Consider the following 57,671-nt stretch of genomic DNA (forward strand, 5'->3'; position numbering starts at 1 on the left):
GGAGCAGGGGCGGTCGAATGGGTGGGACATGGAATCCTCGGTCTGGAACACAGTCCCGTCAGCCCGATTCTCATCACCGTGCTGCTCGGCCTGCTGATGCGCAATATCATCGGGCTGCCGAAGACGTTTGAGAGCGGGCTCACATTCTGCGTGAAGCGGTTGTTGCGAATCGGAGTGGCGCTGCTCGGCTTGCGGCTCAGCCTGGGGATGGCGGGAGAGATAGGGGTTCACGCATTGCCCATTGTCGCCTGCACCATCGTGGTCGCCTTCCTGCTGGTGTCGTGGCTGGGGCGCTGGCTCGGGGTGTCGCCCAGGCTGACTCATTTGATCGGAGTGGGCACCGCCATCTGCGGAGTCTCGGCCATCGTTGCCACGGCGCCGTCCATCGATGCAAAAAAGGACGAGATCGGCTATGCCGTGGGTGTGATCACGCTGTTTGGGCTCGTGGCATTGCTGGCCTATCCTTCGATGGCTCACGGCATCTTTGCCGGAGACGCGAGATTGGCCGGCTATTTTCTCGGCACGTCGATACATGACACTTCCCAAGTGGCGGGGGCCGGGCTCCTGTATCAGACCCGATATGATTCCCATGAGACCCTCGCGGTGGCGACAACCGTCAAGCTTGTCCGCAATCTGATGATGGGCCTGTTGATTCCAATTGTCGCCTGGCTCCACCATCGGCGTTCGACGTCCGGAAGAGGCGCGGTTCGCAGACCCCTCTCGCAGTGGATCCCGCTTTTCATCGTGGGTTTTGTCTGCATGGCGCTGGTGAGGAGCGTGGGGGATATGGGCAATCGTCCGTTTGGACTCTTGGAACCCGATACGTGGAAGATGGTCCTGACTCAGACCGGAACGCTCTCCACGGCGTGTCTGACCCTTGCGATGGCGGCGGTCGGATTGGGGACTGATTTCAGGGAGTTTCGCCGCCTTGGCTGGCGTCCCCTGTTTGTTGGAATGTGCGCAGCCCTGTCGGTGGGCGTGACGAGTTATTTCCTGATCCAGTACTTCATTGCCGCGCCTTGACCCTGCCGGAGCACGCACATTCCTTTCACAGCAACCTTTCACGGACACCATGGGTTCAAGTTCCCTCTTCACCAAACGGCTCATGGCCGGCGTGCTGTTCGTCCTTGCGTTTTCGTCGGTGCTGCCCGCCGCGAGTTCCACTCCCAACATCGTCTACATCATTTCCGACGTCCAAGCCTGGACTGACTATGGTTTCATGGGTCATCCGCAGATCGAGACGCCGAACCTCGACAGGCTTGCTGTCCGACCTCCTCGCCGATCCGCACGAGAATCGCAACCTGGCCAGGGACAATCCTGAACTCGTGGCGAAACTCGCCGCACGGCTCGATCAATGGTGGCTGCCTTCGGAGCGCAAGATGCTCAGGCGCTGGACAGACTGAACCGCGCATGCTCATTGGAGCGTGTGAGCCGCCAAACCAATCTCCCATCCATCATGAAGACCTCCCTTCGTTTCGCCATTATTGCCGCGATCGGGATTCTTGGAGGTGCGCTTCGAGGGGCGCAGCCGGAACGACCGCCCAATATCGTGCTCATTCTGGCTGATGACCTCGGCTGGGCGGACCTCGGCTGTTACGGAAATACGTTCAACGAAAGCCCTCGCATCGACCGGCTCGCCCGCGAAGGCCTGCGTTTCACGCAGTTCTACGCGGGCCCGGTGTGCTCGCCCACGCGGGCCAATCTTCAGAGCGGGCGCGATCAGGCGCGCTACGGCATTACTCAGCACATTCCCGGGCATCGCCGCCCATTCGCAAAGCTGACTGATCCGGTCGTCCCACGGCAGCTTCCGCTCGAAGTGGTGACGTTTGCGGAGCGGCTGCGCGACGGGGGCTATGCGACCGGATACTTCGGAAAGTGGCACCTCGGCGGCGAAGAGTTTGGACCGGAAAAGCAGGGCTGGCAGGTTGTGACGGAGTTCACCGGCAATCTCACACCGTCCCACCTCCCCGAGGCCGTGTCGACGCCGCGCGCCGCGGCTTTCCTCGCAAGCCGCGCCGTGGCGTTCATTCGCGAACACCGGGAACATCCGTTCCTCCTGCAAGTGTCGTCAAGTGCGGTGCATATCCCGCTCACGACAACCCCGGAGCTTCTTGCCAAATACCGGTCGAAGACTCCGATGCCGGGTTATCCCAGTTTGCCGGAATACGCCGGCTTGATCGAGGAGCTCGATGCATGCGTCGGTCGCATTGTCGATGAAATTGATGCCGCCGGGCTGGCGGAAAACACGCTTGTGCTGTTCGTCTCCGACAACGGAGGACTGGTGCATCAGCAGGACGGAAATATCGTCACGTCAAATGGGACGCTTCGCGGCGAAAAGGGAACCTTGTACGAGGGCGGGATCCGCGTGCCAGCCGTCGCGCGCTGGAAGGGTCGGATTCCCGCGCAGCGGATCTGCGGCATACCCGCCCTCACGCAGGATTTGTATCCAACATTCCTCGCACTGGGCGGTTTGAAGATGCCGCCACCCGCAGAACTTGATGGTGTGAGCATCGCGTCATTGTTGTTTGATCCATCAGCCAGGCTGGCGCCGAGAGCATTGTACTGGCATCTGCCACATTATCATCATGGCACGCCGGCAAGCGCGATCCGCGATGGTGACTGGAAGTTGATTCAGCTGTTCGAAACCGATTCGGTGGAGCTCTACAATCTCGCAAGTGATCCCGGTGAAACGACCAATCTTGCTGATCGCGAACCGCAGCGTTCCGCCACAATGCTCGCGAAGCTCGCGGCGTGGCGCACGTCGGTGAATGCACAGATGCCTGTGCCAAATCCCAACTACGATCCGGCCCGTGCCAGCCAGATCGGCAGTGGCAAATCCGGGAAGAGCGGATCGAGAAAGGGTGGAAAATAGTGAGGACGGGCCGGTTGGAGCTGACTCCGGCCGGCTGGGGCGTGGCGCACTATTTTCCGCGCGCAAGGCGGAAGCTCTCCGCGTGGAAGCGCAGGGTCGCGGTCTTCAGCTGCGCGTAGTACTCCCTGTTGGAGTGGCTGACGCCATCGAGGATGATCTTTTCGAAGGGCAGCTTCAGTTCACCGAGGAACTTCATGTAGTCCAGGTTGGGCAGGTAGTTGAAATCCTTCGTGCCGATGACCAGCAGGAGGCGCACGGGTGGAACGGGCTGCGCCGCGTATTTCTTCGCGAGGAAGAAGACGTTGTTGTGGAGGTGCTGTCCGGCATCGACAGCCTTCTGCTCGTTGCCGTATCCGGCGCCGATCGGAGCGGCGGAGCAGAAAAGTTCCGGATACTTGAAGACATCGCGGGTGGTGCCGCGCCCGCCCATGGACATTCCCTCGATGGCGCGATGATTGCGGTCGGCGATCGTGCGGTAGGTCCGGTCTATGAGGGGGATCAGCTCGGCGATGAACGCGGTTTCGCCCAACTGCCCCGTCTTCGGGTCGTCGTAGTGCCAGAGTGGGCCGCCATTGACGAACACGATGATCATCGGAGGCAACTCGCGGGCACGGATGGCCCGGTCCGCGATGGGTGCGACGGCGGGAACACCGGTCAGCTCATTGCCATTGCCGCCGTGCAGCCAGTAGACGACGGGAAAGCGAGCCTGGGAATCCATCGCGTAGTCAGGCGGCAGGTAGATGCAGTAGCCCACATCGATATTCATCGAAGGCGAATGGAAGCGGTGATGCTCGACACCGCTTGGAAGCGGCCCCGCCGGTTCCTTCCACCACGAGTGTTGCCGAGCGGGCTGCCCCTGCATTGACATCAGCCCGGCAAGAACGAATGAAGCGATTAGTACAGCGATGCGGGGAAATCGATTGGAGTGCGGTGACATGTTCGGGCGAGAGGGGAGGCTTTCAATCAACCGATTTCAGCAGTTACACGCAACACTCTGCTGGCCGCGGGTCGAAGGCGATTGATGGCGCAGGGCTGCCTGCCAGCATTCCGAAAGTGTCCATTCAACCTCGTGCAATCGGATCGGGGTCCGCTGCTTTCAGCGTCCCGCCATCCGGGGATTGCAAACCTCAGGGAGACTGCGGCGTTGGGAGGTGATTGACGATGCTGGCATGGGTTCTGAGCAGCTCCTGCTCCAGCAGATTTCTCAAGCGGTTGACGGTGGCGGCGTGGCGTTTGTCGCCCGCGAGGTTCACGAGCTCGTCGGGGTCGTTCTTCAAATCATAGAGCTCTTCATTCACTCCGGAAGTCAGTGTCCGGATATACTTGAAATCATCCCTGACGACGAAAAACCACCAGGGAACTGTGATGTGACTGCGCAGGGGCTCCTTGCTCTGTCGGAATTCGCTGGCATCGGAGCCAAAGAATTCGGCCGTGTAAGCGAGGAGCGCCGGATGTTCCCATGTGGCTTTTGGATTCCGCAGAAGCGGCCCCAGATCATGGCCGTGCATCGCCCAGGGCAAATCAATCCCCGCGAACTTGAAGAAGGTTGGGACAAGATCCGCGCCACCCACGGGAACCGTTGACACGGCGCTCTTCGGCAGACGATCCGGCAGGCTGACTATCAGCGGGGTGCGAATATTGGCGTCATAGGGCGCCACCTTCGTATCGAAGCCATGCTGTCCCCAGGCGTACCCTTGGTCGCCGGTGAAAACCACCAGCGTATTCTGAAGCTGGTTTGTCTCCTCGAGAGACTTCATCAAGCGACCAACAGCCTCATCCAGCGACTGGACCGTCTGCGCCACCTGGCGCGACCAGGAACTCAGCGTGTCATCGTGCAGCAAGGGGAGCGCGGCGGCCAATGGCCGGACTCTATGCGGGATCGGCTGACCTTTTGGCCCCTTGATCCATTGCTCCCGGATACGAGCGTAGTCGGGCTTTCCGGGTCGGGGAGGATAGATGTCCGGCGGATTGGGTACGGTTGCGCCCGGATAGAGATCACGATGGCGTTCCGCGGGAGTGTATGGCGCGTGTGGTGCCGTGTAGCAGAGCCAGAGGAACCAAGGTTTCGATGCATCCCGATTGGCTCCGCGGATGTATTCCTCCGCCCAGTTCGTGTAATTGTCGGTGGCGTAACCTGGCACAACCCGCGGTGGAGCCCCGTTGATTTGGAGCGTTTGATTGAGGTAGTACTCGCTGGCGACCTCGCGCTGCGGCCTTCCCGATGAATAGTTCCAGACGATCTGATAGTCCCAATCCCGCCCGTACCCCGTGTCCCTGCCGGTATGCCATTTGCCAATATGTGCGGTCTGGTAGGCGTTCTTCCGAAAAACGGACGGCCAGAACGGACGCTGGGAGGGATCGTACGTTGCGCTGGGGTAGGGCTCGGTGGACCGCATGGATTCGATCGCGTAGGGCAGCAGGCCGGTGAGCTGCGTTGCCCGCGACGGCATGCACCAGGTTCCCACATAGGCATGCGTGAACCGCACCCCGCGTCCGGCCAGTCGGTCGATGTTCGGCGTGGAAATCCAGGGGTAGGCCCCCTTGTAGCAACTGATGTTGCGGTACGACAGGTCGTCGGCAAAAATGTAGAGGATGTTTGGGCGGCGCGGGGCGCTGGTCTCGGCAAGTGTGCGGCAGGCGAGCACCGGGGTGAGGCAGATTACCAACAGCTTGATCACGCTCTTCATGTTCGAAGCAGATGATGATTGTGTCGCGAAGGTTCGGCAGAAACGACGTCCAACGCGAAGTGACGCGCTGCAGCCATGCGCGGACCCGCGGCCTTGGTCGGCAATTTGGGCGTGATGCGGAGGGTGAGCACCCGTGGCATACGTTGACGTGTTCAAATAGGGCTGCGCCGCTTGTCAAGCCGCGCCAGACCATCGGTTCACTCTTGAGACCATTGAGTCCGGCCGGCAGGTGGCGCATCTCGTTTCCATCCTTTCGGGGCAACCGCCCCGCCCGCATTCGCTGCCCCCCTCTGGGCCACGCTTTGTGAAACGCACGGGAGTCTGAGGTGCGCTCGATGCAATAATTCAAAGACTTCGCGCTGCCGGGATTGTATCATAGTGCCAAAGTTTGGGTCTTTAGGCGTAGCGGGGCGGGTGGCGGTATCGGTACTCTGGGCGGCAATCAAGGATGCGTGCCCCATCGACGAATGTCATGCAGTTGAGTTCCTCCATCGGATGAGCGCTTGTGCTTCATTTTCTCCGTCCCGCTGGGATTGATTTCGCCCGATGCCATGAACGGCTTTCTTCGCAGAGTCCTTCAACCCAGTGTCAATGGTCGGCCGGCCAGTGCCAATGCGTTGGTCGGGTTCATGTGGGGTGCTTATTTCCTCAACTACTGCGATCGTCAGGCAGTCTTCGCGATGTTTCCGGTCCTCCGCGCGGACCTCAGCATGTCCGACGTGGAACTGGGGCTCACGGGATCCGTGTTTCTCTGGGTGTACGGCTGCTGCTGTCCCATCGCGGGACAACTCGCGGATCGGATGTCAAAGCGTCTGCTGGTCGTCGGCAGTCTTGCGATTTGGAGTCTGGTCACCGTGGGCACGGGGCTTGCCGGGAGCGCAATCACGCTGCTCGCCCTTCGGGCGGCGATGGGGGTGTCCGAGTCGATGTACATGCCGGCGGCAATTTCCCTGACGGCGAACGCGCATCCTCCGGAAAAGCGTTCGCGCGCCATTTCGATTCTGACCACGGCTCAGATACTGGGAACAGTTGGCGGTTCATGGTTCGGCGGATGGATGGCGCAGCTGGGCCGCTGGCGGGAGGCCTTTTTCGCACTGGGCTTGGTCGGGCTTGTGTATGCGGTGCCATATGTCCTGCACCTGCGCCGGGTCAACGAATCGGTGGCGGTTGAGACACGGGCTTCCGGCGGGCGGCTGGCCGTGCTGCCGCTGGCCCGCGTACCCACGTTTCTGATGCTTTGCGTGGTGTTCCCGATCTTTGTCTTCGGCCTGTGGCTCATCTACAGCTGGCTGCCGAATTTTCTGCACGAAAAGTTCGATCTCGATCTCGCGCGGGCGGCCTTCACTGCGACGGTGTATCTCCAGTCCGGCACCCTGGCCGGCATGCTGGGCGGGGGGCTGCTCGCGGACTTCCTTTATCGGTACACGCGGAGCTCCCGATTCTGGCTGCTGACAGCGACGCTCCTGCTTTGCGCCCCCTGTCTTCATTTCATGGGGAATGCCTCGACGCTGGCGGCCACCTGCACCGCCGCCGCGGGATTCGGGGTCTTCAGCGGCTTTCTCATGGGCAACATTTTTCCCGCCGCCTTTGAGGTCGTGCCGGCCGATACGCGGGCCTCAGCGGTCGGCATTCTCAATTTCTGCGGCAGCCTTCTCTCAGGGCTCGCTCCCCTGCTGGGAGGCATGTGGAAGCGGACGATCGGCATCGAGCGGATGTTCAGCGGGACGGCCATCGCCTATCTTGCGGCTGCCGTGATTCTGATTGCGGGCATCCGCCTGCTATTTCCGCGCGACTACGCCCGCGTCCATTGAAACCGAAGAATCATGAAACGCATACTCATCGCCGAATGCAAACAGGAGGTCTCGACCTTCAATCCTGACCCGAGCGACTACAATGACTTCATCATCCGGCGGGGTGAGGAAATCCTGCGCTACCACCGGGACATTGGCTATGAGGTGGGTGGTGCACTCGGCGTGTTCGACGCGGAACCGGACATCGAGGTCGTTCCGACCTACAGCGCGCTGTCGATCACATCCTGCGGCTCCCTCACCGCGTCATCCTGGAAACGGCTCGCTGGTGAACTTCTGGAATCCCTGCGTTCGGCTCCCAAAGCCGATGGCGTCTATTTCTGCCTGCATGGCGCGATGTGTGCTGAAACGGAGTCGGATCCCGAGGGGTATCTGCTCCAGGAAGCGCGCCGGATTCTCGGCGAGGACATTCCGATCGTCGCATCACTTGATCTCCACGGCATCCTGACGAATCGCATGCTCGAACTTTGCGACGCGGTCGTTCCCTATCACACCTATCCGCACGTCGATTTCCGGCAGACAGGAGAACGGGCTGCCCGGTTGTTGCTGCGAATACTGCGCGGTGAGGCGCGGCCGGTGACCGCAAAGGTTGACATTCCCGCTCTGGTCCGGGGCGACGAGCTTATCACGGAGACGGGGCTGTTTGGCCGGAACATTCGCGCGGCCGAGGCGTTTGAGCAATCGCCCGCCGGGTTGGCTGCGGGAATGTTCATTGGCAATCCGTTCACAGACGTGCCCGAACTTCGCACCTACAGCGTGGCGACGGCAAATGCCGATGCACCGGCGGCTGAACGAGCCGCGATGTCCATGGCCAGGGAATTTTGGGAGAACCATGAACGCATGCAGGTGCCCTTGGTCAGCCTTGATGAAATGGTCGGGATCGCGAAGGAGCCGCGAAGCGGCACGCTCGGGCTCGTCGATGCGGCTGATGCGACGAGTTCCGGCGCCTCGGGAGATGGCAATATAATTATCCGGCGGCTGCGTGACGCGGGGTACACCGGCCGGGTTCTGGCTCCGCTGGTCGATGCGCCCGCGGTCGAGCGCGCAGTTGCGGCCGGAGTTGGCGCCACCCTCACAACCGCCGTGGGCGGGACGCTCGATACCGGGCGGTTTCAACCCTGGGAAATCACGGCAAAGGTCCGGCTGCTTTCGGACGGCAGGATCCGCAGCGAGTCATTTGGCGGCCACTGGTACTCCGGTCCCACGGCGGTGCTTGAGTCGGACGGACTGACCCTGGTCGTCACCTCGCGCGCCGTGCACCTGTACGATCGATCGCTCTTTTTCGCCCATGGCCAGGATCCGCGACATTTCGATGCGGTCGTCATCAAGTCCCCGCATTGCCAGCATCACATGTATGCGGCGTGGTGTGCCCGAATGGTGAATGTTGACGCGCCGGGTTCGACCAGCGCCAATCTCCGCAGCCTGGGTCACACTCGCTGCCCGCGCCCCATTTTCCCGCTGGACGCCCATGTGCCTTTCTCTCCTGTGGCGCGGATCTTCCAGCGCCCGCGTTATCGCTCCTGACAACTCTCTTGCATGAAAATCCGTGAAATTCGCTGCGCAGGACTGCGCGGCGCGACCCCTGAAGGAGGCTGGAGCAATGAGCTGAGGCCTGAGGACTGTGTGCACACGCTTGTCGCCGTGCACACCGATGAAGGAGCCGTCGGGCTTGGCAGCGTCTTCACGAACGACGCGCTGGTCCGCTCAGCCCTCGCGGTGCTGCAGCCGCTCTACCATGGGGAGAACGCGCTCGAGCCGGAGCGCGTCAGCGAGAAGCTGCACCAGCACATGTTCTGGCTTGGGCGCGGTGGTTCGATCACCCACGCCATAAGCGGGATCGACATTGCGCTCTGGGATATCCTTGGACAGGCGACGAGTCAGCCGGTCAGCCGGCTCCTCGGCGGGCGTCACCGGGAGCGGGTGCAGCCGTATGCATCGCTTCTGATGGATGAACCCGCGCGGCTGCGCGACCGCCTGCTTGTCGTGAAGGAACAGGGATTCCGCGCATTCAAGATCGGCTGGGGCCCGTTTGGGCGTGTCAGCGCGAAGACGGACCGGGCCATCGTTGAGGCCGCGCGTGAGGCTATCGGTCCGGAAGCCAGCCTGATGGTGGATGCCGGTGGCAGCGACGCCCATTGGCCGAACGGCTATCGCTGGGCGCTGAACACGGCGCGCATGCTGGCGGAGTATGATGTTCGCTGGTTTGAGGAGGCGCTCGCTCCGGATGCCATCGAGGATTTCATCAAGCTTCGCGAGCACTCCCCTGTGCCGATTTCGGGCGGCGAGGTGCTGACACGGCGCCAGTCCTTCCTGCCGTGGATTGAACGCCGGGCGCTCGATATTGTGCAACCGGACGTGACCAAGGTCGGCGGCATGAGCGAGGAGCGGAGAATTGCGTGGGCGGCCGAGGATCACGGCATCCGCTTCATTCCGCATGGCTGGAACACGGCGGTGGGGCTTGCGGCGGACCTGCATCTCGCAGCCGCCATCCCCGGCACCGATCTCGTTGAATACCTGACTGGATCGCCTTTCATCGACGAGATCACTGTCGGAGGTTGGACGCTCGGCCGGGATGGCATGCTTGCCATTCCGGATACTCCCGGACTTGGCTTGAAGCTCGATCCCGATGCGCTGAGAAAATACACGCGCGGCGAGAGCCTCCTGGACTGAACGCGCATGAGGCTCCTGTCGGTTGTTTCGAGTGTGAAGGCCACATGTGCGATGGCGGAGTCAAGGACAGCGGGCTTGGGCGCGAGGGTGTTCGGTTTGCGATCGAGGACATGACCGAAATCCGCAATCTCGTGATACGCACTCCGACATCAGGGGAAATCTGATCTTGCCGGCGGTCATTTTGATTTTTTTCGCATGAGCACCTCCCGCGCTTCGGGCTCTCCGTTCAGTCGCGTCGTCGTTTCCAGCATGATGGGCACGGCGATCGAGTGGTATGACTTTTTTCTGTACGGCACCGCCGCAGCACTGGTTTTCAATCACTTGTTCTTCCCGACGCTCGAGCCGCTGGCGGGCACGATGGCGGCTTTTGCGAGCTACGCTGTCGGATTCTTCGCGCGACCGCTGGGCGGAATTGTGTTCGGCCATTTCGGCGACCGCATTGGCCGGAAATCCATGCTGATCACCACACTCGTCATGATGGGTGTGGCCACCTTCCTGGTAGGACTCCTGCCGACCTACGACCAGGTTGGATTGTGGGCGCCCATCCTGCTCGTGGTGCTGCGCATTGTCCAGGGGCTCGCCGTCGGTGGCGAGTGGGGCGGCGCGGTGCTGATGGTTGCCGAGCATTCGGGTCATGACCGGCGCGGATTCTTTGTCAGCTGGGTTCAGGTGGGCGTGCCTGTCGGCCTGCTGCTGGCCACGGGCGTTTTCGCCCTTTTCTCCTATCTTCCGGAAAGAAGTTTTCTCGCATGGGGGTGGCGCGTGCCATTCCTGCTCGGCATCGTGCTGACCGGACTGGGATTCTTCATTCGCCTGAAGGTGATGGAGAGCCCCGTTTTTGAGCAGGCGCGCAAGACAGGGGGAGACAGGCGCGCGCCGCGTTTGCCGATTGTCGAGGTGCTTCGCACCCACAAGAAAAACGTGTTCCTGTCCATGGGGGCGCGCATGGCGGAGAATGCCTTCTTCTACATCTTCACCGTCTGGGTTCTCAGCTATGCCACTCAGAACCTGGGTCTTTCGCGCAGTTCCCTGCTCAACGGCGTGCTGATCGGCTCCGCGGTCCAGATCGTGGCGATCCCGTGGTTCGGCGCGCTTTCGGATCGGATCGGGCGAAAGCCGGTGTACTTGGGGGGGACCGTGTTCCTGCTGGCCTTCGTGATGCCGTTCTTCTGGTTGGTTGAGACTCGCAGCGAGCCGCTCGTCTGGCTGGCCATCGTGGTCGGCATGGTGGGGCACGCGGCGCTTTACGGACCGCAGGCCGCGTTTTTTTCGGAGCTCTTTGGCACGGGCACGCGCTATACGGGAGCCTCGCTCGGCTACCAGCTTGCCGCCCCATTTGCCGGCGGGCTCGCGCCCTTGATCGCCTCCGCGCTGCTCCGATCGTCGGGCGGGGCGACCTGGCCGATCGCGGTCTATCTCGGCTTTCTCGGCGTGATAACCTTGGTCAGTGTGAAACTGGCGGCGGAGACTCATCGCACGAACTTGAGTGAGGATCCGGCGACTGCCCAACGATGATATCAATGCTGAAGACTCATTCCTTCGCTTGCGCGTGCGTCAATGCAGCGTGCGTGCTCGTGGCTGCAGCGGTCCTGCTGCCCGTGCAGGCCATGGCAGAAACGACCCACGCGACGCCGCAGCCGTTGGCTCTGTTTCGCACCGCACTCGGCCTGCCTGACCGGCCTGACGGGATTGGGGAGGAGGAGTGGAGCCGCCTGCTGCAATCAGGGGCAGAGCTGCAACGCCGTCTGGAGTCGCTCCGTGAGGACGGCGATGGTGCGAAGTGGCCGATTCCAACTGACCTTCTGGCGGATGCGGAAGCTCACTGGCGCAATGTACTCTGGCTGTTCCGGTATGAGGAGAAACTGGAGGCGGGGGATGTCGAACGCATCGAACGCGCGCTCGACGAAGGCAAGGCCCGGGCGGTGGAGCTGGCCGCGGGCACCGCTGGCTGGACGAATCGAAGGGGCCGGTTGCTTCGTGGTTTTGTGTCCGCCATCGACGGGTCCTTTCAGCCCTATGGCCTGATCGTGCCGAAGGCGTACGTTCCCGGGAGGCCGATCCGGCTGGATGTCGTGCTTCACGGCAGCACCCGTCCGCGCGGTGGTGTCGCGCTGCGCATCAGCAATCGTTTCATTGAGGCGCCGGATTCTCCGCCGGTTGAAGAGCAGGATTTTATCGAACTGTATCCGTTGGGCAGGGTGGAGAATTGCTATCGCTGGGCCGGCGAGACGGACATCTTCGAGGCGATTGAAGCCGTCTGTCGCCAGTACTCCATTGACCGCGAACGGATCGTGCTGCGTGGTTTTTCGATGGGAGCCTCAGGAACCTGGCATGTTGGATTGAAGCATCCGGACCGTTTCGCGGCGCTCGGTCCCTATTGTGGATATGTCGATACGTACCGCTTTTCCGCATCGCCGAATCCGCGTTTCGTGCGCGTGGCCGATCTTCCTCCGGTGCAGGCGGCCGGGCTTCATCTCAACGACGCGATCGATTACGCCGCCAATGCCGGCGTGGTACCCGTGGTCGCTGCGATGGGTGAGCTGGACCCCGGCTTCTTCAATCACGTTTACATGGCGGAGGCGTTTGCGAAGGAAGGGCTGAAGCTGGTCAACCTCATTGCGCCAGGGACAGCGCACCAGATTCACCGGGAGACCCAGGCCAGGCAGTTGCAGCAGATCGCTACGTTGATTGAGGCGCGCGTGGGAAAGGTGCCGCGGACCCTGCGCTTCGTCACCTGGTCGCTGAAGTATGCCCACTGCCACTGGATCGAGTTGAGACAGCTCGGCCATCACTATGAACGGGCTGAGATTTCTGTCCGACAGGACGATGAGGGAGTTGTCAGGGTCGAGGCTCTGCGGAACATTGAGTGCTTTGCGCTGGATCGCTCGCGGCTGCCGGGACCGATGACGGGGCTTGTGGTGCTGGGGGAAAAGTTGCCGCTCCCGCCGCACGAGCCGGTTGTCGTTGTCGAAAAAACCAACGCAGGCTGGCAATGGGTAAAGTCGGATGAAGGCGCGACTCCGCGTTCCAAGCGACCGGGGTTGCAGGGACCGATCGACGATGCGTTTACGGGGGCGTTTCTGTGCGTGCGCGGCACGGGCGAGCCGTGGCACCCGCAGATTGCCGCGTGGGCCGAGGCCTCGCTCCGTCGCTTTGCCTACGAATGGTCGCGTTACATGGGAGGAGAACTGCCGGTGAAGAACGACACCGAGGTGACGCCGGAGGACCTGCGCACGCGCCACCTTGTGCTGTTCGGCGATCCCGGCAGCAATCGGTGGATAAGGGAAGCGCTCCCATCCCTGCCGGTGGAGTGGACGCCTGAGACGGTCGGTTTCGACCGACGCGTGTCCGCCGCGACCCATGCTCCGGTCCTGATCTGCGCGAGCCCCCTTCCCGGAGCGGAAGGTCACTACATCGTGGTGAACAGTGGTCACACCTTTCACGAGTGGGAATTCTCGACGGTGAACTACCTCCTGTTTCCCCATCTCGGAGATTGGGCGCTGGTCGAAACGCAAGCGGATGCGACGACCTGGAAGCCCGGGGCCCCATCGTTTCCCGAGCGCATCCTGGAATCAGGCTATTTCGACGAAAGCTGGAGGCGTTGAGCCTGATCACGATGAGGGGCCCACACCCAAACCAATGGGGTCGCCATGGGCTGGGTATATTGCACACTTATGCGACTTCGACATCCCACTGCCTTGCTTTGGTGGGCTGGCAAGGTTCACGCCGTTGGCGCGTGTGGTGTTGAGCGAGCCTTCCGCTCTTTGGGCAATGGGTGCGCCGTTGCGGCTTTGATGTTGGGCGCACGGTTGCCGCTTGCGTGTGATTTATCCGGCGCTGTTCACCGGCGCGCGATCCCAGGTCACGACAAAGCGTGCCCCTCCAACGGGGGGGCATACCCCTCAACGGAGGGGATGCAGGCAACGGAGGGGGGATACACGCAGTGATGGAGGGGCACGCTCCGTCGTGACCTGGGGACGGGCCTCGCACTTCTCGTGCGGATATTTACCGGAGGCGTCAGAGATTCGAACCCTTCCGGGCGTCGACGGAGAAGCGGCCGCCGCCGGCGATAAAGAGGGTGAGGAAGGCACCGATGTAGAGGAACGCCAGTTCACCGCTGGTCGGTCCCGAGAGCTGACCCTTGTGTATCAGAAAGAATGCCACACCGAGTCCAAATGCCGATCCGAGCGCAGCCAGGCGGGTGAAGAGTCCGAGGATGATGAGGATCGGGAAAACCACCTCGCCGAACAAGGCGAGGAAGTAGCTGGTGCTGTTGCCCACGCCAAGGGGATCGTAGAATGTCGTACGCATCGTGGAGAACGCCTCGACCTTGCCCTTGCCGTGAAGCCAGAGCAGCGAGAGGCCGAAATAGACGCGGATCAGAAGAAGCGCGGCATCGGCGCTGCTGGGAAGGAAGCTGAGTTGAAGGAGCTTTTTCATGGGAAACGGAGGTTGGTTGTATGAGGCGATTCATCACTTCCAAAAAACCGACCGTCCCGCGCAGGTGATGCGTGTGCCTTGCACGGGGCGTAGACGGTTGACCGGAGGCGGCGGGATCGCTTGCATGGGCATTCCATGGTCGATCAGTACTTTGTCAAACTAGGCGAGCGCGGCTACCCGATATATTTCGGGGGCGACCTGGCGGCCGGGATTCATTCCAAGCGGGAGGCCCTGAGGACCGCGGGGCGGGGCGTTGTGGCTGTGATCGATGGTGCCGTCGCCGAAAAGCAGGCGACCGCGGTTGGCGCGATCCTGGGGGACACCCCAAGGCTGCTGGTCAACCCAGGGGAATCCAGCAAGTCGCTCGGCAACCTGGGCACCATACTCGATTTCATGGCGGCCCATCGTCTCGATCGGAGCAGCGTGCTCATTGCGATCGGGGGCGGTGTGATCGGGGATCTGGCGGGCTTCGCGGCGGCGAGCTTTCTGCGCGGGATAGCGTTCTGGCAGGTTCCGACCACACTGCTTGCGATGGTCGACAGTTCGGTTGGGGGCAAGACCGGCATCAATCTCGCGGCGGGGAAGAATCTCGCCGGTGCGTTTCACCAGCCGTCGCAGGTCTTCATTTCGACGGGTCTGCTTGCGACGCTGCCGGACAGGGAGTTTGCGGCGGGTTGCGCGGAGGTCATCAAGTACGGACTCCTCGGCGATCCCGAACTTCTGGAGCGACTGGAGGAGTCGGCCCTGACGCCGCGAAGCCCCGATCTTGCGGGCGTGATCCGGCGTTGCTGCGAGGCCAAGGCGCGTGTCGTGGAGGCGGATGAATTTGAGCGCGCCGCGCAGGGCGGGCGGGCGCTGTTGAACCTTGGACACACGTTTGGCCACGCGATCGAGCAGGCGACCGGTTACGGCGCCTACCTTCACGGCGAGGCTGTCGCCATCGGGCTCGCCGCGGCGGCCAGGTTGTCGTTGAAACTTGGATACCTGAGCCCGGCGGACATCGCGCGGGTCGAAGCGCTGATCGTCGCGCACGGCCTGCCGGTGCGCCTGCGCGAACCGGTGTCGCTCGGTGTCCTCACCGCGGCGATGGCGCGCGACAAGAAGGTCCGTGCGGGGCGCCTTCGTTTTGTGGTGATGAGACGGCTGGGCGAGGCGGCGACCCAGGATGATGTCGATCCGCAACTGGCGGAGTCGGCCTTTCGAGAGGTGGGCGCGGTGCCTTAGTTCGGAAATCCAGGAGCAATCATCATGGCCGCCATCGACGAGAGCATTGTCCGGGAGTACTTCGAGCAGAATGGTTTTCTCGTGCGGCAGATGCGCAAGTACCAGGTGACGGCCCGCAGGAAGACGACGGACGAGGAGATCGACCTGCTCGTCTACAATCCGGCCTGGCAGCGCGGAGAGCGGAAGCCCGACTTCTTTCTTTTTGTCAGCGAGCTGAAATTCCTGCACCAGGCCGTCGTGGCGATCAAGCCGTGGCACACGGATGTCTTCACGCCGGGCATGTTGAAGAATTCGCCGGAGATCTTTCGTTTTCTCGAGGGCAATGTCATGAAGCAGGCTGCCCGTTTTTTCCCAAAGTCGGACGGATCCGATGCCGCGGCGGAGGATGGGGAGGAGATCACCCGCGTGCTGGTGCTGCCCAGTCTGCCAACGCAGGAGCCCTATCGATCCCAAAGCGTGCAGATGCTCAAGGAGCGCGGTGTCGACGGCATCATTTCGTTTCGCGCAATGCTGCAGGACCTGATCGAGAACATCGAAACGAACCTGAGCTATCGAAAGAGCGACACCCTCCAGGTGATGCGCATCCTAAAGAACTACGATCTCCTGAAGGACCCGCAGATGGATCTGCTGTCGCCAAAACCCAAGTCCTGAACGAAGCAGACCCGCCGCATTTTTGAAACTGAGTCGAGCATGAGTGCAATACACCCCCAGGTGATCGTTGAGGATGGAGTTTCAATTGCCCCGGACGTGACAGTCATGGCAGGCGCCGTGCTCCGCCGCGGCACGCGTTTGGAGAGCGGTGTTGTTGTCCACCCCTATGCGGTGATCGGGGGCGAACCGCAGGATCTTCGTTTCTCAGCGGCGACGGTTTCGGGTGTCAGGGTGGGGGAGGGGACAACCGTGCGCGAGTACGTGACGATCAACCGTTCGACCAAGGCCGAGGGCTTCACGACGGTCGGCAGGAATTGCTTCCTCATGGCGGGGGTGCACCTCGGACACGATTCGCAGGTGGGAGACCAGGTTGTGCTGGCGAACAATGTGCTGCTTGCTGGTCACGTGCACGTTGGAGATCGGGCGTTCATTGGCGGGGGATGTGCGATTCACCAGTTCTGCCGCGTCGGCGAGGGGGCGATGATTGGCGGGCTGGCCCGCATCACGGTGGATGTGCCGCCGTTTTCGATGGTCGCCGAGCGCGACGAACTGGTGGGCCTGAATATTGTCGGGCTCAAGCGTCGCGGCCTTCCGCGTGAAACCATGCGCGAACTCAAGGAGGCGTTCCGGCATGTCTTTTTCACGCCTGGCAACATTCGTGCGATTGCAGCGGGCTTGCTGCCGGCGGCGCGAGCACCCGAGGTCAGGCTGTTTCTCGAATTCTTCTCGGGAGGGAAACGCGGCTTCTCACGCCCAAGGCGCGGCAGGCCTGTGGAGGATTCCGCGGAATGAGGCGCCTCGCTCTCACCTGTGGCGATCCCGCCGGCATCGGCCCGGAGATCATCGAGCGCTGGCTCGCTGCGGTTTCGCAGAAGAGCCGCGAGGTCGCGGTGATTGGTCCGGCGCGCTGGCTGGCGGCCCTGCCGCTGCGGGAGGATGAACGCATCGCGGTGGGTGCGGACTCTTACGCCGCCCTGCCCGGCCAGCCGGATGATGCGAGTGCGCGGATTGCGTGGGACGCGATGGAGCGCGCGGCCGCGGGATGCGTGACGGGCGAATTCGGAGGAGTCGTGACGGGGCCCGTGAGCAAGGCGCGGCTTGCGCGCATCGGCTTCGGATTCCCCGGGCAGACCGAGTTTTTCGCGAGCCGCTGGGAGGGTGAGCCAACGATGGCGTTCTGCGGCGGGAAACTGCGGGTCGTGCTTCTCACCTGGCACATCCCGCTGCGGGAGGTGCCTGCTCACCTGACGGAGGAGAATTTTGAGCGTGCGATCCGCGCGGCCATGGAACTGGGGCGTGCGGAGGGATTCTCGGCGCCGCGTGTGGGCGTCTGCGGATTGAATCCGCACGCGGGAGAGGAGGGCCTTTTGGGCTCGGAGGAGCGCGACACGATCAACCCCATCCTGGAACGTCAGCGTGTGGTGCATCCGGGGCTGTCGCTTTGCCTGCCCGGCGACACGCTGTTCAGGCGGGCGGTGTCCGGTGAATTCGATGTAGTCCTGGCGCTGTATCATGACCAGGGGCTGGCACCGCTGAAGCTGGTGGATTTTGACGATGCCGTGAACGTGACCCTGGGCCTGTCGCATGTGCGGACCAGCCCGGATCATGGAACCGCATTTGCCATTGCCGGCAAAGGCCACGCCAATCCGCGCAGTTTCACGAATGCCGTTGAAGTTGCGCGGAAACTGATCCGTCACCGAGCGGCGCTTGCCTGAACAGCGCGAGCGCGTCATCCGATTCGCCTGCCTCAAGGGGCGCGCCACACCTCGGAGCGAATGAGCCGGGCGCAAAATTCCGCCTGTGCTTCGAGCTGAAAACCCGAGCGCTGGAGATAGGGCGCTACTGGGGTTGCTTCACGGGACTCCAGGTGCACCAGTGTCCGGAAGGTGCGGTACATGAGTGCGTGGATGAGTCGTGCCCGTGCGCGCCTCCAGCCATGCGGAGGTATCTGGAAATCGGCGTGCAGCCATTGGCCGCCAGGCGTGACGGAACCCGCGATGTGTGATACGACCGCGTCGACGTCGTCGCGGATGAAGCAGTCAAGCACGAACGGCGTGATGACTGCATCGAAACTGCGGGCGGCAATGTCCCACGAACGGATGTCAGCCTGGTGCCAGCAGACCCGCGCTGTCGGGAGATTCCCTTTCTGAAGACGCTTGTGGGCGACCTCGATCATGCCGCCGCTCGCCTCCACGACCGTGATGTCCGCGAGCGGCGCCTGGGGGATGAGCACCTCCAGACTGCGCCCAATTCCTTCGCCAACGATGAGAATGCTGCGGGCCGCTTGGAGCCGGTCGAAGTGGCAGGTCCGCGCTTTTTGCAGGATGCCTCCCGCGAGAAAACGCTCCATCCCCCGATAGAAGGGCGCGACTCCGTCAAAACTCATGCCGCTTCCCATGAAGCGAGCGCGCGGAAGTTCCAGACCAGCAGAGCTGCGCCTCCGCCGACGAAGTAGGCGGCGACGTCCATCCAGTCGGCCGTGCCATGATGGAGCAGGAAGGGCCCGACGCCCTCGCAGATCACCGACCAGACAGCCGCGTGCAGCAGGACCTCGGACGGACGCGGGGCACCGTCATGCAATCTCCATCCCATCAGCCTCTGAGCCCAGAGGACGAACGGCAGCGCAGCGGGAACCGTCAGCAGATCGTTGAAGTGGGAATGGAGGAAGGAGGAATGCGTCCAGACCTCGCCCAGCGATCGATTCAGCGCGTACAGCGCGATCGCGGTCAGGCACAGGGGATCCAGCGCATAGCGGAAGGTTTTCACAGAAGCGCCCACATGAGCAGTCCGCTGAGAACAGCGAGTGTGATATGACCCATCCAAGGCGCGAACAGTACGGTCGTTTTCATCGAAGCGTGCAAAGTACCGCTTTCGGAGCCGCCGGTCAACTGCGCCGAATGATCAATGTAAACGTTTTTCAGGCGCCGTGTTATATCGCAATACGATGCAATCGATTGTCCGGTCGATCTACGACCTAGTGTTCTGTTGCTGAAATGACTAGACTTAAAAGTCGTTATCGTTCAACCTGCAAGCATGAGCAGGAAACCGACGATTCTGACGGTCACGGCAGACCAACGTGGCGTTTTGGAGCGCTGGGTGGGCGCGCACGGTACGCCCCAGCAGGTGGTGAAGCGCTGCCGGATCATTTTGCGCAAGGCCGAAGGGCTGGACGATGCCACGATTGCGGAGGAGCTGGAGGTGAACCGGCACACCTGCCGGCTGTGGCGCCAGCGCTTTGTGTCCGCAGGTCCGCAAGGATTGTGGGACGTGGCGAATGGCCGCGGGCGCAAGCCGCGCCGAGGGCTGGCGAAAAGGATCGTCGAAGCGACGCTGCACACGAAGCCGCCGGGGCGGACGCACTGGAGCGCGCGAACCCTGGCGAAGGCGCAGGGCGTGCATGCGAGCACAGTCGCGCGTATCTGGCAGGAGCATGGGTTGCAGCCGCACCGACAGGAGACGTTCAAACTCTCCCGCGATCCACAGTTTGTGCCCAAACTGCTCGATGTGGTGGGCGTTTACCTCAACCCACCGCAAAACGCGGTGGTGCTCTGCGTGGACGAGAAAAGCCAGATTCAGGCGCTGGATCGCACGCAACCAGGCCTGCCGCTGAAGCGCGGTCGCTGCGGCACCTGGACGCACGACTACGTGCGCCATGGCACGACCACGCTGTTTGCCGCATTGAACGTGGCCGCCGGCAAGATCAGCGGCCACTGCTTCCCGCGCCACCGGCACATCGAGTTCCTGAAGTTCCTGCGACAAATCGACGCGGAATATGCCGAGGCGGACGAGCTCCATCTTATCGTCGACAATTACGGCACCCACAAACACGAGCGGGTGCAGCGCTGGCTCGCCCGGCGTCCACGCTTCAAACTGCACTTCATTCCCACCAGTTCGAGCTGGCTCAATCTGGTGGAGCGCTGGTTTGCCGAACTCACCGGCAAGGCGGTGCGTCGCGGCAGCTTCTCCAGTGTTCCCGATCTGATCAACTCGATCACCCGCTTCATCGAGCAATGGAACCAGGAGCCCACGCCATTTGTTTGGACCGCCAAGGCGGAGGACATCCTTGCCAGGATCGAACGCTGTCGTCGCCGGCTCGAGGCCATCCAGCCCGGTTGCACCCGGCGAAAGCCGCGCAAGAAGGCCGCATGATATATGTATAGTCATTTCCGCGACAGAACACTAGTGCGTGCGGCGGGAGACAGTGAAGTGCAGACGCGGTCGAGTGTGTCGAGCAGTTCCATTGAGGGCGCGGCGGAGTCGTTCAGAAAGGAATCGACCCGTGTGCGACTGCCGCCCCAGTGTGCTGCGATGGCGGACGGCAGCGCGCGTTCGACGGCCGCGGGGGGATTGAGTCGCGCACGGATGGCCAGCGCCTGGTTGATGCAGTCGATCGCCTGGCGCGCGGCCTGGGAAGTTTCCTGCTGGAAGGTGTCTGCGTCAGCTCCGAGCAGGCGGGCCAGCTTGAGTTGTTTTTGCGCCCGCTCGATCTGCTCGGTCAGGCGCGCGGTTTCGACGGCATTGAGCGGCGGTGGAGCGTGGGGATCCGGCTCGAGCGTGCGGGTGGCGCCGCCGGTGCGCTGCATGAGTCCGCTCGCCTCAAGCGCCGCGAGCGCGTCCGCGGTTGCGCGGTCGAGCAGGACAAGTTTCGGCATGGCGCCATTTTTCCGACCGAATACTTCGCCAATGATTTCGGAAAGCGATTCGCGTGCGGGCTCCACGCCTCTTTCGACGACGACGTAGAGGGTGATTGTCGCGGGATTGCCGGAGATGCGCTCCTCGCAGGCGAGCAGCTCCGGGCCGAGAGCGGCATGCGCCAGCGCGCCGAAGGCGCGCGACGGATCAGCCGGCGCGGCGGGTCTGCCGGTGGGGGTGGGTGCGATCATCTGCTTCACACGCTCCAGCAGGGCGCTGTTGCCACGCACCGGCATGCGCGAAAGCCCACCTTTCCCGTCAAGCACTCCGTCGGCCAGGCCCTGCTTGGCGGCGAGGGTTGCGAGCATGCGGTGCTCGATGGTGTTCTCGGCGATGAGATTGATCACGGTGACCGGCCGGCTCTGGTGCTTGCGCCAGGCGCGCGCCACGCGCTGCTCGTAGCGAGCGGGGTTCCACGGCAGATCGCAGTTGATGACGACGCTCGCGACCTGAAGATTGAGTCCGACGCCGCCCGATTCGGAGCACAGGAAGACGCGGCAGTTGGGATCGTTCTTGAAGCGCAGGATCTCGGCGCGGCGCACGTTCTGGGGAATGCCGCCGGTGTGTCTGGCGTGCGCGATTTTTCGGCGAGTGAGCAACTGGGCGACCAGTTCGAGCATGCGCACCCACTCGGAAAAGACGATGACCTTCACGCCGTCCTCGGAGAGGGCCGTCGCAATGACCTCATCGAGCTCACGCAGCTTGGGGCATTCACCGCCGTCCTCGGGGTCGCCGGAGAGAATGTACGGGGTGTCGCACAGCATGCGCATCATCGCCAGCTCGCGCAGCAGCTTCTGCTGCTCGCGTGGCAGCAGCGCGCGCCGCTGGCTGATGGCGACGAGTCCGGCGACCTGCTGCTCGTGGGAGGCGTAGTGGCTGCGCTGCGCGTCGGACATGGCGACGTAGCGATGGATGTCCTGGCGGCTGGGCAGCTCGTTTTCGACATCGTGCTTCCTGCGCCGGAGCATGAGCGGCTTCAGGGTGGCCCGAAGCTTGTCTAGGTTCCGGTAGGCGGAGGGGCGTCCGCGATCGTCGAACTCGTAGTACTCGCGATTGAAGCGGAACAGCGGGCCGAGCACGGTCGGGTCGAGGAAGTCGATGATCGAGTAGAGCTCGTCGATGCGGTTCTCGATGGGTGTTCCCGTGAGCACGAAGGCGAAGCGGCTGCTGAGTCGCTTGATCGACTGCGCGGTCTGCGAGTTCCAGGTCTTGATGCGCTGGGCCTCGTCGAGCACGACGACGTCCGGTCGCAGGTGTTTGTTGATTTCGAGAACATCCGCGCGCGCCTGCTCGTAGTTGGCCAGGGTGAAGAAGGCGGGGTTCTCGTAGGATTGCCTGCGGGCCACGTGATTGCCCTGGACGATCTGGCTGGGCAAGGTGGTGAAGCGCTGGATCTGCTCCTGCCACTCGCCCTTGAGGGATGCGGGCGTGATCACGAGCACGCGTTGAACGAGTCCGATGCGGTGGAGCAGGGCGCATGCGGCGATGGCCTGGATGGTTTTTCCCAGGCCCATTTCGTCGGCGAGCAGGGCGCGTTCGGTGAACGCCAGGTGCAGCATGCCCTCACGCTGGTAGGGGAAAAGCGGGACTGTGGTTTCGCTGACCGGGTAGGCGCCGGTCTGGACCTTCTGTTCGTAGTCCCGCCGCAGCCGGCTGCGCTCGCTGCCGCGGCGGCGGCTGTCGAGCCAGGGGGGGATGTCCTGCGAAAGACGGACCTGCGGCAGCGGGTTCAGCGTGAGGTCGGTCACCAACTGACCCGCAGCGGCGGGATTTCGCAGCTCGCCTTCGGAGGTGAAGGCGGCGCGCAGCCGCGGGGGAAGCTGGTCGAGTCCGCGCTCGATGCGAAGCGACTGGATCGAGGCATCCGGGACCACCTCTATCCGTGACGAACCCCTGGCCTTGGCCATCGAGAAAGTGCGCGCCCCGGTTTTTTCGAGGTGAATGAGCACGGCCTCGACGTGTTTGCAGGTGGCCAGGCCATTGATCCGGAAATCGACGCATGTGCACGAGAAGTGGCGCTCCTTGATGTCACGAATCTCGACGTCGTAGGTGAAACCGCTCTTGGACTGAACGCGGAAATTGCCAAAGACCGGGTGATTCGGCGTGCGGTTTTCGATGCCGGGATTCTCGTCGCGGGCGCGCTGGCGGCGGCGCTCGATCTCGTCCTGGTCCGTTGTGCGCCAGTCGTGGGTGGGAGGGGCGGATTTGGAATCCATGGGAAGGGAAGCGTTTGACGTCGCGGTGGAACGGTCAAGAGCCGAGCCTTGGAGCGCCTGGGTTTTGGGCACCCGGAAGACGGCCGAACTGTGGGAGGTATGCCGACCGGAGCGCTTTGCGGTCGCCAAGTTGCGGGATGCCATGTCACGATGGGATTTTCCCGTGAGTGCATCCACCACCGCTGAATCCTCTGCCGTCCTTCCCAACGTACTTGCCGAACGTTACGCATCGCCGGCGCTCCGCGCACTATGGTCTCCCGCGGGCCGCATTGCGATCGAGCGGGACTATTGGATCGCGGTGATGAAGGCGCAGCGGGAGCTTGGCGTGGCGATACCGGCGGAGGCGATTGCGCAGTATGAGGAGGTGAAGGACAGGATTGACGTCGCCAGCATCGATGCGCGGGAGCGGACGTCGCTGCACGACGTGAAGGCGAGGATCGAGGAGTTCAACGCATTGGCGGGCCGTGAATTCATCCACCTCGGGCTGACGAGTCGCGACCTCACGGAGAACGTGGAGCAGCTCCAGTTGGTGCGCAGCATCGGCGTGTTTCGCATGAAGACGGCGGCGGCGCTGCTGGCGATGTCGCGGCGCGCGAAGGAATTTCGCGGCGTGCTGCTCACGGGCCGGACGCACAATGTCCCGGCGCAGCCGACCACGCTCGGCAAGCGCTTCGCGATGTTCGGACAGGAGCTGCTGCAGGCGTTTTGTCGCCTGGAGGAGCTGCATACCCGTTATCCCGTGCGCGGGCTGAAAGGGGCGGTGGGCACGCAGCTCGACCAGCTCACGCTGCTCGGCGGCGACGCGAGGAAGGTGGCGCGACTGGAGAGGCGCGTGCTGGCGCACCTCGGATTCAAGCGCGCACTTTTCGCGGTGGGGCAGGTCTATCCGCGCAGTCTCGATTTCGAGGTGGTATCGGCGCTTCACCAGATCGGTGCGGCTGCGGCCAGTTTCGCGACCACCCTGCGGCTGATGGCCGGCCAGGGGTTGCTGACGGAGGGTTTTCAAAAAGGGCAGGTCGGCTCCTCGGCGATGCCGCACAAGGTGAACGCGCGAAACTGCGAGCGCATCTGCGGGTTCTCGACGATCCTGTCGGGATACGTGACGATGACAGCGGCGCTGGCGGGGCATCAATGGAATGAAGGCGATGTCTCCTGCTCGGTGGTGAGGCGCGTGGCGCTGCCGGATGCGTGTTTTGCGCTCGACGGACTTTTGGAGACACTGCTGACGGTGCTGTCGCAGCTGGACGTCTTTCCGGCGGCAATTGCGGCGGAGAACGAGCGCGAACTTCCGTTTCTTGCGACCACGACGATCCTGATGGAGGCGGTGAAGGCGGGCGCGGGGCGGGAGACGGCGCACGCCGCGATCAAGGAGCATGCGCTGGCGACGGCGAAGGCGCTGCGTTCGGGCGAAGGTGACACCGACATGTTGAAGCGACTTGCGGGAGACAAGAGGCTCGGACTCTCTCGCGCGCACCTGAGCCGGGTGCTGGCGGATACCAGGCGATTTGTCGGGGCGGCTCCGCAGCAGGTGGATGAATTTGTCAAAACGGTTGCGGCTGCGACGCGGAGGGTCAAGGGGGCGGCCGCTTATCAGCCGGGACGCCTGATCTGAGGGCGAAAGCGGGAGATATCCCAAGGGGAACGCCCATCTTTCGTGTCGGGGAAATTTGGGTTTGCCAGTTGGCGGGGCGGACCGCTTTGATTGTCCCTCACGTCTGTCCAATCCTTTTCAAAAAACCACTTCTATGGCTGAAGAACTCGTAGGAAACGTCCTGGTAGGCCAGTCTGGCGGCCCCACGGCTGTCATCAATGCAAGCCTCGCGGGCGTCGTCTCAGAAGCGCTCAATCACGAGTGCATCGAAGAGGTCTATGGAACGCTGAACGGGGTTCTGGGCATCCTTCAGGAGGATTTGATCGATCTTGCTGCGGAGTCGCAGCAGGCCATTCGCGGCCTGCGCCACACCCCCGGCGCCGCGTTGGGGACGGTGCGGTACAAGCTGAAGAAGCAGCAGGATTTTGAGCGCGTGCTCGAGGTTTTCAAGGCGCACAACATACGCTATTTCTTCTATGCGGGCGGCAATGACTCGCAGGACACGGCCGACAAGATTTCGAAGCTTGCGCAGCAGCAGGGGTATGAACTGCGCGTGATCGGGGTGCCGAAGACGATCGACAACGACCTGGTCGTGACGGACCACTGCCCGGGCTACGGATCGGTTATCAAGTACATTTCGACTACGATCCGGGAGGTCGCGTGCGACAATGCGGCGATGGGCCAGCATGATCTGGTGCAGATCGTGGAGGTGATGGGACGCAATGCCGGGTGGATTGCCGCGGGCGCCGCGCTGGCGAAGCGCCGCGATCACCCGCACGATGCGCCGCACATCATCCTTTTGCCCGAGGTGCCGTTTTCTGGAGAGAAGTTTGTCGAGGATGTGAAGCGGGTGCTCAAGCGTGAGCGCTACTGCCTCGTTGTCGTTGGAGAAGGCCTTGTCGATGCGGATGGCAACTACGTTGCCGCGGGAGACAAGACCGATGCGTTCGGCCATGCGCAGCTTGGCGGCGCGGCGGAGTTTCTTCAGGGCCTCGTCGAGGAGGGCGTGCCGGGAGTCAAGGCGCGCACGCTCAAGTTCGGCATGGCGCAGCGCGCGGCGGCGCACTGTTCATCGAAGGCGGACAATGATGAGGCGTTTCTCGCCGGGCAGGCGGCTGTGCGTGCGGCGGTGAGCGGGCAGACCGACAAGATGGTCACCCTCATTCGTGGCGACGGCGACCATTATTCGGTCGAAACAGGCCTTGCTCCCCTGAGCGAGATCGCCAACGGCGTGAAGAAGCTGCCGCGCGAGTGGATCAACGAGGATGGCATTTCGATGAACTTCCAGTTTCTCCGGTATGCACAGCCCTTGATCCAGGGCGAGGTGGGCGTTCCCTATGAGAACGGCCTTCCCGCGTTTGCGCAGCTCGACAAACGGCGGGTCGAGAAGATGCTGCCGGCCTACGAGACCTGAGGCGGGTGCGGGTGGCACGCCTGCGGCGGCGGAGAGTTTAACGCGAAGTCGCGGAGTTCGCGGAGAAGAGAAAGCTTGGGTCGCGTTGGAGGGGCACGCTTTGTTGTGCCCTGGGGACGCGCGTGGCGAAACGTCGACGGAGATTTCTCACGCGGAGTCGCGGAGTTCGCGGAGAAGAGAGGGAAGGATGGTAGCGTGGATTGCCGATGGAGGGGCGCGCCTTGTCGTGCCCTGGGGACGGCGCGTGGCGAAACGGCGGCGGAAGATTAAACGCGAAGGCACGAGGACGCGAAGGTGTGAGGGAGTGAGATGGAATAGGTTGGAAGGATATGACGCGGGGCAGCGGGGTTCGCGGAGAAGAGGGGAAGCAGGAAGCGTGAATTGCAATGGGGCACGCTTTGTCGTGCCCGGATTGGGAACGATAGGGGTGTTGGGTGCGAGGCGGTGAAGTGTCGCAGGAGATTGATTGGGGAAATCACCGGCGTGGAGGCGCGACGCGCGTCCCCTGGGCATGACAAAGCATGCCCCTCCAACGGAGGGGGATGCACGCGATAACGGAGCCCCGGGGGGGATGCCCCGTTCTTGATCTGACTCAGAACGTGAACGTGTTGGTCAGGTACCAGCGCTTTTCGGGGGGTAGGCGCACCGTTGAGTACTCGCCCCAGGGCTGGACACCGATCGGAATCACGGAGTCGTCCGCGATGATGTTGCGCGCATTGAGCTGGACCTTCCACTTGATGCGATTTTTCCAGATCGTGCGCTCGTAGCTGACAAAGGCGTCCACGTTGGTCTCGTCGGGGGCGTAGTAGGGATGGGCGAGATCAAGGTTCACAGTTCCGTCGGCATTGCGCGTTGAGGGATAACCTATGCCGAGTTTGTCCTGCCAGCGCACGGCACCGCCAATCGTCCAGCCTTTCAGCTTGTCGCCGAAGATGCCGCCGCGGCCGAAGGAATAGCTGGTGATCAGATTGGCGCGCCATTTGCGCTGCTCGGCGGAGGCGGAGCCCTCCGTGGCGATGGCGGTGGCGAAGGGTACCAGGATGGTGCGGTCCAGCCAGTCGCCAAAGGTCTCGACGTTGAGGGGGTCGCCTGGCAGCCAGCCGACTGGATAGGCGTTGCGTGCGCGATCGCGGAGCTGATTCCAGACCGGCGTCATGGCCGCAATGAAGGACTTCAAGAACGGCAGTGAGTTGTTCTGAATCGTTTCCTGCCTGGCCACGTTGGCGAGGATGCGCCAACTGCGCGTCGGGTTGTAGACGATTTCAAATTCCGTGCCCTTGGCGACAAAGTCGGTGGTGTCCGTGTCGCCCGACAGGGGAACGCGTCCATTAGCTGCGAGGTTGGGGGCTGTGCCTGAAATCCCCCAGCCGTAGAGGCTGCGGAAGTTTGCCGGCAGCGGGCTGAAGAGAAGCTCAATGTCAGCGTTGCGCATGGCAACGAGCTGCGGATTGACGTTGCCTTCCTCACCCCAGAAATCGGCGACTTGAAGGACCGCGTTGTTGACCGCCTGTCCGAAGACCGCGGGACGAAGGCTCTGTCCCTTGACGTTGGTTTCAAACCAGTTCACCCGGAGACTCAGCTTGTTGTCGAGCAGGGACAGGTTGAAGCCGTATTCCTTCGTGTCACCCTCGGGCGAGGCGAGCGGTTCGTTGTAGGGATTCACTCGACCCCCTGAGGGCGTGAAGTTGCTGGATTGGTTGTAGAAGACGCTGAAGTCCGTGCCTGCGGGCAGGCGGATCAGCTTCTGCGGCCAGCGCAGCACGCCGCTGTACGTCATGGTTTCGCCCGCGACGTTGAACGGCGGGGTATGGGCGAAGTCGAGATCATTGAAGCCATAGTGCACCTTGCCGGGATCGTTGGGATCCGAGGGATTGGCCGTGAATGCGATGGATCGCTGGGCAAAGAAATCCTCGTCGCGGCGCCAGCCGATCAGGGACACCAGGTGATCCTGCAACCAGTAGCTTTGCAGCAGGAATGCCTGCGACTTGATGACATCGCGCTGTGCATTGCCGCCGTCGCTGATCTCCACGAGACTCGCTGGCGAGGCGACAATGGAACCCGGATCGGTGGTGCCGGCGGCGCGAACGAAGTAGCTGGCGGGCGTTGCGATGGGGCCGGCTTGGATCAGCGGAACGCGGATGGCTTCAAGCTGGAGTGGATTGTTGTTTCCAATGATCGAGGGGCCGAGGTAGATCGCAGCCCCGGGTCTGCGCGCAAAGGCGTTGATGCTCGCGGTGATGTCCCGGGCGGCGGCTCCGTCGACGGCGAAGCGGTTGCGGTAGCTGATTCCCTCGAAAGCGTTCTCCTCATAGAGCGCGGTCGCCGTATGACGTCCCAGCCACTTTCCCAGCGTGGGACTGACATCCTTGAAGTCGTACTTGAGGAAGCCGGTCGCCCGGTAGGTCTCGCGGTCACTGTAGTTGTTGGTCCAGGTCGACTGGCCGTAGGCGACGGTGAAGGGGCGCCCGTAGTTGGGATTCATCTGGCCGGTGGGCAGCACCTTGTTGACGTCGATAAAGATGTGATTGCCGTTGTTCGACGAGAAGGCCGCATTGCGCGAGCGCCTGTCGATGCGCTGGGAGTCGTAGGCGAGTTCGACGCCGATGCGGTCCTCCCATGCGCGCTGTTCGAACGCCGCATTGAAGGCATGGAAACTGTCGCTTTGCCGGGCCGTCTCGTCGATCATGTGGTTCTGAAAGTCGAAGGCGCTGTAGTCGGTGAAGCCCTGCATCTTGATGCCTGCCGGCGCGAATCCAGGTTGCTGGCCTGGCATGACAAGATTGCCGACGAAGAAGGTTCCGGGAATCTGCCCGATGTTTCTGCTGACAAGAAAACGCATTTGGTCATTCGCAGTATCGCGGTTGAGCACGGCGTTGAAGGTGCCGGCTCGGACAGAGTTGGCGGCTGTACCGGTGGTAACCCGCGTCGCGCTGCGGAAGACCATGTCGGGTATGGTCGCGGAAGGACTCGAATATACTGAAAGGACCTGATCATTGATTTGATCCTGGCCGATGAGCGGACCCTCGAGTGCCGATCCAGCGGCCTGGGTGCGTGCGTTTGGGTTGACGGCTGGGTCATCATAGAATGTCCAGTCGTACCCCTGCCGGCCCGCGTCGATCCAGTAGCTCGACATGCTCTTGAACGGCAGCACCGTTATCGGCCGGTTGGCGTTTGTCCTGCCTGTTTCAAAGTTGGTGCGAAGCACGGTCGAGCGGAATGGCGAGTAGGTTAGCGCGCCGTAGACGCGTTCCTTCTTTTCGAAAGCGGGACGCTGGTTGAAGCGCTCCTCGTCGTGAAGCGCGGTCAGGCGCACGGCCAGCTTCTTCTTGATCAGCACCCGGTTGAAATCGACGGTGTTGCGCAGGCTGCTGTTGTCGCCCACGCGGATTTCGACCTTGTTCTTGTTTTGATTGAGATTCGGACGAAGAAGGGTGCTTTCGACAACTCCCGCTGGGCTGCCCACTCCAAACAGAATGGAGTTTGGGCCGCGGTTGACCGTCACGCTTTCCACATTGTAGCCGTCGGTGGCGATGTCGGTGTTGAAGAATCCGCGCGTGAAATTCGGGGCTCCCAAGCCGCGGGTGCGGCTGCTGCTCTGTGGATTGACGCGCGGCCCGTTGCCGTTGACCTGGGAGTCATTGATGTCGTTCGTGGCGCCTGAAAAATTGCCGATCGCGCCCGCCGCCTCCATGCTTGTTGCATAGACCAAAAGGTCGCTGGAACTTGTGGCACCGATGTCGTCCAGAAAGTCCCTCGTGTAAATGGAGATTGAGGCGCCGATATCCTTGACTGGCGTATTCAGGCGCGTGCCTGCGAGCGTGGATGCCGCCTGGTAGCCGGTATCCTGTGAGGCGCTCACGGTAAACGGGCTCAACTTGTAGACTTCGTCGTCTTCGGCGGGTTTCTCGGAAGGCGAGTTGGTTGGGGGCGAGTTGGTTTGAGCGTGCAGCGATGCCACGAGCAACGCGGCCAGACCGAGGTGTCGGCCACGAGCGAGCAAGGTACGGTGTGTGTTCATTGTGGGTTCAGGTTGGGTTGAGAGTGGGTTGGGTGAAAGGGATTGGTCGATTGCCAGTAAATCGATTTGCGGGACGCGGCATTGGCAGGCATCCGCGGGGATCGGAAGCGATGCGCCGAAAGGCTGGGCGCGGAGGTAACCATCATCGCGATTATGGTATCGGCGGCCGCGTCGACCCGCAACCCACGGAAACACGGGGAGCCAGGAACCCCCGACAACTTGAGCGAGGGATTCAGGCCCCCGGCGATGCGCCGGTCATTGAGCCTCGGGATCCCCCTGTGGCGAATCTGAAGTCCCCGCGGGTGCGGCAAACTCCAGCTTGCGCGTGAATCCGCGGGTGCGCCAGGCGCCGTAGACGGCACCGACGGCCAGCCAGCAGGTTCCGATGGTCAGGCTGAGGCCGGAGAGATTCACCCAGAGGTAGAAGCAGATGAGAAAACCGAGGATGGGTGGAATCAAATATCTCAGGCGACGGTCGCGCGCGCGGATGTAATAGTGGGTCAGGGCGGAGAGATTCACGCCCATGAATCCGAACATCGCGCCGAAATTGAGCAGTTGCGCGCCGAGATCGTAGCCGCGCTGGTCGTAGTCGAGGGCGAACGCGCCGATGAGCGCCACCGCGCCGACGAGGATGATGTTGTTGCTCGGCACGCGTGTGCGCGGGTGCACGTAGCCGAAAAACCTTCTCGGGATGGCGTTGTCGCGCCCCATGCTGTAGAGCAGCCGGCCGGCGCTCATGTGGGCGCCCATGCCCGAGCCGATCGTCGCGATGAGCAGCGCGACGGTCACCAGGACAAACAGCCCTTTCCCCCCCACCAGGCCGGCGACATGGGCGAATGCGTTCTCAAGATTGGGAAACGCCGAGGCCGGGCGCGCCCACACGAGTTGCGCGGTGTAGACCTCGACGGAGGAAAGCACGCCGATGATCAGGCAGACCAGCACCGTGGCGAGGAGCACATTGCGCCGGGGATTGTGCACCTCCTCGGACAGCGTCGAGATGCCGTCGAACCCAATGTACGTGAGTACGGCGAGGGCCGCTCCGCTGGAGAGGGATTTCCACGAGAACGACTCCGGGTCATAGAACGGCCGGGCCAGCGCCGCGGCGTCGAGTGACTGGTCGCGGAGCAGGTGCCGCCAGGCTGCCGCCAGAAAAAGCAGGATCACCAGTCCGAGTCCCCCGCCGATCAGCATGTTTGTGCGTGCGCTGGACTCGATCCCGCGGAGGTTGAGTCCGGTGAAGAGCAGGGCGTAGAAGACGAACCAGACGTGCTCGGGAATCTGATGGATGAAGCTGAGATCCAGTGCCATGCCGGACAGGTGCAGTGTGCCGAGTCCCGCCGTGACATCGAATGTCGCCTTTCCGCACCAGATCACGCAGATCGCCGGATTGATCATGTAGTCGAACATCATGCTCCAGCCGGTCAGGTAGCCCGGCGCGGGATGAAACTCGCGGCTGACGTAGGCGTAGGCGGAACCGGCGTTGGGATAGGCGTTCGCCATGCGCCCGTAGCTCAGGGCGGTGAACAGCATGGCGACCATTCCGATCAGGATGAGCGTGATGACGTGCCCGCCGGCCTTTTCGTAGGCGACGCCGAAGAGTGGCATGGGCGCCGTGGGCTGGATAATGATAACACCGTAGAGAACGAGGGAGCCAAGTCCCAGTGAACGCTTGAGGCTCGGGGCGGCTGACGGGGCTGAGGGGGTCGACATGAGGAAGTGGTGGCGCTGTGGTGAACGCGGCGGAGGAAACGCCTGCCGGAGGAAGGCAAACGATCGGGCGGCAGGGATGCAATGCCCGCCTTGCGCCGATTGACTGCTTTCGAGCGGACGACGCAGAAAGTTCCCCCGCGGTGCAGGCGCCGGGCGCGTGCGGAGGTGTGACTAAAGGACCACGGTGACCTTGGCGGCGCGTTCGAAGTTGCCCGGCACGTGTCCCGCGAGGGCGGCCAGCGCAAGCGAGAGCAGTTGAACGGGCAGCATTTCGAGCATCGGGCGAAGCCGCTCGGGAAGAGCGGGAAGCCGGAAAGGACCGGGCGCGGCTGATTCGCCGATGACAATCGCGTGGCCGCTCATGCGGCGGATGTCGTGCGCGAGGGACTCGTTGAGGTGCACCATCGAGGGATGGCCCGCGAAAACGAGCGCGTAGAGTCCGGGGCCTATGAGTTCGAAAAGGCCGTGGCGGAACTCCGGCGTGCTCATGCCCTCCGCCTGAATGCGGGTGGATTCCTTCAGGATGATCGCGCCTGTTTCGACGGCCGCCAGCGAGGCGCCGCGTCCGGTGAGAAAAAGGTGCCGGAGGTTCGTGAATTCACCCGCGAGCCGGCTGACCTTGGCCTCCCAGTCGGCGTAGTAGTCCCTCACCGCATGCGCGGCCTGGCTGAGCTCGGCGAGAATCGCTTCGATGTTCTCGCCGCACAGCGCGCCGCCCAGCCACTCCAGCGCGGCGAGCGTGCACAAATAGGTCTTGCACGAGACGGAGTGCTCCGGACCCGCCCGGATCACGATGCTGGCGTCCGCACGCCGGGCGAGCGGTGAATCGGCTCCATTGGTGACGCCAATGACGACCGGCTTCGACTTGGACCGTGCGACGATGTCGAGCAGCTCCACGGTTTCCGCGCTCCGTCCGGACTGCGAGACCGCGATGACGAGCGTGCGGGAGTCGAGCAGCGCGGACTGCGCGTAGATGAGTTCGGCGGTCTCGACCACGAAGGCGGTGCGTCCGGCCTGCACCAGGTGAAGGCGCAGCGGATGAACGACGTGCAGGGATGCGCCCATGCCGGTGAGCACGATGCGCTCCGCCGCAAACGCCCCTGCGGGGAGCCGGGGAAGAGAGGACAGGGCCGGCAGCGTGCCGGCAAGCGCGGCCGGCTGTGCGAGAAGGTCGCCCAGATAGGGACCGTTGATTTTCGACGCTGGATCTTTGATCATGAGTGTAGTTGAAAGTCAGATACGGGTGGGCATGACATGCGGATCATTGGCTGGAACGGCCCTGGTAGAGCACGAACTGGGAGTCTCCGCTGATTTTGAAGCCGCCATCCTGGACAATGAGCCAGCTGCGCGGATCGTAGCCAAGATGAAGCGCGCCGACGCCGCTGGTCGCGGCCAGTTGCGGATAGATGCCGGCCAGGATGATGTTGGAGCAGTGGTCGAGTCGGAAGAGCGGCCATCCGGGGCGCATGGCGGCGTTGCCGCTGTAGCCAAAGAGGCGCACGCTGCGGCAATTCTCCATGGAAATGACCGTGTAGGTGCCCTCGGCCTTCATCGAGTAGATGTCCACGTTTTCGGCATCCTTCATTTCGACGATGGTCTCACCGCGGGCGTGGAGCGGATCGATGTGGTAGAAACGCAGCGGTTCGCGGGTGCCGTGAATCAGCAGATGCCGGTAGTCGGGTCCCTGCGCCCACCAGCCCAGAAGGGTCTGCGAATACCAGCGGCCGCCGCCATTGCCGTCGATGACCACCATGGGCTGGCCGATGGCAGGGGCGTTGGGATGCCAGGTCGTGCGGATCGGGTAGATGTTGCGCACAATTGAATTCCGCCCCGCCTGCCAGCGGAGCGCGTAGACCGCTGGGTTGGTCACCGGCAGCACCAGCTTGACCATGGCAAGCATTGAGCGGGCGGAGGCGTCATTGACGGTTTCCACCAATGGCTGGGGATGCGCGAGCGTGCCGAAGGCAGGCGCACCGGGCAGGGGGGTGATGACGCTGATCAGGTTGGTCACGCCGAAAAGCTTTGTGTTCGCCCGCAAGCGCAGCGGCTTCGAGATGCAGTAGGTTCCCTTTGCCAGAAAGACCGCGTCGTGGGCGTCGATGGCCCCCTGCAAGGCGGCGGTGTCGTCCTTCACCCCATCGCCCGCGGCGTGCCAGGGTGCGGAGCGGACATTGGCGACACCGGGCGAGAACCAGTCCGGCTGGCCGGGAAAACGATGACGCGACAACAGGTCCGCGGGAGGTGGTGCGGGGCTTCCGATTTCGATGAGTGGGGTTTCCTGTCGCCGGCCTTCAATCCAGAGCGGATCCCTGCGCAGATCGCCACCCAGGAAATCGGGCGCCTTGACCGCTCCGCCCCAGATGCCGCGTCTGACGTGCGTCCATCCGGCGGCGTTGCCTGCGAGCGGCGCTTGATCCGCGATGCGGGCGATCGTAGCTGCATTTTCGAACCAGGTGTTGTCCAGCACCACCGAACGCGGCGTGGCGATTGGCGGCTCCCCTTCATGGGTGCGCACGATGCTGTCGATGACATTGATTCCGGCATCCCAGCGGGACGCGCCCAGTTTTCCGCGGATGGGCGCGCCCCGGATGTCGGCGCCGACAACGGTCAATGGACCGCGTCCGCTGTAGAATATCGACGCCTCGGTCTGGTCGCGCAGAACGGCGTTGCTCACCAGTGGCGACGGCTGTGTGCCGGTCAGGTAGAGCCCGTAGCGTCCTCCCGTCACGCGGACCGCATGTGTGGCGCCACCCGAGCCGGGTATGCTCAGGATTCCGGCGAAGGCGCCGGCCGCCTTCACCGAGACATCCTCGATCGTGGATCCTTCGGCCCCGCGGTGGTCGATGGCCGCGGCTCCGGGGTTTCCTTCGCCGAGCTCGAAGTCGACGCTGAGGACCTTCTGGTTGAAATTGATGTTCGGCTGCGACTCGGTCGGCACCGGTTGGGGGCCGGTCTCGCGGCGCGCCCAGAAATAAATCACGGGCTTCGGCTTCCCGGCGTCCTGAAAACCGGGCGCATGGTCGGCGAGGACAATGACCGCGCGTTCACCCTCCGTGGGTCCGACGATCACGCATGGGTAGTTGAATGATGGATACGCAACCCAGGGGTCCGACTGACCCTCGTAGCACCAATGGTCCCATTTCACGGTGCCCATGACCGCCTCGATTGTGTCGGACACCAGATAGCGGCCGGCGGGGAGGTAGGTGACAAGCTGAGCGTCACGCGCGTCACTCACCGCCGACTGTATCGCCGCCGTGGAATCGCGTTTGCCTGTCGGATCGGCGAGGTAGGGCGCCTGGGTCACGTCCAGGAAGCCCTGCGCGGCAAGCTTCGGATCGCCGTAGTTGGCGAGAATGAGGCGGGCAGCCTCGCGCACTTCGGATTCGGTGCGAATGGGCTTCTCGCGATTGTCCTTCGCGCCGAGCACGCCGGCACCGATGGCTGCAAGGATCAGAGTGGAAGAAATGGGACTGAGCAGATGCATGCGGATCGGTGGTGATGATAGAGGACCTTGGTGACGGGGTTCTTTTTCGAGAGGTCGACTGGCGCTTGAGGCACTGCCTTCAAGAGCCGGGGGCGAGGCTGTCCGACCTGGCCACCTCGATCAGCCGAAATGCGCCCGCAGGCACGTTTATGGGACCGATCCGGTCGAGAGGGCCGAGATTCTTTCCCGTCAGCCGATCGGTGGCAATCCAGGTGCCCGGCAAATGGGCTGAGATGCGCACGTTCCGGTCTGACGGATCGATCCAGCCGGGATCAATGAGCGAGATGAGGTGGCGGCCAGGTGAGAGCTCAATGTCCTGATGGAGGACGCGGCCCTCGACGAGAAACGGGAGCTGAGCCGCGCCTGCAGCCAGTTCTGCGGAGATTTCGCTGCGGGCCTCGTCCAACGAACGGGCGTGACCGTCCTTCTCGAGCGCATCGCCGTCAGTGCTCCAAATCGATTTCCACGGAGCATGCGGATCGGTTTTTCCGCCAGGAATGAGTGCGACGAAACCGTGTGGGGCGGTGATGGGAAGGTGGGTGGCGTCGCGGCGTGTGCGTCCCCAGAGGTAGGTTGAAACATCCGTGGGGGGCAGCGGTGCCATGCCCCAGTAGGCATCGAGGCGGTCGAAGGCCCATGGCTGTGAGTCCGTGGCGTCGACACCCCAGTCCTGCATCTGGTGATAGTTGCCGCCGTGCGTGACGAAACGTTTTGACGGGACGTTCATCACCAGCGCGACGGGCGAGATGGCGCGCACCTGGTCCCGGCGCGGAGGCGTGATCGCACCGCGACCGAGCAGGTCGAGAAAGATCCCCGCTCCCTCGATGCCCGTGATCGTCCAGTCGGTGCTTCTCCGATCGCGTTCTCCATTCAGGAACATGAAGACCTTCGCCCCCATGAGCGCCTGGCTGACGAAGTAGCGGAGCGACGGGTGACCGCTCATGGGGTATTCCCACTCCCAGGCACGACTGAAGCTGTACCAGTCGGCGCTGCAGCGGCTGGCCCAGTTGTCGACCTGGCCGTCCAGCCAGAGGCCGACGCGCGCGGCGAGATTGACGTCGGGGCTGCGCGAGTTGCTGTCCTCGACGGCGGGCACGATGACGGAGCGGTAGCGGCCGTTGAAGATCATGTCGCGCACGCGGGGATTGGCGGGCCATTCCGCCCACCAGACGCCCTTGTTGCGCGGGATGAATCGTTTTCCGTGGCGGAGGCAGAGTTCGAGGATCGGACGGATGAAGTGCTCCATGTAGTAGGGCACCTGGTCGGGCTGGGAGTCCTCGGCGCTGATGAAGCCCATCAACATTTCCGGCGCGGCATCGAGCATCGCGGCGACTGTCGCCACCTCGAGGTGCGGGGAACAGGCGTGACCGACCTGCACCCAGAACGGGCATCCGGCGTCCTCGAGGGTCTTTGCCGCGGCGACGATCTGCGCGCGCGTCAGATCATGGGCGAGCCTTCGATCGCGGCTCCAGGGTTTGCCATCGGGACGCAGAAGCGGGGCGTTCTCTCCCGGCCAGAAGGCGGTCGCGAAGCGCACGCGCGGATAGGGGAATCGCTTCTGGTAGGCACGGACCTCGGCGATCCAGTTGTCGAACTTCCGCGGATTCCAGCCGTTCCAGATCGTGTGATTGACGATCACATCGAACGGACCGTCAGCTCCCGGCAGCGGCGGACCCTTCCACTCGCGCGCGATTCCGCCGAGGTTTTTCAGCGTGACGCCGATTTGCTTCATCTCGTTCTGGCGGCCGAGCAATTCGAGCGACTTCTCCCATCCGCGTTCGAAGGTCAGACGGTAGAGGCTGTCATCGCCATTCGGACTGGATCCCAGAATGACGCTGCCAAAGGGCGCGCCGGGCAGGACGGCTGCCGCCGTGAAACCGATCGGGGCCGTCGCGCCGCCGATTTCCCGCGCAGCGCTGTCGAGCAGCCGCAAAGTTGATCCCTCGATGAGAATGAGCTCCTTTCCCGGGGAGGAGTGAACGTCCCCTTGGGCGAAAAGACGCATGGTGTAGTGTGTGGAGTAGCTCGACTGCGGAAACCGGTCGGGCAGCGCGGTGGATTTCCAGGCTCCGTTTTCAAGACGGCAGAGGGCCGGGGTGAAAATGAACTCCGCAAGACCATCTTGGTTGAGATCGGCGGCGATGCCATTGGCCGAGCGCAGACTCAGGAGCGGATCGCCGACGTGGGTGCCGAGAGACAGGCCCGCAGCCATCGGCCCGAGCTGCGGACCTTTGAAGCACTGCACATCCTGCTTGTTGCCGCGGATCACGAGGGCCGCAATCTCGTCCGCCCCATCACCGTCGAAATCACCGGCCCGCATCACGCGGATAAATCCGTCGACGCCTGCGGCGGCGAGTTTCGTGCCATCGGATGAAAAGGCGGTGACTTCGCGCGAAATTCCACCCGCGAGAACGACAGGGGTTTTTCCATCGAGCCGGGCGATGGCCACTTGATAGACCGGTGCGTGCAGGTCGGCGGTCCAGCGCTTCCTGCCCGCAAGGTCGAGCACGGTGACGCCGCCGTCGGCGCTGGCGGCGACAATCTCATCGCTGCCGTCGCCATCGAGGTCTCCTGATGCGAGATCGAACACGAAGCCACCAACGGGCGCATCCCAGAGGTGCCGGCCGTCGATGGAAAAGGCGCAGATCCGATTGTCGTAGGTTGAGCCGACGATCAGATCCGAATTCGATCCCGCGTTGGTATGCGCGATCGTGAGCCGGTAGATATTGCGTCCGTGGGTGGGAATGACTTCGACGCGGGCCGATGCCGCTATTGCGGCCAGCAGGAAAGCGACGGAGGCCAGTCCGCGGCGGAGGAGTCCGGCGGTAGTCGGTGACGCGGGCATCATGACCATCCTACCGGCAAAGTGGTGCGGGATTCAACCCACGCGATTTCGTGGATTGCAGTTCAAGGGGTCGCACACTAGCCTCTTGCACTCTCCCCCGTCGGCCTTTCGGAATTGGGGAACAATGATTGATTCCCGACTTCTCATGGTTATGCGCATCGCCTCCCTGCTGCTTGCATCGCTCACAATGGCCACGGTCGCAATGGGTGCGCCGGACCGCCCAAACATCCTCTGGCTCACGAGCGAGGATCATGGACAGGAGATGGGCTGCTATGGAGACAAGCTTGCGCGCACGCCAAATGTCGACGCGCTCGCGGCCAAAGGCATGCATTTCCGCTTTGCCTGGTCGAATCATCCGGTCTGTGCGCCGGCGCGCACGGCCATCATCACCGGGCTCTTCGGCGAAAGTTCCGGAGGCATAAACATGCGATCGATGGTGCCGCTTCAGCCTGGTGTCCGCCTTTTCCCGGAGTACCTGCGGGAGGCGGGCTACTATTGCGTGAACAATTCCAAGGAGGACTACAATGTTCCGAAGACCTCGGGCACCTGGGATGTTTCATCGAAGGATGCCCACTGGCGCAATTGTCCGGCGGGGCATCCCTTTTTCTCGGTGTTCAATTCGTTGAAGAGCCATGAGAGCCAGATACGTTCGAAGCAGGCCAGCCTGCCTGGCGGCATCATCACCGATCCGGCGAAGGTGCGCGTGCCGGCCTTTCATCCGGACACGCCCGAGGTTCGGAAGGACTGGGCGCGCTATTACGACATCGTGAGCGCGGCCGACGCCGATGCCGGAGCGCACCTGCGCGAGCTCGCGGCGGCGGGGCTGGAGGATGACACGATTGTGATCTATTTCGGAGATCACGGCAGTGGCATGCCCCGCTACAAGCGCTGGCCGGGCGACTCCGGACTGCGTGTTCCCCTGGTGGTTTACATCCCAGAGAAGTGGCGCAGCCTCGCGCCGTCGGACTATGCGCCGGGGGCGGTTTCCGACCGTCTGGTGAGCTTCGTCGACCTTGCCCCCACCATGCTGAGTCTTGCCGGTGTAAAGCCGCCCGCGTGGATGCAGGGAAGCGCCTTTGCGGGCCGGTACATCGCACCGGGCCCCAAGTATCTTTTTGGCGGACGAGACCGCATGGACGAATGCCTGGATGTCGCCCGCAGTGTGACCGACGGACGTTATGTCTACATTCGGAACTACTATCCCTTCCTCTCCGACGGACAGCACATCGCCTATCAGTTTGAAACCCCGACCACGCGCATCTGGAGGCAGTGGTTTGATGAAGGCCGCACCAACGAGGCGCAGAGCGCGTTCTGGCGGACACCGCGTCCCGCGGAGGAGCTTTTCGATCTGACGACGGACAGGGATGAAGTGCGCAACCTTGCCGGATCGCCGGCCCACGCGGAGGAGCTGGCGCGTTTTCGCCAGGCGCTGCGTGCGCATCAGCTTGAGGTCCGTGACATCGCGATGCTGCCGGAGGGGGAGATGCGCGCCCGACTTGTCGCGCACGAGCCGGTTCCGGAACTGGAGCGAGTCATCGAGACAGCGGACCTTGCGTCGCGCGCGTCGCCGAATGAACGCAGTGAACTCATCAAGCGCCTGTACGACCCGGCTTCCGCGGTGCGCAGCTGGGCGGCGCTGGGATGTCTCATCCAGGGGCCGGCGATGGTGAAGGCGGCGGCCGGTCCGCTGTCAGTGGCGCTGGCTGACTCATCGCCCCATGTGCGCATTTCCGCGGCGCGGGCGCTGGCGCGTTATGGCACTGCGGAGGAGGTGAAATCCGCGCTGGAGACGCTGCGCGAACTCGCGCCGCCGGACGTGAACGGGTTCTTTGTCGCCTTGGAGGCGCTCAATGCAATCAACGACCTTGGCGTCCGCGCCGGAGACCTTCGCGCCTGGGCCTCCCGCCTGAGCGCCGACATCCCGTATCCAAACGAACGATACGATTCCTACCTGCCCAATGTCATTGGAAAACTCGGACAGCCGCCCGAGGGACGATAGGGCCGGGGGCGACCGCCGACGGCCCCGATCCTGAAGGGGTCAGCCCCTAATGTTTGTGGTTGATCTTGGCGCACCTGGTATTGTCGCGGACTTTCGCAATGTGGCTTTGGGCGTTCTTGGTGGTGAGCGCGCTTGCTGCATCGCGCCATGCCAATGGGGTTGCTTAGTTTGTTAGGCCTTGATTGTCTGAGGGCTGTCGTGGGCTGGGGTAGAGGAGGGCCCCGCACCTTCAGGTGCTGACATTGCGATGCGGGGCCTGCAGGGTTGGAAATTGAGGCTTTACACCATGGGCGGGGACAGGCACTTCCTTACCTTTCAACACTCTCACCATGGGCAATCTGAAGAAGAAGCGTCGTCTCAAGATGAACAAGCACAAGCGCCGGAAGCGCTTGAAATCGAATCGCCACAAGAAGCGCACGTGGCAGAAGTGAGCGCCGGCTGCGCGATTATTTGAGGTCCGGGTGGCCTCGCCGATTTTCGACCCGCTGCATGATCGCAGCGGGTTTTTCTTTTTTTTGACAGAAGCCTCCAGGAGCTGATCCCGGATCGTTTGCACAGTTTTAGCAAAGCCGGTTAAGTTCTGGTAAATGCGGGTATTACGCAGGGGCTGAACCTCAAAATGGTTTGCCCGACGGGGTGGTGCGCCGATTCGTCGTGGAATCGAATCAACGCGTCCACTCACCATGCGACTCCGGCCAGACCAAACGACCTTAAGCTTCGCAGGACCCCGTGCCGTATAGGGGCGCGTAGCGACCGTCATGCTATTTTCCACCAAACCCAAAGGCTTCTTCATCGACTGGAACGATCATGGAACATTCGTTGCCCGCACCAGCGGCCCGATTCCGCCATTCGTAGTCGAGGAGTTGCGAGAAGTTCCGTCCGGCGAGGCCACCGCGCTTGCCGAAACGCTGAAGCAGCTTCAGCCAAAACGGAGCCAGACCGGATTTGTCCATGCCACCGTGGGCATGCATTCCGACCAGCGTTTGCTGCGTCGCGCCACCCTTGAGGTTAAGCGCGTCAAGGAAACGGGCTATCTGGATGAAGTGCTTCAGACGCAGTTCAAGGTCGAGCCTGACAAGTTCATTGCGGCTGTTCTCAACGCCAGTGACGGGGCGGAGTACGACATGGCCAAGGCCACCCAGAAGGATGTCCTCTTTTGCGGCGTGCCCCAGGAGGAGGTCATTACCTTTCAGGACACCGTGCTCGCCAAGGGCATTTATCCGGAGCGGGTGGAAATCGGTTCACTGGCGGTCATTGGTGCGCTCGTCGATTACCTGAGCTACACGCAGTCGAAGGTTCCGACGCTGGTGCTCGAACTCGGCTACGACACGACGCATTCCTTCATCATTTCGGCGGGCGGAGTGGACTCCTCGCGCCCGATTCCGATCGGTCTGTCCTCGATGATTCCCGTCGTTCAGAAGGAACTCGGCCTGAAGGACGAGGAATCCGCCAAGCGGCTCTTTTATTCGAACACGTTTGATTTCACCGGCATGGGCGCGCAGCTCATCCGGCGTCTGCTCACGGAACTGCAGTCCTCGATCGGCTTCTACGAGGTCCAGACGGGTCTGACCGTGGGACAGGTGGTGTGCACCCAGCTTCCGCTCAAGCTCAATTGGATCGCCGACGTGATTGCGACCCAGCTTGCGGTGAGGTCGCTCCGCCTCGATGTGGTTCCCTGGCTTCACGCCCGCAGCATCACGCTTGCGGATTCCCCCAACTCCCTGGCCGCCGATTCCCGCTGGCTCGGCGTATTCAGCCTGATGGTACAGTACCATGCCCTCGCTTCTGAAAAGAAAGACTGAGAAGGGGCAGATGCCTCTCGTGCCTTCCTGGCATCCGAACTTCCGCAATTTCGAGCGGTTGCCGGACACGAAGGCCGTGCGCACCTCGTTCTTTGTGAACGGCGTGGCGGTGGTCATCGCCATCTCGCTGCTCCTCGTTTTTGCGTACCAGGAGTACGCGCTGCATGTGCTCAAGCGCCAGGTGGGCGAGTGGGAGGCGCGCATCGATCGCGATCAGAAGCCAAGCGCCGTCGCGGTTGCCGAGTACAAGAAGTTCCAGGCTGAGGAGAAAAACGCCGCCGAACTGGAGGCATTTGTCAGCAGTCCGGTCGTCCTTTCCTCGCTGCTGCTCGACCTCGGCCGCACACTGCCGCCCCGCATCGCGCTGCTCAATGTCATCTATCGGCTGGACGGAGTGAATCTGCGCGGAGTCGTCCGTGGTGCGGGTGACCGCGCCAGTGGCGAGGTGGCCGCCTACGTGCAGAAGCTCAAGAAGGAGCCCGCCTTCAGCACGGTGTTTGACAACGTCTCCCAGTCCGCGCTGGGCCGCGATTCGCAGGGGGACCGGCTTTCGTTCGAGTTGTTCATGAAGTTCAAGGGCGCGTCCGCCCCGGCAAGAAAATGAGCAAGGACAAGACATCACCCGGCTTTCTGAAAAAGCATCCGCTGAGCGTCGGCTGCGCGCTGCTGAGCGCGCTGCTCATCGCGGGGATCATTTATCGCCGGGATGCGATGCCGGCCACGGTCACGGATCTTGAGGAGAAGACGGCGAAGGGCGAAAGGCTCACGGCCAACCTCACCAACTCCAACCAGCTCGTCGAACAGAGGGACGCGATGGCAAAGGTCAACGCCCTCGTTGCCGGCCGCCTCGTCAAGGCGTCGGAGCTCGCGAAGAACCTGCAGTATTTCTATCGCATGGAGGCCGAGACGGCGACGAAGTTCATCGAGCTTCGCCAGCAGGCGTCGCCGACGTCGGTCAAGCCGGGCAATGCGTATCTTTCCGTGCCCTATACGATGACCGTCGAGGGCAGCTACCTGCAGCTAGTGACCCTGCTGCGGCGCCTGGAGAATGGCGTCCATTTCTGCCGGATTCTGAATGCGACGATCACCCGCGGCGCGGGTGATCCGGCCAGCACCGTGAGTCCGCTGACACTGACCATGAACCTCGAACTTCTCGGCCAGCCATGAGCAGGCTCACGGCAGGACTTCCCTTGATTTTGCTCGCGACAGGCATTGCGGGTGGTTCGCTTGCGGCCGCGCCGGCGCGGGGCATCAAGGCGGACATCAATCCAACGGCCGCACGCGCGGCCATGCTGGAGAAGGCGCAGAGGCTCACCCGTCAGACGGAGGTTGCCAACCTGCCGGCGACGACGGTGGATCCCTTCAACCCGGCCAGCTTCAACGCCCCTGATCCGGAGGAACTGCGACTTGCCGCCGAAGCCGCAAGACGCGCCAGACCGGTGGCAGGCCCGCGCGTGGCCTCCGATCGCGATCTGCTCATTGCGATCGCCGCACAGATCAAACCCACCGGCACAATGAGCCTTGGCGGTGAAGCGATCCTTCTCGTCGGCTCCCACAAGATTCGTGTCGGGGAAACCATTTCGGCCTCTTACGAGGAGAAACCGATCGCCGTCACGGTGACCGCGATTGATCGCAACAGCTTCAGTCTCCGCCTCAACGGCGAAGAATTTACTCGTCCAATCAAATCAGGATCAAATCCATGAGAACCCGCCTGCTGCTCCTCGCGCTGCTTTCCAATGCAGCCATGCCGCTCCTCCGTTCGCAAACGCCAGCGGCGGTGGAAAGCCCGTCCGCTCCCAATCCCGATGCGCCTGCCGCCGCTGCCGCGCCTGCACCGGCGGATCCAGCCGCAGCGCCCGCCGTGACACTTGCACCGGTGGAGACCGCGCCTCCCGCGACCAAGACCAAGGACACGCTGTCCGTCGACTTCCCGGATGAGGAGATTCGCTCCGTCCTGCGCAATGTCGCCGACCTGTTCGAGCTGAATCTTGTCATTCCGGAGACGCTCCAGGGAAAGACCTCCGTCAAGCTGCGCGATGTCACCTGGCGCCAGATCTTCCAGGTGGTGCTGTCGCCGGTTGGCTACACCTTCGTTGAGGACGGAAACATCATCAAGATCGTCACATCGGAGTCCCTGAATCTGGAGCCCGTCACGACGGATGTGTTCATTCTCAACTACGCCAAGGCCGAGGACATCAAGAAATCCGTCGAGCCCCTGGTTGAAGCCGCCGCCGGCGGCCGAGTGATCGTGGATTCGCGCAGCAATGCGCTCGTCATCTCCGAGAGGCCGACCCGCCTGAGCCGCGTGCGCTCCATCATAGAGCGCCTCGACCGTCCCACCGAACAGGTGGTGATTGAGTCCAAGTTCGTCGAGGTCTCCGACCGCGACGTCAAGAATCTCGGCGTCAAGTGGAGCTCCCTTGCGAACTACAACATCAGCGCGGGTCCCTTCAGCCAGAACTTCTCCCGCCAGCGCACGGGTGGATACAACAACTCGAGCGACAACTCATCGTCGACAACGGGTATCACGAACAACTCGTCGTCCGCGGGCTCCAGCAGTTCGAACTCAGTCGCATCGGTCAACGGTGCCGTCACCGGCACGTCCACGACGGGCTCCAGCCTGAGCCTGAGCAATGATGGCAAAAACGGCACGAGCGACGCCTTCACCGCGCTTCAGGGGCTGGTTAGCGGCGGCAACACCTCGCGCCTGGCCACGGCTCTGTTCAGCGCCGATCAGCTCCAGGTTGTCCTGAGTGCGCTGCAGACGCTGTCCGACATCAAGGTCGTTTCCAATCCCACTGTCGTGACCCTCAACAACACGGAGTCCTCCATCAATGTGGGCGAGGAGTTCCCGATTCCGAACTACACCTACAACCAGGAGCGCGGCACGTTCGAGGTCTCGGGCTTCCAGTACCGCCCGATTGGCATTCTTCTCAAGGTCACCCCGCAGGTGAACAGCCAGGGTTTCATCAAGCTCACGCTCGAGCCTGAGGTCAGCCAGCGCAACGGCGAGACCTCGTTCGGCGGCGCGGGTGGAGCCCAGATTCCGATCATTGCCACGCGCAAGGCCAAGACCCAGGTGTCATTGAAGGATGGATACACGATGGGCCTTGGCGGGCTCCTGACCTCCCGCTCCGAGGATGCGTCCTCCAAGGTTCCGCTTCTGGGGAGCATCCCGATCATCGGCCGCGCCTTCAAATCCAAGAATCGCGACCAGTCGATGACCAACCTCGTCATCTTCATCACGGCAAAAACCGTCGCCGCGGATGGCGCCCCCATCACCGAGGTCTTCGATTCGCGCAACATCCGCCGCATGAACATCAAGAAAGAGGACCTTCCCGGCTACCGCGATCCGTCCGATCCGTTCGCGCCCCTGCCCGAGCCGGAACCGGTCGCGAAGAAGTCCTTCTTCCACCGCAGCTCCTCCGCTGATCAGTCGGTCAGGAACAACTAAGCCGGGTGTTTTCATCCGAGCTTCACTCCAACCTCAGCCTTTGAAGGTGAGTCCATGAAATTTCCAAAAAGAGCCCTCCTCGGACTGCTCGCAGCGTGGGTCGTCTCCCTGACGCACGCCCAGCAGCAGCCAGTCGTCGCCGTGCGCATCATCAATGTCGAGGTGTCGACCGGGCCGGGCGAAATCCAGTCCATCGAAGTGACGTCGGGCGGCACCGCCTATGGCGTCGCACCGGTCGTCCAGATCACGGGCGGCGGCGGCACGGGTGCCACCGCCGAGGCGGTGATCACGGGCGGCGGCGTTGTCCGGGTCAATGTCACCAATCCCGGTTCCGGCTACTCGAGCGAACCGACGGTCACCTTCCTCGGTGGCGGTGGCGCGGGTGCCGCCGCAAAGGCGAAGATCACGCATCCTTCGGAGAACTTTCCGAATCCCAACGAGGCGTTTGGTCCCTCCGGGGAATTTGTCACGATCAGCGCGCTTGCCAAGGGCACGTTTCCCGCGGCCGGCTACACGTACACGTTCTACATCAACGGCACGCCTGTCGGGACATCCATCAACAACAAGAACAATCCGTCGGTTCCCGGGATGATCTCATGGACGCCGCCGGCGCCGGGAGCATACTTCTTCACCGTCACCGCCAGTGACGGCACATCCCCGCTTGTCACATCGCTGCCGGTCCGCTTTTTCGCGACCGGAGCGGTGATAACGAGTCCGCAGAATCCCACCCTGGTGCCCGCGGGCTCCTCCGTTGTCATCAAGGGCGACGCGACCACTCCCCAGGGATTTGTCCGCCAGATCGAATTCTTCGTCGATGGCGTCAGCCAGGGCGTGGACACCACCGCCCCGTATTCGATCATCTACACACCCCCGTCCGTTCCCGGCGCGCATTTCATCACGGCGGTCGCGACGGACAACAACGAGGTGACAGTCGAGACGCCGGATGCCGTCATGATCACGACGATCCCCGCCATCGGCAGCCTGCCCGTGGTTGAGATTGCGAGCCCGACCCACGGCTCGGCCCTGCGCATCCCCGACTACTCCGTCAGCTCCAACGCCTCGATCCCTATCAACGTGATCGCGAGCGACAGCGATGGTGTCATCACCAAGATCGAGACCTACATCGACGGCGTGCTGGTCAACACGGACCAGCAGTTCCCCTACAGCTTCAACTGGCAGCCGCAGACGATCGGGACGTACCGCATCGTTTCGCTGGCTTTCGACGACAAGAACAATGTCGTCGCTTCGAATCCCAGCGTGGTCATCGTGTCCGCTCCACCGACGGTGACGATCACGCAGCCCTCCGACGGTGCCACGCTGCCCGCGGGCGCGCCCGTCACGGTTGCTGCCAACGCCAGCGACAGCGACGGTTCCGTCATGTCGGTGCAGTTCTTTGCGGACGATGTGCTCATTGGCGACGACACCACGCCTCCGTACAATGTGACCTGGACTCCGCTGGTCACGAGTGAGGGCAAGATCGTGGAGGTCACCGCGCTTGCGACGGATAATTTCGGCATCACCCGGCTGTCCTCGGTCGTCAGCATCCGCGTGACCGGCTCCGGCTCCGGCACGGGGTCCAACATCGGCAGTCCGCCGACGGTCCTCGTGACGAGCCCCGTGGACAATTCGAAGGTGCAGGTCAACCAGACCTACGTCCTGACTGCACGCGCCGGTGACGTTGACGGCAACGTGCAGGCGGTTCAGTTCTTCGCGAATGGCCGGAGCCTCGGTGCGGACACGTCCTTTCCCTATTCGATAGAGTGGACGCCAACCAGCTTGGGCAACTATGCGATCCAGGCAAAGGCCCTCGACGACAAAGGCAATGTCGCCACGTCCGAGGTAACGGTTACCGTCGTCGCCAACAGCAGCGGTCAACCGACTGTGTCGCTCATCTCGCCGCGCAATGACAGCCTTGCGACGGTAGGCTCACCGGTTGTGGTCGCGGCGCAGGCCGCCGACTCCGACGGCAGCATTGTCTCCGTCGACCTGATTGTTGATGGTGAGGTTGTGGGAAGTTCCAACGCCTTCCCATATGCTGTGGCTTGGGTCCCCAGCAGGCCCGGTACCTTCAAGGTCAGTGCCGCTGCGACCGACGATGGTGGAAACCGTGTGACGGCAGGCAGCGCAACGGTGACGGTGCAGCCCGCCGTGGGCAACCTGCCGCTGGCGGCGCTCTATTTCAACAATCCCTCGCAGGATTCAAAGGCGGCCGCCTCGGCCATGCCATCTCTCTCACCCGTCAAGGTGAGCTACAATTCCAAGCTGATCCTGGGCGCCATAGCCGTGGATGAAGGCGGGACGATCGCCAATGTGCGCTTCTATCTCAACGGGCGCCTCGTCGACGCCGTTTCGACGGAGCCGTTCTACACGACCACGACGCTGGACACGCTGCAGGACGCGATTCTCACGGCGGTCGTCACCGACAATTCTGGAAATGTCACCTATGCGAATCCGATTGCGATCGATACGATCCCGGCGGTGAACACGGCGGCGCTGCAGGTGGCCCTGACGAGCCCCGGCAATGGAGGCACCTATGGAACCGGAAGCCAGATCGTCTTCTCGGCCTCCCACAATGCCGGCGGAACGCCGGAGCCCCAGGTCGATTTCTATGTCAACGGCCAGATCTTCCAGACCGTTTCCAAGGCTCCCTACTCGTATGCAGTCGGACTGACGCAGCCTGGCAGCTACGTGGTGCATGCGGTGCTCAGGTCGGGAGACCGCACGACGGTCTCGGGCAAGTCGACGATCACGGTTGTTCAAGGAGCCGCGCCGACGGTTGCGATAACGAGCCCCGTGAGCGGTGGAACGGTGAACGTTGGCAGCGGGCTGACGCTCACAGCCAGTGCCACCGACGCCGACGGCACGATATCAAGCGTGCAGTTCTTTGCGAACGGCATACCTGTCGGCACGGACGCTTCGTCACCGTACACGATGACATTCACGCCGACGTCTGAAGGCGTCTATCGATTCACCGCGCTCGCGACGGATTCCAGCAATCAGACGACGATGTCGTCGACGGTATCAGTGCTTGCGCTGTCCCAGACGTCCACCGCGACGAGCAACTCCGTGTATTCGGGCACGTATTTTGCCGGCAAGGAAAGCGGCAGGATCACGCTGATCAAGACCGGCGCGCAATCGGCGGTCGCCATCGCGCATTCGACGCTGGGCGCGCCAAAGATCTACTACTACGGCGCGCTCTCAGTGGATGCCGGGAATGGGTTTTCGTCGGGCGCTTCGGTCAGCGGCAACTTCTCCGACACCGGTGCATCGGGCTCCTTCGATGGTGGCCGGGCGATGTTCATAGCTCCGGCCGCCCTGGGTGGCGCCGCGGGTTCGGTTCCCACCGGGCTCTATTCCGGAAGCATCACCGGCCGCCAGGGAAGCGCGTTTGCCGGCATCGTGGGTTCCAATGGAACGATCGCTGTCTACCTGAAGGATGGCGGATCCGAGGACGCGGGAACGGGCTTTGTCAGCTCGAATGGCGCCTTCTCCTTCTCGCTTTCCTCCGGCGGGCGGATCGCGGGCACGATCAATCCGACCTCGCGTTTCCTCACGGCCACCGTGACCGGTGGACCGACTCCGGGTTCCGTGACTGCGGCGGCCTCCACGGGGGCCAACTTCAGCGACGGCGTGCTGCGCAATCTTTCGGCGCGCGGTGCGGTCGGAGCGGGCGACAAGAGCCTCATTGCCGGATTCCATGTGGTCGGTACTTCACCCAAGCAGGTGCTGATCCGCGCGATCGGTCCGTCCCTGTCCCAGTATGGTGTCAGCGGCGCGCTTTCCAATCCCGCGCTTCAGCTCTACAGCGGATCGAGTCTGGTCGAGACGAACGACAACTGGGGCGGTTCGGCGAGTGTCGCCGCAGCCGCGGGCCAGGTGGGAGCGTTCGCCCTCGGTGGCGAAAGCCAGGATGCCACGCTGCTGATGACGCTGAATCCGGGCCTTTACACGGCGGTTGTCACGGGTGTTGGCGGCGATACCGGAGTGGCGATGGTTGAGGTCTACGATGTGGATGCGAGCGATCCGTTCACAGCGCAGAAGGTGGTCAATCTTTCCAGCCGTGGTGAAGTCGGCACCGGCGATCGCCTCCTGATTGCGGGATTTGTGATCAACGGCAACTCGCCCAAGAAGGTGCTGGTCCGCGCGGTCGGTCCGACGCTGGCGTCATTCGGTGTGACGGGAACGCTCGCGGATCCCGTGCTCCGAATCGTACAGGGCTCCACGGTTGTCCGTGAGAACGACAACTGGGAGACTGGCAATGCGGCGTCGCTGGTTGCCGAGGCGTCCGCCCGTTCCGGTGCGTTCGCGCTTCCGGAAGGCAGCAAGGATGCGGCCATCCTGCTGACGCTGCCTCCGGGCAGCTACACCGCCCAGGTCTCCGGAGCCGGGGACACGACCGGTGTGGCTATCGTGGAAGTCTACGAGGTGCCGTAGGAACCGCTGAAACATGACGCGCCAGCCCGCGTCACAACTTTCAAGTTGAGTACAAGGCCGCGCAGCCCCCGCTGCGCGGCCTTGTTGTGATCTGAATGTTGTTGTGACCTTGTTGGAGAGAATCGAGAAGTCTGAAAACCAGCAGGTTGGCAGATCATGCTCACTCAGGAATGGTTGTGCCTGACTTTGGAAGGCATGAACGAGGCAGACAGAAATGAAGCGCTCATTTACCGGGGACGTTCGAAGCAGTTGACGATGAGGGAAGGTGCAGGGGATGATGGAGGGGCACGCTCTGTCGTGACCTGGGGACGTACGTGGCGAAACAGCGCCGGAATTTTTCACGCGGACCGGCGATTGTGCCGTTCCTTGACGTCACCATGTTGCAGATGACGCAAGAGGGTGGTTCATGGGCTGCGGGGCGCGCTTATTTCAGCGTGGCCTGAAGCGCCGCTTGCAGGCGGCCAGCGCGGCGACTGTGGCTGGCTCGCGGCTTTTCCAGTCGAGGTTGTTGCGCGCAAAAATGTCGCCGAACTGGTGGGACTTCAGGAACTGGTCGATGACCGGAGCGAAGTCGAATAGGGCGCCTTTGACCGGCGATCCCGCATGCGATTGAACGACTCCAGTAAACGCTTGGGAAGTTCACAAGAAATTCAATCGGAGGTTTCGCAGGCTTCGCCAGAACGCGAAGTCCTGGCTCATACGGGCCGACGTGTCGGAATCGGAGGTGCGTGATATCATCGGCCATGAGTTCGAATTGGCAGGCGGCCTCAGCCACCTTGCCTGCGCGGTCTGCCAGCGGCAGCAACCGCTTATGGGGACGGCCGGCGCGTTTATCGCAGCGGATGCCGTGGCGTTTGCAGGACCGCCGGAAATTGAGGGCTGCATGGCGTCATGCACGTGACGCCTTTATGCACGTAAATCGTTCCGTAGCGACCGGGCGTATTGCAGGCTCGCCTGCCATGCGAGTCCGGGCGCAGGATGGCCGTGCATGATCTCGAAACTTGCGTGGGGCATTCTTTCCACCGGGCGAATTGCCGGTACTTTTGCCCGCGGGGTGAATCGATCGCGGCTGGGGCGGTTGGCTGCTGTGGCGAGCCGGGGCTCCGAGAAGGCGGAGGCGTTTGCAGTGAAGCATGGGATTCCGGCTTCACACGGTTCCTATGAAGCGCTTCTCGAGGATTCCTCGGTGGATGCCGTCTATATTGCGACGCCGCATCCCTTTCATGTGGAGTGGGTCATCCGGGCGGCGAAGGCGGGCAAACATGTCCTTTGCGAGAAACCGCTGGGCATGAACCGGGTCGAGGCGGTGACCGCGGTCGAGGCGTGTCGCCAGGCGGGTGTGATGCTGATGGAGGCCTACATGTACCGGTGTCACCCGCAGACCAGGCGCATTGTTGAGCTCGTGAAGAGCGGTGCGATCGGCCGCGTGTGTTCGATCCGCGCGGCGTTCAGTTTTCACACCGAGTTCCAGCCGGTGTCGCGAACCTGGTCCAGGGCGCTCGGTGGCGGCGGCATTCTGGATGTCGGCGGCTATCCGGCTTCCTTTGCGCGATTGATCGCCGGTGCCGCGAGCGGGCTGCCCTTTGCCGAGCCGGTCAGTTTTTCCGCTGCGGCGGTCATGCACCCGCGGGGCGGCGTCGACGCCCATGCGGCGGCCTTGATGACTTTCCCGGGCGACATTCTCGCCCAGGTTTCATGTGGCGTCGGATTGCAGCAGGACAATGCGGCGTGGATTTACGGGAGCGACGGCTGGCTCGAAGTGCCGGTCCCGTGGATTCCCAATCGTGAAGGCGGCAACTCGCTCATCCTACTGCAAAAGCGGGGTGAACCGAAGCCGGAGGAGATTGTTGTGAACACGGTGGAATACCTTTACGGCATGGAGGCGGATGCTTTTGCGACCGCGGTGGCGGCAGGTCTTCAAGATGTGCCTGAGGTGACAACGGATGATACACTGGGCACGATGGCCGTCCTGGATCAGTGGCGCGCGGCCGTTGGTTTGCGTTACGACTGCGAAGCGGGCGCACACCCGTAGAATCGGGAGTGGCATGAGCCCGATGCCAAGGCTTTACCTTTTTGGCGTGCTCGGCTTTGCTGGGTGTCGACGCATATGCTCAAACGAATCGCCCCGATCTGCCTCGTGCTTGGATTGATGGCTGTCCTGGCCATGCCGTTGCTGGCGGCGACCAAACAGGCGCCACCCGCCAGGGACAACTCTCCGTCCGCAGCCATCAGCGCCGCGCTCGCAACTGTGACGGGCATTGCCATTTCTCCCCTGCTTGGAACGGGCGCCTACGGCGCCTATCGGTGGGTGACGACTGACGAATCCCAGCGCGATTCGCTTCCCTGGTTTGCGAAGGCCGGATTCTGGATACCGGCGCTTTTGATCGCGGGCGCGTGTGCATTCAAGGACACCCTGGGCACCGTTCTGCCGCCCGGTTTCAAGAAGCCGCTTGATGTGCTGGAAACGATTGAGAACAAGTGTTCCGGCCTGGTCGCGGCGGGCGCCGTGGTGCCATTCACGATCGATGCCGTTTCGAAGATGCTCCTGTCGGGCGCTCCGCAGGGCGCCTTCGTGATGCCCACGGGGTTTGCGATGATCGGTCTGGGCACGATCGATTTTTCATGGGCGCTGAACCTGCTGACCGTTCCGTTCGGGATCGCGGTTTTCTGCGTGGTGTGGATGGCATCCCATGCGATCAACGCGCTGATTCTGCTGAGTCCCTGGGGCGCGATCGACATGGCCCTCAAGGCGGCGCGGACCTCGCTCCTGGGGCTCATAACCCTGAGCACGACGCTCGATCCCTGGGTGAGCGCCACGCTCTCGATAGCGGTGATCATCGTGTCCTGGCTGATCGCGGGCTGGGCGTTCCGACTGACGGTTTTTGGCTCGGTGTTCTGCTGGGATTTTCTCACCCTGCGGAAGCATCGCTACAAGCTGAAGCCGGATGGAAACAAGGTTTTCTCGAGCAACCGGCTCTGCGCCCGCGGCGTCCCGACCCGCACGTATGGGCGCTGGATCAATGAACCGCAGAATGGCCGCTGGCGCTTTGTCTACCGTCCCTGGCTCGTCCTGGCGGAGCGTTCGGTGGAGGTTCCCGCCACCCAGCCGCATGTCGGCAAGGGGCTTTTCATATCGAGCGTTCAGGATGGCGATGGAACACTGCTTGTCCTTCCCCCGCGGTACAGGGGGCATGAGGACGAAGTCGCCCGGTCATATGGTGTTGAAGGAGGCGTGAAGGACGCCGGCCTGCTGAAGGCCTGGAGCGTCGTGCGCGAACTTTTCGGCGGCGCCTCCTCGCGGGCGCAGGTGGTGTGACTGGCCGGCGGACCGTGGCATTTCCCGCTTCCAGGGTCATTCGGAGCGTGATCTTTGGGGGAGCGCCCGCATTATCGCCTCCACATGAGACGCAGGTGTAGGGACGGACTGGATACCGAGTGAGCGACGAACAACCGACACCGCCCTTCCTGAATCGCGCCAAACGGATGCTCGCCGAGCCGCTGAATCTCGGCTCCACGCATGTCATGCCGGTCCTCGGGCGGCTGTATGCCGTCAGCCACAAGAGGCTGCTTCAACTGCTGAAGTGGCGGGTCTGGATCCAGGAGAAGCTTCAGCCGAGCGAATGGCAGATCACATTGATTTGGGCTGCGGTGGCCGGGTTCCTGGGGGCGCTCGCGGCGATTCTTTTCACCCTGCTGACGGAGGGCGTGCACAAGCTGTTCACGGGCTCCAATGCGGGAGTCGTCGAATCGATGCGACAACTGCCCTGGTGGTGGGTGCTGGCGATTCCAGCGCTTGGCGGCCTGCTCGGCGGGATTGTGCTGAGACTCGGGCGTCGCATTGCGCCGGGGAAAAGTTCGACCGACTACATGGAGGCGATCGTGATCGGCTCGGGGCGGCTGCCGATGCGGGCCAGCCTGGTGAAGAGTGCGGCCGCGCTCTTTTCGATCGGCTCGGGTGGCTCGATCGGGCGGGAGGGTCCTCTTGTGCATCTCGCCGCGCTGATGGCGTCGACAATCGGGCGCTGGCGACGTTTCAGTCCGCCGCAGCAGCGGCTGCTGGTCGCCTGCGGTGCCGCCGCGGGAATTGCGTCGGCCTATCACGCGCCGATTGCGGGGTCGTTTTTCGTCGCGGAGATCATCCTCGGCACGATTGCGATGGAATGCCTGGGCCCCCTGGTTGTGTCCGCGGTCGCGGCGACACTGACCATGCGCGGCCTGATGCACGCGGAGCGGCTCTATCACGTGCCGGAGTTCGAGATGAATTCGGTCTGGGAGATGGGCCTCTATGTCGTGCTTGGATTGATGGCGGGCACCCTGGCGCCGTGGTTCCTGCGTTCGCTGAAGGCTGCGGAGAAGGTGTTTCTTGGCATGCGGATTCCGCTTGCGGCGCGCCTTGCGGCCGGCGGCCTGCTGGTTGGCGGGCTTGCCGTCTATGTGCCCGAGGTGTGTGGCAACGGTTACAGCGTCATTGTCAGCATCCTCAATGCGGAGTTTCCGTGGATCTGGCTGCTGCTCATCTTCGCGTGCAAGTGGGCTGCCACCGCGTCTTCATTCGGGTCAGGCGCCCCCGGCGGTGTGTTCACGCCATCGCTGTTCATGGGTGCCTGCCTTGGATTCCTGGTGGCATCCGCGCTGCTGGCCTACTTTCCACGCTTTCCGGTGGATCCTCGGGCGTTCGCGATGGTCGGCATGGGCGCGTTTTTGTCGGCGGTGACGCACGCACCGCTGATGGCGATCATCATGATCTTCGAGATGACGCTGAGTTATGACATCATTCTGCCCTTGATGCTGTGCAGCGTGATCGCCTACTTCACCGCGCGCAGCATCGAGGGCATCTCGCTCTACAATGTCTCCCTCAAGCGCAAGGCGGCCGAGCAGTTGATCGACGGGAAGCTCGATTCGGAGTTGGTTGGCGACCTCATGAAGCCGGATCCGCCCTCGATCGCCGAGTCCGCGGACTTTGCCGAGATCGCGCGCACGTTTCTTTCGCTGCGGAGAAACAACCTCTATGTCGTCAATGCCGAGAAGCGCTATGTCGGATCTGTCTCGCTCCACGACATCAAGACCTTCCTTCAGGATCCGGCGCTGGCGGAGATCGTGATCGCCCGCGACATTCTGCGGGAGGATCTTCCGGTGCTCACGCCGGACATGTCATTTTCGGTTGCGCTGGGAAAGTTTCTCGGGGTTGAGGCGGAGCGCCTGCCGGTCGTGAGCGAGGATCGCAGGCTGATGGGCAACCTCGCCAAGGGGGATCTCCTCCTCGCGCTCGTTGAAAAGCAGCAGAAGAAGACCATGACCTGAGCCGTGGAAAACGAAGCGTTTGTGCCCACGGATTGCGCGGATGCGATCCGGATTCAAGCCGGCTGGCGCGGGCGTCCCGTGCGGCGCGACTCCATCATGAAGTAGAGCGTGGGAACAGCGAATCGGCTGATGAGGAGGGATGCGATTTCGCCGGCGATCAGGGAAAGTGCGAGACCCTGGAAGATGGGATCAGCCAGGATCACGCTTGCGCCAACGACGACGGCGAGGGCGGTGAGCAGCATGGGGCGGAAGCGGATCGCGCCGGCCTCGACCACCGCCTCGGCGAGGGGCAGGCCGTGGGATCGCCGGAGTTCGATGAAGTCGACGAGGATTATGGAATTTCGCACGATGATGCCCGCTCCGGCCATGAATCCGATCATCGAGGTGGCGGTGAAAAACGCACCGGTCACGGCATGGGCCGGGAGAATGCCAATGAGCGAGAGCGGGATGACGATCATGATGACGAAGGGTGTCATGTAGCTCTTGAACCAGCCGACCATGAGCATGTAGATGAGGATGCACACGGCGGCGAAGGCCAGCCCCAGATCGCGGAAAACCTCCAGTGTCACGTGCCATTCACCGTCCCATTTGATGACGGGCTCCAGCTCGGAATCGGGCTGATGCAGGTGATAGAGCTCGATGGAGGACTTTGTACCGCCAAAGTTCCGGCCATCGAGCCTGCCGATGGCGCGGTTCATTTCAAAAAGCGCATAGGCGGGACTGGCGATCGCTCCGGCGACATCACCCGTCACGTACACGACGGGACGAAGGTTCTTTCGGTAGAGATAACGCTCTCCGACGGTGTGCTCGATGGAAACCAGTTCGCTGAGCGGGATGCTTGTGCGCTGTTCCAGGGGCAGGGTCGCCTGGTTGTCGGGAACAACCTGGAGCGAGAGCAGATCCTCCGCACGGCCGCGCCGGAAGCGCGGGAGCTCGACACGCAGTTCAATGTCCTCGCGCTCGAGCGGGCGGTGCAGCAGATCCACCGCCGCGCCGCTCGTGGCGGTGCGCAGGGTGCGCGTGATGGATTCGGGCGTGACATTGAGCTGGGCGGCCTTGAGTCGGTCGATCCGGAAGAAGGCGGTGGGCTGCTGCTCCTCGACGTACCAGTCGACATCGACGACGCCGTCGGTCTTCTGGAAGATCCCCTTGATTTCCCTCGCGAGGGCCAGTCGGGATTCCTCGCCGGGACCGTACACCTCGGCGACCAGGGTCTGAAGCACCGGGGGGCCGGGGGGCACTTCGGCGATTGCGACGGCGGCGCCGTGTTTCGCGGCGATCCCGGCAAGACGGGGGCGGACGCGCATGGCGATGTCGTGGCTCTGGTCGGATCGTTCGCCCTTGGGAAGGAGATTGACCTGGATGTCGGCGACATTTGGGCCGCGTCGCTGGAAGTAGTGTCGCACGAGACCGTTGAAGTTGAACGGTGACGCTGTGCCTGCGTAGACCTGGTAGTCGCTGACCTCGGGTTCGACGCGAACGGCGGCCGCCATCTCCCTCGCCACACGGGTGGTTTCCTCGAGGGTGGAGCCTTCGGGCATGTCGAGGATGACCTGGAACTCGGACTTGTTGTCGAACGGGAGCATCTTGACCTTCACGATGCCAAGGGGCACGAGGGCGGCTGCTGCCAGAAGGAGTGTGGCGATGAGCGCGAGAAACGCCCAGCGCCAGCGCGCCTGCGCAATGATCGGATCCATCACCTTGTGGTAGATGCGCGTGAAGAAGTCATCCGGCGCATGGTCGTCGTCGGAGGCTGCCGCGGCGGAGGCTCCGGCCTTCGAGAACCGCCGGCGCAGCACCCGGACCGCCGCCCAGGGAGTGACGGTGAAGGCCACGATGAGCGAGAACACCATGGCGGCGCTGGCGCCGATTGGAATGGGCCGCATGTACGGGCCCATCAGTCCGCCGACAAAGGCCATTGGCAGGACGGCGGCAATGACGGCCCACGTTGCGAGGACCGTGGGATTGCCGACCTCGCGAACCGCCTCGATGGCGATTTCCGTGAGCGGCCGGCCTGCGGAGGATGGCAGTCGCTGATGCCGGACGATGTTCTCAACAACAACAATCGCGTCGTCCACGAGGATGCCGATCGAGAATATGAGCGCGAAAAGCGTAATCCGATTCAGCGTGTATCCATAGAGGAAGAACACCAGCAGCGTCAGGCCCAGAGTGACCGGGATGGCCAGCAGGACGATGAGCGATTCGCGCCACCCGAGGAAGGCGCGAATGAGGATGGCGACGCCAAACACGGCGATGCCCATGTGGAAGAGGAGTTCGTTGGATTTTTCCGCCGCGGTGGCGCCGTAGTTGCGCGTGACGGTGACGGTGACATCCGGCGGCAGAAGCGATCCCTGGAGGC

Annotated in this window: 38 protein-coding genes (2 of these 38 cut by a window edge); 26 read left to right on the forward strand and 12 right to left on the reverse strand. The window is 62.8% G+C overall.

Annotated elements, in window-relative coordinates; all coding sequences use genetic code 11:
* The 3 genes from HS122_08360 to HS122_08370 form a co-directional block, all read left to right on the forward strand.
* Positions 1 to 1,023, forward strand: the 3' portion of a protein-coding gene (locus HS122_08360; protein ID MBE7538409.1) for a putative sulfate exporter family transporter. 225 nt of this gene lie to the left of the window's left edge; the window shows 1,023 of its 1,248 coding nt (coding positions 226–1,248); the start codon falls outside the window, past its left edge; its stop codon occupies positions 1,021 to 1,023.
* A 236-nt stretch (positions 1,024 to 1,259) separates the two neighbouring features.
* Positions 1,260 to 1,403 carry a hypothetical protein gene (locus tag HS122_08365; GenBank protein ID MBE7538410.1) on the forward strand — a complete coding sequence of 48 codons (144 nt, stop codon included), beginning with the start codon at positions 1,260 to 1,262 and terminating at the stop codon, positions 1,401 to 1,403.
* 53 nt (positions 1,404 to 1,456) lie between these two features.
* Complete coding sequence (locus tag HS122_08370; protein ID MBE7538411.1) at positions 1,457 to 2,872, forward strand: sulfatase; 1,416 nt, start codon at positions 1,457 to 1,459, stop codon at positions 2,870 to 2,872.
* Between the two features lie 49 nt (positions 2,873 to 2,921).
* Here HS122_08370 and HS122_08375 read toward each other — a convergent pair whose 3' ends face one another.
* Both HS122_08375 and HS122_08380 read right to left on the reverse strand, forming a co-directional pair.
* Complete coding sequence (locus tag HS122_08375) at positions 2,922 to 3,638, reverse strand: 1,4-beta-xylanase (protein MBE7538412.1); 717 nt, start codon at positions 3,636 to 3,638, stop codon at positions 2,922 to 2,924.
* A 361-nt stretch (positions 3,639 to 3,999) separates the two neighbouring features.
* Positions 4,000 to 5,559, reverse strand: coding sequence for a sulfatase-like hydrolase/transferase (locus HS122_08380; protein ID MBE7538413.1), 1,560 nt, complete (start codon positions 5,557 to 5,559; stop codon positions 4,000 to 4,002).
* Between the two features lie 551 nt (positions 5,560 to 6,110).
* On the opposite strand from HS122_08380, the gene HS122_08385 reads away from it, so the two are divergent.
* The 5 genes from HS122_08385 (at position 6,111) to HS122_08405 (ending at position 13,642) form a co-directional block, all read left to right on the forward strand.
* Positions 6,111 to 7,370 (forward strand): MFS transporter, encoded by a 1,260-nt coding sequence (locus HS122_08385; protein MBE7538414.1) that lies wholly within the window; start codon positions 6,111 to 6,113, stop codon positions 7,368 to 7,370.
* A gap of 12 nt (positions 7,371 to 7,382) precedes the next feature.
* Entirely contained in the window at positions 7,383 to 8,891 is a 1,509-nt protein-coding gene (locus tag HS122_08390) for a M81 family metallopeptidase (GenBank protein MBE7538415.1), read from the forward strand.
* 12 nt (positions 8,892 to 8,903) lie between these two features.
* Positions 8,904 to 10,037, forward strand: coding sequence for a mandelate racemase/muconate lactonizing enzyme family protein (locus HS122_08395; protein MBE7538416.1), 1,134 nt, complete (start codon positions 8,904 to 8,906; stop codon positions 10,035 to 10,037).
* A 195-nt stretch (positions 10,038 to 10,232) separates the two neighbouring features.
* Positions 10,233 to 11,552 carry an MHS family MFS transporter gene (locus HS122_08400; protein ID MBE7538417.1) on the forward strand — a complete coding sequence of 440 codons (1,320 nt, stop codon included), beginning with the start codon at positions 10,233 to 10,235 and terminating at the stop codon, positions 11,550 to 11,552.
* Between the two features lie 5 nt (positions 11,553 to 11,557).
* The gene (locus HS122_08405; GenBank protein ID MBE7538418.1) at positions 11,558 to 13,642 is read left to right on the forward strand and encodes a prolyl oligopeptidase family serine peptidase; all 2,085 of its coding nucleotides are present in this window, start codon (positions 11,558 to 11,560) and stop codon (positions 13,640 to 13,642) included.
* Between the two features lie 412 nt (positions 13,643 to 14,054).
* Here the strand turns inward: HS122_08405 and HS122_08410 are convergent, their stop codons facing one another.
* Positions 14,055 to 14,477: a DoxX family protein gene (locus HS122_08410; GenBank protein ID MBE7538419.1), complete on the reverse strand. Its 423-nt coding sequence runs from the start codon at positions 14,475 to 14,477 to the stop codon at positions 14,055 to 14,057.
* Between the two features lie 135 nt (positions 14,478 to 14,612).
* Between HS122_08410 and aroB the strand changes: the two genes are divergently transcribed.
* The 4 genes from aroB to pdxA are packed head-to-tail and all read left to right on the forward strand — an operon-like array spanning position 14,613 to position 18,067.
* Positions 14,613 to 15,701 (forward strand): 3-dehydroquinate synthase, encoded by a 1,089-nt coding sequence (gene aroB, locus HS122_08415; GenBank protein MBE7538420.1) that lies wholly within the window; start codon positions 14,613 to 14,615, stop codon positions 15,699 to 15,701.
* 24 nt (positions 15,702 to 15,725) lie between these two features.
* On the forward strand, positions 15,726 to 16,352 hold the full coding sequence (locus tag HS122_08420) for a hypothetical protein (protein MBE7538421.1): 627 nt from the start codon (positions 15,726 to 15,728) through the stop codon (positions 16,350 to 16,352).
* A 39-nt stretch (positions 16,353 to 16,391) separates the two neighbouring features.
* A complete protein-coding gene (gene lpxA, locus HS122_08425; protein MBE7538422.1) occupies positions 16,392 to 17,144 on the forward strand; it encodes an acyl-ACP--UDP-N-acetylglucosamine O-acyltransferase in 753 nt (250 codons plus the stop codon).
* Positions 17,141 to 18,067 carry a 4-hydroxythreonine-4-phosphate dehydrogenase PdxA gene (pdxA, locus tag HS122_08430; GenBank protein ID MBE7538423.1) on the forward strand — a complete coding sequence of 309 codons (927 nt, stop codon included), beginning with the start codon at positions 17,141 to 17,143 and terminating at the stop codon, positions 18,065 to 18,067. Before lpxA ends, pdxA begins: the two co-directional genes overlap by 4 nt.
* A 32-nt stretch (positions 18,068 to 18,099) precedes the next feature.
* On the opposite strand, the gene HS122_08435 is transcribed toward pdxA, so the two are convergent.
* Both HS122_08435 and HS122_08440 read right to left on the reverse strand, forming a co-directional pair.
* Positions 18,100 to 18,738, reverse strand: a complete 639-nt coding sequence (locus tag HS122_08435) for a class I SAM-dependent methyltransferase (GenBank protein ID MBE7538424.1) — start codon at positions 18,736 to 18,738, stop codon at positions 18,100 to 18,102.
* Positions 18,735 to 19,118 carry a hypothetical protein gene (locus HS122_08440; GenBank protein MBE7538425.1) on the reverse strand — a complete coding sequence of 128 codons (384 nt, stop codon included), beginning with the start codon at positions 19,116 to 19,118 and terminating at the stop codon, positions 18,735 to 18,737. Before HS122_08440 ends, HS122_08435 begins: the two co-directional genes overlap by 4 nt.
* 267 nt (positions 19,119 to 19,385) lie before the next feature.
* Here HS122_08440 and HS122_08445 point away from each other — a divergent pair, with 267 nt between their 5' ends.
* Complete coding sequence (locus HS122_08445; GenBank protein ID MBE7538426.1) at positions 19,386 to 20,501, forward strand: IS630 family transposase; 1,116 nt, start codon at positions 19,386 to 19,388, stop codon at positions 20,499 to 20,501.
* 11 nt (positions 20,502 to 20,512) lie between these two features.
* Here HS122_08445 and HS122_08450 read toward each other — a convergent pair whose 3' ends face one another.
* On the reverse strand, positions 20,513 to 23,260 hold the full coding sequence (locus HS122_08450) for a DEAD/DEAH box helicase (GenBank protein ID MBE7538427.1): 2,748 nt from the start codon (positions 23,258 to 23,260) through the stop codon (positions 20,513 to 20,515).
* Between the two features lie 142 nt (positions 23,261 to 23,402).
* Here HS122_08450 and HS122_08455 point away from each other — a divergent pair, with 142 nt between their 5' ends.
* Together HS122_08455 and HS122_08460 are read left to right on the forward strand one after the other, a co-directional pair.
* Complete coding sequence (locus HS122_08455; protein ID MBE7538428.1) at positions 23,403 to 24,872, forward strand: adenylosuccinate lyase; 1,470 nt, start codon at positions 23,403 to 23,405, stop codon at positions 24,870 to 24,872.
* A gap of 133 nt (positions 24,873 to 25,005) precedes the next feature.
* Positions 25,006 to 26,265 carry a 6-phosphofructokinase gene (locus HS122_08460; protein ID MBE7538429.1) on the forward strand — a complete coding sequence of 420 codons (1,260 nt, stop codon included), beginning with the start codon at positions 25,006 to 25,008 and terminating at the stop codon, positions 26,263 to 26,265.
* Between the two features lie 592 nt (positions 26,266 to 26,857).
* Here HS122_08460 and HS122_08465 read toward each other — a convergent pair.
* The 5 genes from HS122_08465 to HS122_08485 form a co-directional block, all read right to left on the reverse strand.
* Positions 26,858 to 30,283, reverse strand: coding sequence for a TonB-dependent receptor (locus tag HS122_08465; GenBank protein ID MBE7538430.1), 3,426 nt, complete (start codon positions 30,281 to 30,283; stop codon positions 26,858 to 26,860).
* A gap of 255 nt (positions 30,284 to 30,538) precedes the next feature.
* Positions 30,539 to 31,993 (reverse strand): APC family permease, encoded by a 1,455-nt coding sequence (locus tag HS122_08470; GenBank protein MBE7538431.1) that lies wholly within the window; start codon positions 31,991 to 31,993, stop codon positions 30,539 to 30,541.
* 171 nt (positions 31,994 to 32,164) lie between these two features.
* Positions 32,165 to 33,211: an SIS domain-containing protein gene (locus HS122_08475; GenBank protein ID MBE7538432.1), complete on the reverse strand. Its 1,047-nt coding sequence runs from the start codon at positions 33,209 to 33,211 to the stop codon at positions 32,165 to 32,167.
* A 43-nt stretch (positions 33,212 to 33,254) separates the two neighbouring features.
* Complete coding sequence (locus tag HS122_08480; protein MBE7538433.1) at positions 33,255 to 35,477, reverse strand: hypothetical protein; 2,223 nt, start codon at positions 35,475 to 35,477, stop codon at positions 33,255 to 33,257.
* A gap of 79 nt (positions 35,478 to 35,556) precedes the next feature.
* The gene (locus tag HS122_08485; protein MBE7538434.1) at positions 35,557 to 38,325 is read right to left on the reverse strand and encodes a hypothetical protein; all 2,769 of its coding nucleotides are present in this window, start codon (positions 38,323 to 38,325) and stop codon (positions 35,557 to 35,559) included.
* Between the two features lie 121 nt (positions 38,326 to 38,446).
* Here HS122_08485 and HS122_08490 point away from each other — a divergent pair, with 121 nt between their 5' ends.
* The 11 genes from HS122_08490 to HS122_08540 all read left to right on the forward strand — a co-directional run bounded on the left by HS122_08490 (position 38,447) and on the right by HS122_08540 (position 55,312).
* Positions 38,447 to 40,321 carry a sulfatase-like hydrolase/transferase gene (locus HS122_08490; protein ID MBE7538435.1) on the forward strand — a complete coding sequence of 625 codons (1,875 nt, stop codon included), beginning with the start codon at positions 38,447 to 38,449 and terminating at the stop codon, positions 40,319 to 40,321.
* A 329-nt stretch (positions 40,322 to 40,650) separates the two neighbouring features.
* On the forward strand, positions 40,651 to 40,752 hold the full coding sequence (locus tag HS122_08495; GenBank protein ID MBE7538436.1) for an AURKAIP1/COX24 domain-containing protein: 102 nt from the start codon (positions 40,651 to 40,653) through the stop codon (positions 40,750 to 40,752).
* A gap of 327 nt (positions 40,753 to 41,079) precedes the next feature.
* Positions 41,080 to 42,123 (forward strand): hypothetical protein, encoded by a 1,044-nt coding sequence (locus tag HS122_08500; GenBank protein ID MBE7538437.1) that lies wholly within the window; start codon positions 41,080 to 41,082, stop codon positions 42,121 to 42,123.
* Positions 42,095 to 42,727, forward strand: coding sequence for a hypothetical protein (locus HS122_08505; protein MBE7538438.1), 633 nt, complete (start codon positions 42,095 to 42,097; stop codon positions 42,725 to 42,727). Before HS122_08500 ends, HS122_08505 begins: the two co-directional genes overlap by 29 nt.
* Complete coding sequence (locus HS122_08510; protein ID MBE7538439.1) at positions 42,724 to 43,290, forward strand: hypothetical protein; 567 nt, start codon at positions 42,724 to 42,726, stop codon at positions 43,288 to 43,290. The genes HS122_08505 and HS122_08510 overlap by 4 nt, the downstream gene beginning before the upstream one ends.
* Complete coding sequence (locus HS122_08515; GenBank protein ID MBE7538440.1) at positions 43,287 to 43,826, forward strand: hypothetical protein; 540 nt, start codon at positions 43,287 to 43,289, stop codon at positions 43,824 to 43,826. Before HS122_08510 ends, HS122_08515 begins: the two co-directional genes overlap by 4 nt.
* Positions 43,823 to 45,577: a hypothetical protein gene (locus tag HS122_08520; GenBank protein ID MBE7538441.1), complete on the forward strand. Its 1,755-nt coding sequence runs from the start codon at positions 43,823 to 43,825 to the stop codon at positions 45,575 to 45,577. Before HS122_08515 ends, HS122_08520 begins: the two co-directional genes overlap by 4 nt.
* A gap of 54 nt (positions 45,578 to 45,631) precedes the next feature.
* Positions 45,632 to 50,011 (forward strand): Ig-like domain-containing protein, encoded by a 4,380-nt coding sequence (locus HS122_08525; GenBank protein ID MBE7538442.1) that lies wholly within the window; start codon positions 45,632 to 45,634, stop codon positions 50,009 to 50,011.
* A gap of 988 nt (positions 50,012 to 50,999) precedes the next feature.
* Positions 51,000 to 52,043: a Gfo/Idh/MocA family oxidoreductase gene (locus HS122_08530; GenBank protein ID MBE7538443.1), complete on the forward strand. Its 1,044-nt coding sequence runs from the start codon at positions 51,000 to 51,002 to the stop codon at positions 52,041 to 52,043.
* Positions 52,044 to 52,118: 75 nt separating this feature from the next.
* Positions 52,119 to 53,327 carry a hypothetical protein gene (locus tag HS122_08535; protein MBE7538444.1) on the forward strand — a complete coding sequence of 403 codons (1,209 nt, stop codon included), beginning with the start codon at positions 52,119 to 52,121 and terminating at the stop codon, positions 53,325 to 53,327.
* Positions 53,328 to 53,446: 119 nt separating this feature from the next.
* Positions 53,447 to 55,312, forward strand: coding sequence for a ClcB-like voltage-gated chloride channel protein (locus tag HS122_08540; GenBank protein ID MBE7538445.1), 1,866 nt, complete (start codon positions 53,447 to 53,449; stop codon positions 55,310 to 55,312).
* A 53-nt stretch (positions 55,313 to 55,365) separates the two neighbouring features.
* Here HS122_08540 and HS122_08545 read toward each other — a convergent pair whose 3' ends face one another.
* On the reverse strand, positions 55,366 to 57,671 hold the 3' portion of the coding sequence (locus tag HS122_08545) for an efflux RND transporter permease subunit (protein MBE7538446.1). It continues 961 nt past the right edge of the window; only the last 2,306 of its 3,267 coding nucleotides appear in the window; its start codon lies off the right edge, out of view; the stop codon is at positions 55,366 to 55,368.

Source organism: Opitutaceae bacterium, from assembly GCA_015075305.1.
Taxonomy (GTDB): Bacteria; Verrucomicrobiota; Verrucomicrobiia; order Opitutales; family Opitutaceae; genus UBA6669.

Excerpts from the sequence above, each read along its gene's own strand:
- lpxA (MBE7538422.1), top strand. The coding sequence starts at position 16,392 with ATGAGTGCAATACACCCCCAGGTGATCGTTGAGGATGGAGTTTCAATT.
- HS122_08530 (MBE7538443.1), top strand. The coding sequence starts at position 51,000 with ATGATCTCGAAACTTGCGTGGGGCATTCTTTCCACCGGGCGAATTGCC.
- HS122_08490 (MBE7538435.1), top strand. The coding sequence starts at position 38,447 with ATGATTGATTCCCGACTTCTCATGGTTATGCGCATCGCCTCCCTGCTG.
- HS122_08515 (MBE7538440.1), top strand. The coding sequence starts at position 43,287 with ATGAGCAGGCTCACGGCAGGACTTCCCTTGATTTTGCTCGCGACAGGC.
- HS122_08505 (MBE7538438.1), top strand. The coding sequence starts at position 42,095 with ATGCCCTCGCTTCTGAAAAGAAAGACTGAGAAGGGGCAGATGCCTCTC.
- HS122_08410 (MBE7538419.1), bottom strand. The coding sequence starts at position 14,477 with ATGAAAAAGCTCCTTCAACTCAGCTTCCTTCCCAGCAGCGCCGATGCC.
- HS122_08380 (MBE7538413.1), bottom strand. The coding sequence starts at position 5,559 with ATGAAGAGCGTGATCAAGCTGTTGGTAATCTGCCTCACCCCGGTGCTC.
- HS122_08470 (MBE7538431.1), bottom strand. The coding sequence starts at position 31,993 with ATGTCGACCCCCTCAGCCCCGTCAGCCGCCCCGAGCCTCAAGCGTTCA.
- HS122_08400 (MBE7538417.1), top strand. The coding sequence starts at position 10,233 with ATGAGCACCTCCCGCGCTTCGGGCTCTCCGTTCAGTCGCGTCGTCGTT.
- pdxA (MBE7538423.1), top strand. The coding sequence starts at position 17,141 with ATGAGGCGCCTCGCTCTCACCTGTGGCGATCCCGCCGGCATCGGCCCG.
- HS122_08370 (MBE7538411.1), top strand. The coding sequence starts at position 1,457 with ATGAAGACCTCCCTTCGTTTCGCCATTATTGCCGCGATCGGGATTCTT.
- HS122_08405 (MBE7538418.1), top strand. The coding sequence starts at position 11,558 with ATGCTGAAGACTCATTCCTTCGCTTGCGCGTGCGTCAATGCAGCGTGC.
- HS122_08480 (MBE7538433.1), bottom strand. The coding sequence starts at position 35,477 with ATGCATCTGCTCAGTCCCATTTCTTCCACTCTGATCCTTGCAGCCATC.
- HS122_08500 (MBE7538437.1), top strand. The coding sequence starts at position 41,080 with ATGCTATTTTCCACCAAACCCAAAGGCTTCTTCATCGACTGGAACGAT.
- HS122_08485 (MBE7538434.1), bottom strand. The coding sequence starts at position 38,325 with ATGATGCCCGCGTCACCGACTACCGCCGGACTCCTCCGCCGCGGACTG.
- HS122_08395 (MBE7538416.1), top strand. The coding sequence starts at position 8,904 with ATGAAAATCCGTGAAATTCGCTGCGCAGGACTGCGCGGCGCGACCCCT.
- HS122_08460 (MBE7538429.1), top strand. The coding sequence starts at position 25,006 with ATGGCTGAAGAACTCGTAGGAAACGTCCTGGTAGGCCAGTCTGGCGGC.
- HS122_08520 (MBE7538441.1), top strand. The coding sequence starts at position 43,823 with ATGAGAACCCGCCTGCTGCTCCTCGCGCTGCTTTCCAATGCAGCCATG.
- HS122_08525 (MBE7538442.1), top strand. The coding sequence starts at position 45,632 with ATGAAATTTCCAAAAAGAGCCCTCCTCGGACTGCTCGCAGCGTGGGTC.
- HS122_08435 (MBE7538424.1), bottom strand. The coding sequence starts at position 18,738 with ATGAGTTTTGACGGAGTCGCGCCCTTCTATCGGGGGATGGAGCGTTTT.
- HS122_08495 (MBE7538436.1), top strand. The coding sequence starts at position 40,651 with ATGGGCAATCTGAAGAAGAAGCGTCGTCTCAAGATGAACAAGCACAAG.
- HS122_08385 (MBE7538414.1), top strand. The coding sequence starts at position 6,111 with ATGAACGGCTTTCTTCGCAGAGTCCTTCAACCCAGTGTCAATGGTCGG.
- HS122_08445 (MBE7538426.1), top strand. The coding sequence starts at position 19,386 with ATGAGCAGGAAACCGACGATTCTGACGGTCACGGCAGACCAACGTGGC.
- HS122_08535 (MBE7538444.1), top strand. The coding sequence starts at position 52,119 with ATGCTCAAACGAATCGCCCCGATCTGCCTCGTGCTTGGATTGATGGCT.
- HS122_08465 (MBE7538430.1), bottom strand. The coding sequence starts at position 30,283 with ATGAACACACACCGTACCTTGCTCGCTCGTGGCCGACACCTCGGTCTG.
- HS122_08450 (MBE7538427.1), bottom strand. The coding sequence starts at position 23,260 with ATGGATTCCAAATCCGCCCCTCCCACCCACGACTGGCGCACAACGGAC.
- aroB (MBE7538420.1), top strand. The coding sequence starts at position 14,613 with ATGGTCGATCAGTACTTTGTCAAACTAGGCGAGCGCGGCTACCCGATA.
- HS122_08390 (MBE7538415.1), top strand. The coding sequence starts at position 7,383 with ATGAAACGCATACTCATCGCCGAATGCAAACAGGAGGTCTCGACCTTC.
- HS122_08510 (MBE7538439.1), top strand. The coding sequence starts at position 42,724 with ATGAGCAAGGACAAGACATCACCCGGCTTTCTGAAAAAGCATCCGCTG.
- HS122_08420 (MBE7538421.1), top strand. The coding sequence starts at position 15,726 with ATGGCCGCCATCGACGAGAGCATTGTCCGGGAGTACTTCGAGCAGAAT.
- HS122_08475 (MBE7538432.1), bottom strand. The coding sequence starts at position 33,211 with ATGATCAAAGATCCAGCGTCGAAAATCAACGGTCCCTATCTGGGCGAC.
- HS122_08375 (MBE7538412.1), bottom strand. The coding sequence starts at position 3,638 with ATGAATATCGATGTGGGCTACTGCATCTACCTGCCGCCTGACTACGCG.
- HS122_08455 (MBE7538428.1), top strand. The coding sequence starts at position 23,403 with ATGTCACGATGGGATTTTCCCGTGAGTGCATCCACCACCGCTGAATCC.